This window comes from Devosia sp., assembly GCF_017744655.1.
Lineage (GTDB): Bacteria > Pseudomonadota > Alphaproteobacteria > Rhizobiales > Devosiaceae > Devosia.
The window spans coordinates 505,784-561,821 of sequence record NZ_JAGIAW010000001.1; the positions used below are offsets into that span (position 1 = coordinate 505,784).

At 61.3% G+C, this 56,038-nt stretch carries 56 protein-coding genes and 1 other RNA gene (2 of these 57 cut by a window edge); 37 read left to right on the forward strand and 20 right to left on the reverse strand.

All coding sequences use genetic code 11. From position 1 onward, the window contains the following. The 4 genes from J7557_RS02470 to J7557_RS02485 all read left to right on the forward strand — a co-directional run. Positions 1–922: the 3' portion of a hypothetical protein gene (locus J7557_RS02470; protein ID WP_291416993.1), read on the forward strand. 365 nt of this gene lie to the left of the window's left edge; the window shows 922 of its 1,287 coding nt (coding positions 366–1,287); the start codon falls outside the window, past its left edge; the stop codon is at positions 920–922. Next, on the forward strand, positions 922–1,443 hold the full coding sequence (locus J7557_RS02475) for a hypothetical protein (RefSeq protein WP_291416995.1): 522 nt from the start codon (positions 922–924) through the stop codon (positions 1,441–1,443). Before J7557_RS02470 ends, J7557_RS02475 begins: the two co-directional genes overlap by 1 nt. 10 nt (positions 1,444–1,453) lie before the next feature. Next, on the forward strand, positions 1,454–1,921 hold the full coding sequence (locus tag J7557_RS02480; RefSeq protein ID WP_291416997.1) for a DUF3828 domain-containing protein: 468 nt from the start codon (positions 1,454–1,456) through the stop codon (positions 1,919–1,921). 210 nt (positions 1,922–2,131) lie between these two features. Continuing rightward, positions 2,132–2,623, forward strand: a complete 492-nt coding sequence (locus J7557_RS02485; RefSeq protein WP_291416999.1) for a hypothetical protein — start codon at positions 2,132–2,134, stop codon at positions 2,621–2,623. Between the two features lie 204 nt (positions 2,624–2,827). Here J7557_RS02485 and J7557_RS02490 read toward each other — a convergent pair whose 3' ends face one another. Beyond that, entirely contained in the window at positions 2,828–4,645 is a 1,818-nt protein-coding gene (locus J7557_RS02490; protein WP_291417001.1) for an aminopeptidase P family protein, read from the reverse strand. Positions 4,646–4,749: 104 nt separating this feature from the next. Here J7557_RS02490 and J7557_RS02495 point away from each other — a divergent pair, with 104 nt between their 5' ends. Beyond that, a complete protein-coding gene (locus tag J7557_RS02495) occupies positions 4,750–4,884 on the forward strand; it encodes a hypothetical protein (protein ID WP_280114012.1) in 135 nt (44 codons plus the stop codon). A 118-nt stretch (positions 4,885–5,002) separates the two neighbouring features. Continuing rightward, complete coding sequence (locus J7557_RS02500; protein WP_280114011.1) at positions 5,003–5,134, forward strand: hypothetical protein; 132 nt, start codon at positions 5,003–5,005, stop codon at positions 5,132–5,134. 135 nt (positions 5,135–5,269) lie between these two features. On the opposite strand, the gene J7557_RS02505 is transcribed toward J7557_RS02500, so the two are convergent. The 4 genes from J7557_RS02505 to J7557_RS02520 all read right to left on the reverse strand — a co-directional run bounded on the left by J7557_RS02505 (position 5,270) and on the right by J7557_RS02520 (position 10,755). Beyond that, complete coding sequence (locus J7557_RS02505; protein WP_291417005.1) at positions 5,270–6,139, reverse strand: 50S ribosomal protein L11 methyltransferase; 870 nt, start codon at positions 6,137–6,139, stop codon at positions 5,270–5,272. A gap of 97 nt (positions 6,140–6,236) precedes the next feature. Then, a complete protein-coding gene (locus J7557_RS02510; RefSeq protein WP_291417007.1) occupies positions 6,237–7,982 on the reverse strand; it encodes a diguanylate cyclase in 1,746 nt (581 codons plus the stop codon). An 82-nt stretch (positions 7,983–8,064) separates the two neighbouring features. Continuing rightward, complete coding sequence (locus J7557_RS02515) at positions 8,065–8,382, reverse strand: heavy metal-binding domain-containing protein (protein ID WP_291417009.1); 318 nt, start codon at positions 8,380–8,382, stop codon at positions 8,065–8,067. 33 nt (positions 8,383–8,415) lie between these two features. Further along, positions 8,416–10,755 (reverse strand): ATP-dependent helicase, encoded by a 2,340-nt coding sequence (locus J7557_RS02520; protein ID WP_291417011.1) that lies wholly within the window; start codon positions 10,753–10,755, stop codon positions 8,416–8,418. A 201-nt stretch (positions 10,756–10,956) separates the two neighbouring features. On the opposite strand from J7557_RS02520, the gene J7557_RS02525 reads away from it, so the two are divergent. Continuing rightward, positions 10,957–13,131, forward strand: coding sequence for an esterase-like activity of phytase family protein (locus J7557_RS02525; RefSeq protein ID WP_291417013.1), 2,175 nt, complete (start codon positions 10,957–10,959; stop codon positions 13,129–13,131). 157 nt (positions 13,132–13,288) lie between these two features. Continuing rightward, a complete protein-coding gene (locus J7557_RS02530) occupies positions 13,289–16,918 on the forward strand; it encodes an AsmA family protein (protein WP_291417014.1) in 3,630 nt (1,209 codons plus the stop codon). On the opposite strand, the gene J7557_RS02535 is transcribed toward J7557_RS02530, so the two are convergent. The 6 genes from J7557_RS02535 to J7557_RS02560 all read right to left on the reverse strand — a co-directional run bounded on the left by J7557_RS02535 (position 16,899) and on the right by J7557_RS02560 (position 18,798). Then, positions 16,899–17,129 carry a ribbon-helix-helix domain-containing protein gene (locus J7557_RS02535; RefSeq protein ID WP_291417016.1) on the reverse strand — a complete coding sequence of 77 codons (231 nt, stop codon included), beginning with the start codon at positions 17,127–17,129 and terminating at the stop codon, positions 16,899–16,901. The genes J7557_RS02530 and J7557_RS02535 overlap by 20 nt on opposite strands. 15 nt (positions 17,130–17,144) lie before the next feature. Beyond that, entirely contained in the window at positions 17,145–17,636 is a 492-nt protein-coding gene (locus J7557_RS02540) for an SspB family protein (protein WP_291417019.1), read from the reverse strand. A 112-nt stretch (positions 17,637–17,748) separates the two neighbouring features. Further along, positions 17,749–18,103, reverse strand: a transfer-messenger RNA (tmRNA) gene (gene ssrA, locus J7557_RS02545). 54 nt (positions 18,104–18,157) lie between these two features. Beyond that, complete coding sequence (locus J7557_RS02550) at positions 18,158–18,319, reverse strand: hypothetical protein (RefSeq protein WP_291417021.1); 162 nt, start codon at positions 18,317–18,319, stop codon at positions 18,158–18,160. Then, positions 18,306–18,473 (reverse strand): hypothetical protein, encoded by a 168-nt coding sequence (locus J7557_RS02555; protein WP_291417023.1) that lies wholly within the window; start codon positions 18,471–18,473, stop codon positions 18,306–18,308. The genes J7557_RS02550 and J7557_RS02555 overlap by 14 nt, the downstream gene beginning before the upstream one ends. Positions 18,474–18,582: 109 nt before the next feature. After that, complete coding sequence (locus J7557_RS02560) at positions 18,583–18,798, reverse strand: hypothetical protein (RefSeq protein WP_291417025.1); 216 nt, start codon at positions 18,796–18,798, stop codon at positions 18,583–18,585. Between the two features lie 272 nt (positions 18,799–19,070). On the opposite strand from J7557_RS02560, the gene J7557_RS02565 reads away from it, so the two are divergent. After that, entirely contained in the window at positions 19,071–19,496 is a 426-nt protein-coding gene (locus tag J7557_RS02565; RefSeq protein ID WP_291417027.1) for a thermonuclease family protein, read from the forward strand. A 3-nt stretch (positions 19,497–19,499) separates the two neighbouring features. Here J7557_RS02565 and J7557_RS02570 read toward each other — a convergent pair whose 3' ends face one another. Further along, positions 19,500–19,739, reverse strand: a complete 240-nt coding sequence (locus tag J7557_RS02570) for a YdeI/OmpD-associated family protein (protein WP_035087207.1) — start codon at positions 19,737–19,739, stop codon at positions 19,500–19,502. Beyond that, a complete protein-coding gene (locus J7557_RS02575) occupies positions 19,736–20,134 on the reverse strand; it encodes a RidA family protein (protein WP_291417029.1) in 399 nt (132 codons plus the stop codon). The genes J7557_RS02570 and J7557_RS02575 overlap by 4 nt, the downstream gene beginning before the upstream one ends. A gap of 160 nt (positions 20,135–20,294) precedes the next feature. Here J7557_RS02575 and J7557_RS02580 point away from each other — a divergent pair, with 160 nt between their 5' ends. The 7 genes from J7557_RS02580 (at position 20,295) to J7557_RS02610 (ending at position 25,866) form a co-directional block, all read left to right on the forward strand. After that, positions 20,295–20,867: a DUF1003 domain-containing protein gene (locus J7557_RS02580; RefSeq protein WP_291417031.1), complete on the forward strand. Its 573-nt coding sequence runs from the start codon at positions 20,295–20,297 to the stop codon at positions 20,865–20,867. A gap of 10 nt (positions 20,868–20,877) precedes the next feature. After that, positions 20,878–21,672 carry a thymidylate synthase gene (locus J7557_RS02585; RefSeq protein WP_291417033.1) on the forward strand — a complete coding sequence of 265 codons (795 nt, stop codon included), beginning with the start codon at positions 20,878–20,880 and terminating at the stop codon, positions 21,670–21,672. After that, positions 21,669–21,998 (forward strand): hypothetical protein, encoded by a 330-nt coding sequence (locus J7557_RS02590; protein WP_291417035.1) that lies wholly within the window; start codon positions 21,669–21,671, stop codon positions 21,996–21,998. The genes J7557_RS02585 and J7557_RS02590 overlap by 4 nt, the downstream gene beginning before the upstream one ends. A gap of 34 nt (positions 21,999–22,032) precedes the next feature. Next, positions 22,033–23,079: a DUF4424 domain-containing protein gene (locus tag J7557_RS02595; protein ID WP_291417036.1), complete on the forward strand. Its 1,047-nt coding sequence runs from the start codon at positions 22,033–22,035 to the stop codon at positions 23,077–23,079. 16 nt (positions 23,080–23,095) lie between these two features. Further along, entirely contained in the window at positions 23,096–23,620 is a 525-nt protein-coding gene (locus tag J7557_RS02600) for a dihydrofolate reductase (RefSeq protein ID WP_291417038.1), read from the forward strand. 63 nt (positions 23,621–23,683) lie between these two features. Then, positions 23,684–24,781 (forward strand): FtsH protease activity modulator HflK, encoded by a 1,098-nt coding sequence (gene hflK, locus J7557_RS02605; RefSeq protein WP_291417040.1) that lies wholly within the window; start codon positions 23,684–23,686, stop codon positions 24,779–24,781. A gap of 2 nt (positions 24,782–24,783) precedes the next feature. Then, complete coding sequence (locus tag J7557_RS02610) at positions 24,784–25,866, forward strand: SPFH domain-containing protein (protein ID WP_291417042.1); 1,083 nt, start codon at positions 24,784–24,786, stop codon at positions 25,864–25,866. Between the two features lie 771 nt (positions 25,867–26,637). Here the strand turns inward: J7557_RS02610 and serB are convergent. Further along, a complete protein-coding gene (serB, locus tag J7557_RS02615) occupies positions 26,638–27,510 on the reverse strand; it encodes a phosphoserine phosphatase SerB (RefSeq protein ID WP_291417044.1) in 873 nt (290 codons plus the stop codon). 27 nt (positions 27,511–27,537) lie between these two features. Between serB and miaA the strand changes: the two genes are divergently transcribed. Further along, positions 27,538–28,437, forward strand: a complete 900-nt coding sequence (miaA, locus tag J7557_RS02620) for a tRNA (adenosine(37)-N6)-dimethylallyltransferase MiaA (RefSeq protein WP_291417046.1) — start codon at positions 27,538–27,540, stop codon at positions 28,435–28,437. 2 nt (positions 28,438–28,439) lie between these two features. Here miaA and J7557_RS02625 read toward each other — a convergent pair whose 3' ends face one another. Further along, a complete protein-coding gene (locus J7557_RS02625; protein ID WP_291417048.1) occupies positions 28,440–29,864 on the reverse strand; it encodes an MATE family efflux transporter in 1,425 nt (474 codons plus the stop codon). 67 nt (positions 29,865–29,931) lie between these two features. Between J7557_RS02625 and J7557_RS02630 the strand changes: the two genes are divergently transcribed. From J7557_RS02630 to J7557_RS02645, 4 genes are all read left to right on the forward strand, one after another. Further along, on the forward strand, positions 29,932–30,297 hold the full coding sequence (locus J7557_RS02630; protein ID WP_291417050.1) for a DUF423 domain-containing protein: 366 nt from the start codon (positions 29,932–29,934) through the stop codon (positions 30,295–30,297). 77 nt (positions 30,298–30,374) lie between these two features. Then, the gene (locus tag J7557_RS02635) at positions 30,375–30,650 is read left to right on the forward strand and encodes a glycine zipper domain-containing protein (RefSeq protein ID WP_056307157.1); all 276 of its coding nucleotides are present in this window, start codon (positions 30,375–30,377) and stop codon (positions 30,648–30,650) included. Positions 30,651–30,942: 292 nt separating this feature from the next. Beyond that, on the forward strand, positions 30,943–31,158 hold the full coding sequence (locus J7557_RS02640) for a cold-shock protein (protein ID WP_291417054.1): 216 nt from the start codon (positions 30,943–30,945) through the stop codon (positions 31,156–31,158). Between the two features lie 97 nt (positions 31,159–31,255). Next, positions 31,256–31,726, forward strand: a complete 471-nt coding sequence (locus tag J7557_RS02645; protein WP_291417056.1) for an NUDIX hydrolase — start codon at positions 31,256–31,258, stop codon at positions 31,724–31,726. Here the strand turns inward: J7557_RS02645 and J7557_RS02650 are convergent. Further along, a complete protein-coding gene (locus J7557_RS02650) occupies positions 31,723–33,219 on the reverse strand; it encodes an inorganic phosphate transporter (RefSeq protein ID WP_291417058.1) in 1,497 nt (498 codons plus the stop codon). The genes J7557_RS02645 and J7557_RS02650 overlap by 4 nt on opposite strands. Before the next feature lie 311 nt (positions 33,220–33,530). Here J7557_RS02650 and J7557_RS02655 point away from each other — a divergent pair, with 311 nt between their 5' ends. The 5 genes from J7557_RS02655 (at position 33,531) to J7557_RS02675 (ending at position 39,651) form a co-directional block, all read left to right on the forward strand. Next, complete coding sequence (locus J7557_RS02655; protein ID WP_291417060.1) at positions 33,531–35,300, forward strand: acetolactate synthase 3 large subunit; 1,770 nt, start codon at positions 33,531–33,533, stop codon at positions 35,298–35,300. 22 nt (positions 35,301–35,322) lie between these two features. Beyond that, positions 35,323–35,877 (forward strand): acetolactate synthase small subunit, encoded by a 555-nt coding sequence (ilvN, locus tag J7557_RS02660; RefSeq protein ID WP_035087177.1) that lies wholly within the window; start codon positions 35,323–35,325, stop codon positions 35,875–35,877. Positions 35,878–35,979: 102 nt separating this feature from the next. Beyond that, complete coding sequence (locus J7557_RS02665; RefSeq protein ID WP_291417066.1) at positions 35,980–36,726, forward strand: pyridoxine 5'-phosphate synthase; 747 nt, start codon at positions 35,980–35,982, stop codon at positions 36,724–36,726. Positions 36,727–36,959: 233 nt separating this feature from the next. Next, the gene (locus tag J7557_RS02670; RefSeq protein ID WP_291417068.1) at positions 36,960–37,574 is read left to right on the forward strand and encodes an NADPH-dependent FMN reductase; all 615 of its coding nucleotides are present in this window, start codon (positions 36,960–36,962) and stop codon (positions 37,572–37,574) included. A gap of 154 nt (positions 37,575–37,728) precedes the next feature. Then, positions 37,729–39,651 (forward strand): potassium transporter Kup, encoded by a 1,923-nt coding sequence (locus tag J7557_RS02675; RefSeq protein ID WP_291417070.1) that lies wholly within the window; start codon positions 37,729–37,731, stop codon positions 39,649–39,651. A 43-nt stretch (positions 39,652–39,694) separates the two neighbouring features. Here J7557_RS02675 and J7557_RS02680 read toward each other — a convergent pair whose 3' ends face one another. Both J7557_RS02680 and J7557_RS02685 read right to left on the reverse strand, forming a co-directional pair. After that, a complete protein-coding gene (locus J7557_RS02680; RefSeq protein ID WP_291417072.1) occupies positions 39,695–40,114 on the reverse strand; it encodes a hypothetical protein in 420 nt (139 codons plus the stop codon). A 139-nt stretch (positions 40,115–40,253) separates the two neighbouring features. After that, a complete protein-coding gene (locus tag J7557_RS02685) occupies positions 40,254–41,375 on the reverse strand; it encodes an NADH:flavin oxidoreductase/NADH oxidase (RefSeq protein WP_291417074.1) in 1,122 nt (373 codons plus the stop codon). A gap of 146 nt (positions 41,376–41,521) precedes the next feature. Between J7557_RS02685 and J7557_RS02690 the strand changes: the two genes are divergently transcribed. Beyond that, positions 41,522–42,406, forward strand: coding sequence for a S9 family peptidase (locus tag J7557_RS02690; RefSeq protein WP_291417076.1), 885 nt, complete (start codon positions 41,522–41,524; stop codon positions 42,404–42,406). A 195-nt stretch (positions 42,407–42,601) separates the two neighbouring features. On the opposite strand, the gene J7557_RS02695 is transcribed toward J7557_RS02690, so the two are convergent. Next, positions 42,602–43,627, reverse strand: a complete 1,026-nt coding sequence (locus tag J7557_RS02695; protein ID WP_291417078.1) for a LacI family DNA-binding transcriptional regulator — start codon at positions 43,625–43,627, stop codon at positions 42,602–42,604. Between the two features lie 235 nt (positions 43,628–43,862). Here J7557_RS02695 and J7557_RS02700 point away from each other — a divergent pair, with 235 nt between their 5' ends. From J7557_RS02700 to J7557_RS02735, 8 genes are all read left to right on the forward strand, one after another. Then, positions 43,863–44,897, forward strand: coding sequence for a Gfo/Idh/MocA family oxidoreductase (locus J7557_RS02700; protein ID WP_291417080.1), 1,035 nt, complete (start codon positions 43,863–43,865; stop codon positions 44,895–44,897). Positions 44,898–44,909: 12 nt separating this feature from the next. After that, on the forward strand, positions 44,910–45,806 hold the full coding sequence (locus J7557_RS02705) for a sugar phosphate isomerase/epimerase (RefSeq protein WP_291417082.1): 897 nt from the start codon (positions 44,910–44,912) through the stop codon (positions 45,804–45,806). Positions 45,807–45,880: 74 nt separating this feature from the next. Then, positions 45,881–46,924, forward strand: a complete 1,044-nt coding sequence (locus J7557_RS02710; RefSeq protein WP_291417084.1) for a LacI family DNA-binding transcriptional regulator — start codon at positions 45,881–45,883, stop codon at positions 46,922–46,924. Positions 46,925–46,993: 69 nt separating this feature from the next. Continuing rightward, positions 46,994–48,223 (forward strand): sugar ABC transporter substrate-binding protein, encoded by a 1,230-nt coding sequence (locus tag J7557_RS02715; protein ID WP_291417086.1) that lies wholly within the window; start codon positions 46,994–46,996, stop codon positions 48,221–48,223. Between the two features lie 204 nt (positions 48,224–48,427). Further along, on the forward strand, positions 48,428–49,330 hold the full coding sequence (locus tag J7557_RS02720) for a carbohydrate ABC transporter permease (protein ID WP_291417088.1): 903 nt from the start codon (positions 48,428–48,430) through the stop codon (positions 49,328–49,330). Then, positions 49,327–50,154, forward strand: coding sequence for a carbohydrate ABC transporter permease (locus J7557_RS02725; protein WP_291417090.1), 828 nt, complete (start codon positions 49,327–49,329; stop codon positions 50,152–50,154). The genes J7557_RS02720 and J7557_RS02725 overlap by 4 nt, the downstream gene beginning before the upstream one ends. Then, positions 50,151–51,206 (forward strand): ABC transporter ATP-binding protein, encoded by a 1,056-nt coding sequence (locus J7557_RS02730; RefSeq protein WP_291417092.1) that lies wholly within the window; start codon positions 50,151–50,153, stop codon positions 51,204–51,206. Before J7557_RS02725 ends, J7557_RS02730 begins: the two co-directional genes overlap by 4 nt. Before the next feature lie 119 nt (positions 51,207–51,325). Next, positions 51,326–53,233, forward strand: coding sequence for a beta-L-arabinofuranosidase domain-containing protein (locus tag J7557_RS02735; protein ID WP_291417094.1), 1,908 nt, complete (start codon positions 51,326–51,328; stop codon positions 53,231–53,233). 120 nt (positions 53,234–53,353) lie between these two features. On the opposite strand, the gene J7557_RS02740 is transcribed toward J7557_RS02735, so the two are convergent. After that, entirely contained in the window at positions 53,354–53,926 is a 573-nt protein-coding gene (locus J7557_RS02740; protein ID WP_291417096.1) for a helix-turn-helix domain-containing protein, read from the reverse strand. A 69-nt stretch (positions 53,927–53,995) separates the two neighbouring features. On the opposite strand from J7557_RS02740, the gene J7557_RS02745 reads away from it, so the two are divergent. Both J7557_RS02745 and tdh read left to right on the forward strand, forming a co-directional pair. Next, positions 53,996–55,186, forward strand: coding sequence for a glycine C-acetyltransferase (locus tag J7557_RS02745; protein WP_291417098.1), 1,191 nt, complete (start codon positions 53,996–53,998; stop codon positions 55,184–55,186). Next, positions 55,186–56,038, forward strand: partial view of an L-threonine 3-dehydrogenase gene (gene tdh / locus J7557_RS02750; protein ID WP_291417100.1) — the 5' portion only. 185 nt of this gene lie beyond the right edge of the window; the window shows 853 of its 1,038 coding nt (coding positions 1–853); its start codon is at positions 55,186–55,188; its stop codon lies beyond the right edge, outside the window. Before J7557_RS02745 ends, tdh begins: the two co-directional genes overlap by 1 nt.

Consider the following 56,038-nt stretch of genomic DNA (forward strand, 5'->3'; position numbering starts at 1 on the left):
CAAAACGCTCGACATCGCCGCCGGCCATATGAAGCAGGCCGGAGAAGGCACGCCCTTCGTCATCCACATCGACCCGCTGCAAGTTCGCATCGATCTCGACGGCAATGGCGAGGCTGGCGCCGCCGAAACGCTCGGCGCACTTCTCGGCGAGGCGGGAGAGTTCGTCAATATCCCCGCGCCCGATGCCCCGCCGCCGGGCAAGACCAAGTCCAAGGGCACCGAGCCGACGGAAAACACCATCATCGGCTTCGACAATGCCGACGCCATCTGGTTTGCCGGCTACGCCAATATCAGTGCCACGCCGGTCGAAATCATCCTGGCGCATGATTTTTCCGATTTCTTCAACGCCTATTTCCACCGCATCTTCCCCAAGGCCGGCCTGCCCATGCAGGAGTTTTCGCGCGGTGAAGGCACTCTGATGATGGATGCCGACAGCGATGCCTTCATCGCTGATATCGTCGCGGCCATTCACACCGCCGATTTCCCCGTGATCGACCAGCCCCGCCTCGCCGCCGTGCTCGGCCGCCTCAGCGCCATAACCGCCCTCAGCCGTCAGAACTGGGAAATGATCCTGGCTGAAACAGACGACGACCGCGAACTGCTGCCATCGCCGACCCAGACGTCCCTCGTGCCCGATCAGACCATCACCGAGGACGTCGTAAAAGCCTGGTTCGCCACTCTCGATCAGCTCGATCTGATCATCAATGGCGAACTGCTGCTGCCGCATTGGCGCTTCAGCCAGGGTTTTAACTTGAAAACCTATTTCGAAACGGCGACCGAAACCGACCTCGTCATGCTCTTCACCGGCCACGCCGCCTTGCCCTATCTCAGCGATGGTCCGGTCGCCGATGCCGCCGCCTTTGCCGAGCTCAACCGTGTCATGGGCGACGAATGGCCCATGTTTGCCCTGTGGTTCAATTGATGCTGCGCGCGCTACCGCTCCTCGGCCTCTCCCTCCTGGCGCCGCCGGCTTTCGCCGCACCCATTCCCGTCTTCGACGAGCCCAAGGCTCTGCTCGAAGCGATTTACGGGCAGATCGAAAGCTATGAAGAAGCCTATACCAGTGGCACGTTCGACCCCGACGACAGTTTCGACGACGTGGACTCCTTCTCCACCCACCTCGGCACGCTGTTGCGCGAGGCCGACGAAAAACTTTTCGCCACCGGCAGCGAAATGGGCGCCCTCGATTTCTCGCCCTTCATCAATGGCCAGGATTCTGGCGGCCAAACCTATGTCATTCACGATCCCAAGGTGAAGGGTAGCCGCGCCATTGGTGACGTTGAGATCCTGCTCTCCGGCGACCCGCTCTATACCATCACCTTCCAGATGGTCGACGAAGGCGCCGAGCGGGGCTGGAAGATCGACGAAATCCTGCTGCCCAACGGTGAATCAGAAGGCACCTGGCCCCTGTCCGAATATCTGGCCAATCCGCTGGCCCAATAGGAGTTTTCAAATGCGTCGCCTCGCCCTTGTTCCCGCCTTGCTGCTGGCGTTCGCCGCTCCAGCCTTCGCCCAGCCCTATGCAACGCCGCAGGAACTGCTCGAAGCCTTCTACGAGCCCTATTTCTCCGGCGATTTTCCTGAGTTCGAATCCGATTTCCGCTCCGTCGCACTGAACGCGCTTTACGAGGCCGACGCTGAAAACACCCCCGAGGGCGAAATCGGCGCGCTTGATTTCGATCCCTATATCGACGGCCAGGATTTCGATCTGGCCGATCTCGTCATCGGCGAGCCGGAAGAGAGCGAAGGTTTTGCCACGGTGGACGTTACCTTCACCAATTTCGGCGAACCGCGGCACATCGTCTACGACCTCGTCTACGAAGATGGCGGCTGGCGCATCGATGATCTCGCAGGCGAGAACGCCGATTTCTCCTATCGCCTCAGCGAGATTTTTGCAGAGGCCGCCGCGCGCTGGGAGTAGGGGCGCAACACCTACCCCAAGTGACGTGTCATCCCCGCGAAAGCGGTGATCTCCGTTTTTGGGACAGGGATTCCCGCTTTGGCGGGAATGACTTCGCGTTTCATTGGGGTAACGGCTTCAGGCATCCTTCCTATCAAAGAATTAATCCCGCAGCCGCAATTCGGCCCAGCCTCGCGGCAATCGTGCGCCCGAATTTGCAATGAGGGCACGATGAAATCAGCGATTCTCGCTCTGGTGCTGCTGGCAATGCCGCTGGCCCCGGCTTTGGCCGCAGAGACCTATTCCGATCCCAAGGCGCTGGTACAGGCCATTTATGATGGCTATCGGCCCGGCGCGCCGCATGGCGACCCCGCGGAGCACTATTCCGCCCGGCTCAAGGGCATTGCCCAACTGGCCGAGGAAAACGCTCATGTCACCAAGACTGCAGGCTCCGAACTCGATCCGGTCGCCGACCCGACCTTCAATCCCTTCCTGCCCGATGCCAGCGCATTGCTCTTCGATCTCAACATCGGCGAGCCCGCGCGCCTTGATGGCCGCGCCGTGGTGACGGTTACCTACCACAATTTCGACCAGCCGCGGCTCCTCGCCATTTCGCTGGTCGAAGAAGATGGCAGTTGGAAAGTCGACGATGTCGCCTCGATGGGGAGCGATGTCCCATGGCTACTCAGTTGGGCTCTGGCGGCTGATCCCTACGCGATGTGAGGGGCACTCCCTCACCGTGAAGCTGCGACGCGAATTGCTTCACTCGTGGCGGAAACATGGTCCCCCACCGTCGTCACCGCCGGGCTTGTCCCGGTGGTCCATGGGATCTTGCAGCAAAGGATGGATTGCCGGGACAAGCCCGGCAATGACGACGAATGGGAGATGGGTGGGATCTGCTACCGGCCGGCCCGGCGCGGTTGCGCTCTAAATCGCCGCCGTCGCCGCCTCCAGCCAGGCCTTCACATCGCCTGAAACCTTCGGCCCAATCTCCGAGCGCACCTTGGCGTGGAAATCGTTCAGCCAGCCACGCTCTGGCTCAGTAAGAAGCCCATTGTCGATCAACCTGACATCGATCGGCGCCAGCGTCAGCGTTTCAAACTCCAAATAGCCCGGAAAACCCTCGGCTTCCCGCACCACCACGAGGTTCTCGATGCGGATGCCGTATTCGCCGGCCTTGTAGAAACCCGGCTCGTTGGAAATCACATTGCCAACCTCAAGCGGCAGGGGATAGCGCGGCGCAATGCCGATCGGGCCCTCATGCACCCCGAGATAGGCGCCCACGCCATGGCCGGTGCCGTGATTGTAGGTAACGCCGTCGGCCCAGAGGAATTGCCGCGCCAACACGTCGATCTGCGCGCCGCTGGTGCCCTTGGGAAAGCGCGCCATGGAAATGGCGATCATGCCCTTCAACACGCGGGTATAGCGGTCCTTCTGCTCAGCCGTCGCCTCACCGGTCGCCAGCGTGCGGGTAATGTCGGTCGTGCCCGAAAGATACTGCGCGCCGCTATCGACCAGCATGATCTCGCCGGCATTGAGTTTCCGGTCAGTCTTGGTCGAAACGCGATAGTGGACGATGGCCCCATTCGGCCCTGCGCCCGAAATCGTATCGAAGCTGGCGTCAACGCAGCTTTCTTCCTCGCGGCGGAAGGCCTCCAGTGCGGTGACGATACCGATTTCGGTCAATTCGCCCTTCGGTGCTTCACTATCGAACCAGCACAGGAATTTTGCCAGCGCCACGCCATCGAGCCGGTGCGCCTCGCGCATGCCGGCCAGTTCCGCCTCGTTCTTGCGCGATTTGGGCAGCAAAACGGGATCGCGCTTTTCGATCAGCTTTGCGCCGGCTCCGGTCAGCGTCTCAGCAATGGCAATGGGCGCGCTGGCCGGATCGACCAGCACCGACTTGCCATTCTTGCCCAGCTTCTCCAACGCCTTCGTCAGCTTCTTCGCCGCTTCGATCTTGGCAATGCCATCGAGCGCGGTTTCCAGTTCCGGGGTCACCTTGGCCGGATCAAGGAACAGCGTCGGCTTGCCCTTTTGCGGCACCACGGCAAAGCCGAGCACGAAGGGCGTATTCGGCACGTCGCGGCCGCGAATATTGAACAGCCAGCAGATGGATTCGGGCAGGGTGAACACCACTGCATCGGCGCCGTCATCGCCCAGCGTCTTCTGCAACTGCGCGATCTTGTCCTCGGCGGTCTGCCCAGCGCGGTTGTGGCCGAGAATTTCGATAGCACCAGCGGGCGGCGCCGGGCGATCGCTCCAGACGCTGTCGATGAAATTGTCATGGGCCACAACCTTGGCATGGCCCTTGAGCTTATCCGTCAGGTCGCGCACTTCGCCCGGCGTGTGCAGCCAGGGATCATAGGCAACGACCGCGTCCTTCTTCACATAGGGTTTTGCATCGATCGCCAGGCTCGTCACCTCGTGCACATCCACCAGCTTGGTGTCCGTCTGTGCCGGCGCCTGCAGCGTGTAGCGGCTATCGATGAAGAGGTGCGCGTCCTTGAGGCCAACCAGTGCCAGCCCGGCCGAACCGGTAAAGCCCGTAACATAGGCAAGACGCGCTTCGCTTGGGGGGACAGATTCGCCACGATGCGCATCAGCGCGCGGCACGAGGAAATAATCGACACCGGCCGCCTTCATCGCCTTGCGCAGCGCGGCAAGCCGCGGGGCCACCTGGCTCGGCTCTGACTTTTCCTCAAAGCTCTGAAATTTTGCGGGAGGGAAGGGGGAGGTGGTCATGCGTATCATCCCGACTGCGTCGCCGTCATGGCTGGCTTGTGGTTCCTGCGCTGGTGAAAGCGCCCGGGGAACCTATCTTATTGTGCGGAACCAGGAGACGAAAAATGAGCAAAGAGAGTAATTTCTTCCAGCGCGCCCTCAACGCACTGGTCGAAGGCCGCACCCGGCAGGCCGAACGTTATGTCGCGCAGTATGCGCGCGATCACATGCGGTCTGAATCGAAAGTGAACAAGCGTTAACTGCGCCTTGCATGAGTGGCATGGCTGGTCTGTCACCAAGCCTCTAACGCAGGGCTGAGAAAATAGGTAAAACCCAACTCGACGCTAGGCAATAGACCTACGTCGCATGGAGTAAAAGATGACTGAGAGCAAGAACGGTTTCCGCAACGCACTGGGTGGTCTGATTGACGCTCGTGGTCGCGAAGCGTCTCGCCAGGTCAGCTACCGCATGCAGCACCAGCTGATCGGCGCCGTAACCAAGCGCCCCTAAGCGGCAGCTAGTTACCTGTTGACGATCCGACGATCCCCGAAGCCTGCTTCGGGGATTTTGCTTTTTGGGGGGTAGCAGATCCATAACGAAAGGGGCGCTCGCGCGCCCCTCGATGCTACCAGTCTGCTAACGAAGTCAGCGCTTTTCCAGCACCAACGTTGTCCAGTCCTTGCGCTTGAGGTGATCCACCAGCCGGAAGCCGGCCAGCTCATAGGCGGCGATGACGCCATCGGCCTGGGTGTTGAGAATCCCCGACAGAATCGCCGTGCCGCCAGACTGAGCGATCCCGCCCATACCCGGCGCCAGCTCGGTGAGCGGCCCAGCCAGAATGTTCGCAACGATCAGATCATAAGGCGCCCACGCCGCGATCTCGGGATGATCGAGCCCCGTCGCCTCGATGGAGTCGATATTCTCGCCGACGCCATTTTCCTCAGCATTTTCAATGGTCGTCGTCACCGCGATGGGGTCGATATCCGTCGCCAAAATCTTGCCGCCCAAGCGCTTCGCCACTGCAATCGCCAGCACACCGGTACCGGTGCCGATATCGATGACTGCCTTGGGTGTCGTCTTGGCCAACAGCATTTCGATGGCTTCGAGGCAACCCGTCGTCGTCTCGTGATGCCCGGTGCCAAAGGCCTGAGCCGCATCGATTTTCATCGGCGTCAGTCCCTCGGGGATCGGTCCGGTCTCGTGGCTGCCATAAACGTAAAAACCGCCCGCGATCACCGGCGCCAGGCCTTCGAGCGACTTGGCGACCCAGTTGATCTCCATGTCGATTTCCTCGACGGAAAAATCCACAGCGCCGCCAAGCACTTGGCTTGCCAGTTCATTGAAGGCGTCAATGTTGGGCGGGCTGTCGCAGGTGGCTTCAAACACCCATTCGCCCGTCTCCTCGATCTCATGCGCCGAGGCAGTCAGGGCCAGATCGTCGCGCTCCATGACCGCATCGACCAGGGCATAGGCCTGTTCCTTGGTGAGGGTCGCGGAAAGCTGGTCGACGGACATGGCAGGTAATCCCGGGTTATTTGCCGCCCTAGTTGCGGCAGGTGGCGCGGCGAGTCAATGCCGTGCCATATCACTTTGATTTATCAGGGAAATGACTTCAGGCGCGCTGGCGCGTCTGGGGCGAAAAGCCCTCGGTGACGATGCAGTTGCGACCCGCGCCCTTGGCCATATAGAGCCGCTGATCGGCGAGCGAGAAGATGTCGTCCCAGTCCTGAGCAGAACCGGCGGGCCGCATGGCGACGCCGAAACTCGCCGTAACCTTCAAGTCCAGCTTGCTTTGCACCGCTGTCTCGCACAGCAAAATGCGCAGGCGTTCCAGAAAGTTATAGGCGGTAATGTCGTCGGCCCGACGCAGGATGAGGACAAATTCCTCGCCACCAATGCGCGCCAATGTGTCACCGGTCCGCAGTGCGCCATCCATCAGCCGCGCCACGCCCGAAAGCACTTCGTCGCCCACGGCATGGCCATGGGTATCGTTGACGACCTTGAAATGGTCGATGTCGAACAGCACGACAGCGAGGGATTCCCCGATCCGGTCGGCCCGGCGGAACATGGCGCCGACCCGGCTCAGCAGCGCGCGGCGGTTGAGCAAGCCCGTCAGCGTATCGGTCTCGGCCAGCCGGCGCAGACGGCGATTGAGACGGCGCTGCTCCTCTTCGAGTACGCGCTTTTCCGTCAGGTTCTGGCGCAAAACATCGAGGCCGCTGAAGATGTTACCGACTTCGCGCGCCATGCCTTGCGGCAGTTCTGGTCGGCCGTGGTCTCCGCCGGCCAGCGCCAGCACATCGTCATGAAGACGCATCAGCGGCGAAAACAACGTGCGCCGGAAGACGACAGCGACGATCACGAGCACCGCCAAGATGGCCCCGGTCAGCAGTGCCGCACTCACCAGTGCCTTCAATGAATTTTCGGCATTGCGATGCATGGCTGCGACCGAATGGCTGACGACGGCCGTTCGCAACAGTTCCGAGCTGCGCATGCCGGGAACATAGTCTGCCGTCAGCGCCGCGGGGGAGAGCGAGTTGTAAGCGGTATGGTTCTCCGCCGCGTCGAGCGCCAGGAGGAGCGCGCCATCGAAGAAATCGTGCTGCACCGCCTTGACCAGGTCGGCGATCTCGGGATCGGGCAGCAGCTTGTCCGCCTGGCTCACGCTGGTGGACCAGAGGCTGCGGATGATGCCTTCGGTCGCCTGCATCCGCTGCAGATACATCGGATCCCGCTCCGGCGGCGCCACGAGGGCCATGACAACGAAGGAACCGAGACGGCCTTCCTGATCGCGCAAGGTGCTGGCGCTGTTGGCGAGCATCAGTTCGCCGGCAAGACTTGGCGTCTCGACCATGAGGTGGCCGCTGACGAGATCGCGCAGCGTCGTGGCCGCGTCGGCCGCGGTAAACATGGCCAGAATGCCACGGGCAATTTCGCGCGGGTCGCGTTCGGCAAAGCTTGTATTGGCGGCAAAGTCCACCTTCTGGCGGCCATTGGCGAGGTCGGCATGCAAGCGCGCTAGCGCCGGGCCGCATTCGTCGTCAATGAGCGTACCTTCGAACACCGCTTCCATGCGGCTCACGGCGGCATCGGTCTCTGCGCGCTTGGCGGCCAGTTCGGCGCGGCGGGCAGCGGCGTCTTCGTCGGTCGCGCCCATGGCCGAATTTGCCGGCCCGCGTTCCGAGGAAATGGCGTTCACCGCTTCGAGCAGGGCGCTGAAGCGTTCGAGTTCGTAGGCGCCATGGCTGTGACGTTGGTAGTCATTGAAGTTGGTGAGGACTGCGGTGCCGCCCAGCAGCAGGCAGCCAATGGCCGCGGCCGCAATTCCCATCCACTGCAGGTGCTGTATTTTGAACACGACGGACCCCACGCACTGCGCTCATGAAAGCACGAGTGGTTCTGACAAGGCGTGAACGCAGGTGGTTAATTGAGTTTGGCTATCAGATAAGTACGGCGGTGCCGGAGACGGAAACCATGAGCATGGAGCCGCCCTGGCCGACGACCTCGTAATCGATATCGACGCCGACGACGGCATTGGCGCCGAGACGCTTTGCCTCGTTCTCGAGTTCGGCAAAGGCCTCGCGGCGCGCATCGCGCAGGGTGGATTCATAGGCGCCGGCACGGCCGCCGACGATGTCGCGAATGCCGGCAAACAGGTCCTTGAAGATATTGGCGCCAACGATGACTTCGCCGGTCGCGATGCCGAGATATTCCTTGATCTGGTGTCCCTCGAGCGTCGGTGTCGTCGAAATGATCATCGGTGATGCCTCCATGCCCCGAACGCGTCGGGACTAGCCTTTCTGGATGAAGCTTTCGAGAACTTTCTTGGTTCCGGCCTTCTCGAAATCGATCGTCAGCTTGTTGCCCTCGACACTCATGACTTCGCCATAGCCGAATTTCAGGTGAAAGACGCGCTCACCGGGCTTGTAGCCGCTCGATTGGCCGCCGAGGTCGACCGACCGCGCCACCAGTTCACCCTCAATGGTGAGGGGACCGCCACCCTTGCGATTGGCTTGGTTGGCGCGCGCGCGCTGCCAGCCCGGCGTTTCATAGACGCTCTCGAAGGGATCGGCCTTGTTGAAACGGCTGGCGGCACCGCCGCCATAACCGTAGCCGCCATAGGCGGAGCCCCGGTCGGTCACGACCACAGCGTCCGGCGGCAGCTCATCGACAAAGCGAGATGGCATGGCAGATTGCCACAATCCATGAATGCGCCGGTTCTGCGCCGCTGAAATGCGCACCCGCTTGCGGCCTCTCGTGATCCCCACATAGGCCAATCGTCGCTCTTCCTCGAGCCCGGCGCGCCCGCTTTCGTCCATCGAGCGCTGGCTTGGAAAAGTGCCTTCTTCCCAACCCGTCAGGAAAACCGTGTTGAATTCCAGACCCTTGGCCGAATGGAGCGTCATGATGGTCACGGCATCGCTGGCTTCGGCACTGTCGCGATCCATGACCAGAGAAATATGCTCCAGGAAACCACCAAGCGTCTCGAACTCTTCCATCGAGCGGCTGAGTTCCTTGAGGTTTTCCTTACGCCCCTGGGACTCGGCGGATTTGTCGGCTGCCAGCATGTCCATATAGCCGCTCTCTTCGAGGATCTGCTCGACAAGCTGGTAAGGCGGCAGGCTCTCCGCGCGGTATGCCCAATTGTGGAACTGGTCGACAAGGCCACGCAGGGTCGTGCGCTGCTTGGGTTTCAGCTCTTCCGTGTCGATCAGCATGCTCGTTGCCGACAGCAAGGGTACGCGCTGATGGCGCGCCGTTTCCATCAGCGTCTTCACCGTGGCATCGCCGAGGCCGCGCTTCGGCACGTTGATGATGCGTTCGAAGGCCAGATCGTCGGCCGGCTGCGCCACGAGCCGCAGATAGGCGAGCGCATCGCGGATTTCCTTGCGCTCATAAAAGCGCGGGCCGCCCACAACCCGATAGTTCAGCCCCAACGTAATGAAGCGCTCTTCAAGTTCGCGCATCTGGTACGACGCGCGCACCAATATCGCCATCGAGTTCAGCGGCTCGTTGAGACGCTGATACTGCTCGATCTCTTCGCCGACCGTCCGCGCCTCTTCCTCGGAGTCATAGACTTGCGTGAAAGAGATCGGCTCGCCGGCCTCGGCGATGTCGGTATGCAGGGTCTTGCCGAGCCGGCTTTCGTTGTGAGCGATCAGTGTCGAGGCAGCCTTGAGGATATTGGCCGTCGACCGGTAATTGCGTTCGAGTTTTATGACTTTTGCGCCGGGAAAGTCCGTTTCGAAGCGGAGGATATTGTCCACCTCGGCGCCGCGCCAGCCATAGATCGACTGGTCATCGTCGCCCACCACGCAGATATTGGCTTCCGAGGCGGGTTTCCCCTGGGCGAGCAGACGTAGCCAAAGGTATTGGGCCGTGTTGCTGTCCTGATATTCGTCGACCAGCATGTATTTGAATTTGCGGTGATATTCGGCGAGAACGTCCGGTTGTTCTTTGAACAGCCGAATACACTCTAACAGTAGATCTCCGAAGTCAGCGGCGTTCAGAGTCTTCAAGCGAGCCTGATATTGGAGGTAAAGTTTTCCGCCCTTGCCATTCGCAAATCCAATATCGCCTTTTTTGATGACCTCGTCGGGTTGAAGGCCCTGGTTTTTCCAAGAATCGATTGATGAGGCCAATACTTTTGCTTGCCAACGCTTTTCATCGATGTTTTCGGCTTCCAGCAATTGCTTGAGAACCCGAATTTGATCGTCTGTATCGAGAATAGTAAACGTGGATTGGAGGCCTACTAGCGGCGCGCGCTCGCGCAGAATGCGCGAAGAAATCGAGTGAAACGTGCCAAGCCAGCGCATACCTTCGACGTTAGAGCCAACAAGCTGACCAATGCGTTCTCGCATTTCGCGAGCCGCTTTGTTGGTGAAGGTTACGGACAAAACGTCCCACGGCTTGGCCAATCCACTGTTGAGAATATGGGCAATGCGCGTCGTCAGCACGCGCGTCTTGCCCGTGCCCGCTCCGGCAAGCACCAGAAGCGGGCCTTCAGTCGTCAGCACGGCGTCTCGCTGCTCGGGGTTGAGGCCGCGCAGATAGTCCGGCACTTGCCGGTTCAACTGGCTCGTGATCGGGCCGCCTTGGGGACGGGGCAGGGGGTGGATTTCACCGGGCATCAGGGGCCTTTCCGTCGCGCGGGGCCGGGGTAGGCACGCTCTGCGCGGGATTGACGAATCTTATTTTGTTCTCGTTCGCAATATAGGGTTCCGACGCTGCGATGTATAGGACGCGCTGCCGTCACCGATCCGTCATGCAACTGTCACCGGGAGGTCTTGGCCCGCCTCTATGCGAATGCGCATTCATTAGGGGGACCTCACATGAATACGCCACGTTTGCTGGGTGCACTGACTGCTGCCCTTCTGGCCTCGACCGTTTCGGCCAATGCTGCTGAGTACTTTAATCGTGTTGCCAGTTTTCCGGTCGCGCTCAACGCGCCCGAAGCCGAAGGCACGTCTTCGGAAATCATCACCGCGACCGACGATGGCATGACGCTGATCTATTCCGACAGCCCCAATGGCGGCATCGGCTTCGTCGACATCACTGACGCTGCAGCCCCCAAGGCCGCCGGCTACATGGATATGGGCGGCGAACCCACCTCCGTGACCGTCATCGGTGGCAAGGCCTATGTGGCCGTCAACACCTCCGAGTCCTTCACCAATCCGTCGGGCAAGCTGGTTGTTGTCGATATCGCCGGCAAGTCCGTCGATGGTGAATTCGATCTCGGTGGCCAGCCGGATTCCATCGCGCACAACAAGGACAACACGATCCTTGCCATCGCCATTGAAAACGAGCGCGATGAAGACGTGAACGATGGCGCCATCCCGCAGGCCCCGTCGGGCTTCCTGGTTCTGGTGACGCTCGCTGACGGCGTGGTCACCCAGGATAACGTCAAGAAGGTTGAGCTGACTGGCCTTTCCGCCATTGCTCCCGATGATGCCGAAGCCGAATTCGTCTCGTTCAACGACAATGACGAAGTCGCCGTCACCATGCAGGAAAACAACTACGTCGTCATCGTCGACGCCAAGACCGGCACGGTCACTGGCGGCTTCGAAGCCGGTGAAACCGGCGTTGCCGGTGTCGATACCAAGAACGACGGCAAGATCGATTTCTCGGGCGAGAACAAGGTTGTTCCGCGTGAGCCGGATGCCGTGAAGTGGCTCGACAACGACCGTCTCGTTGTTGCCAATGAAGGTGATTGGAACGGTGGCTCGCGCGGCTTCACCATCTTCAACCGCGATGGTTCGGTTGCCTTCGACTCGGGCAATGCGCTCGACGTCAACGCTGCCCAGATGGGCCACTACCCTGACTTCCGCAACAAGAAGGGCGTCGAGCCGGAAGGCCTCGAAGTCGCGACTTTTGGTGACAGCCAGTACATCTTCATCGCCGAAGAACGCTCCTCGCTGATCGCCATCTACAAGGACACTGGCGCCGAGCCGGAATTCGTTCAGTCGATCCCCTCGGGCATTTCGCCGGAAGGCCTCGTTGCCATCCCCGAGCGTAACCTTCTCGCTACGGCCAACGAAGTCGACCTCCGTGCTGACGGCCTCGCCGGCTCGCACGTTATGGTCTATGAGCTTTCCGAAGGCGAACCGGCCTATCCGCAGCTCGTCTCCGAGCTCGACGAAGACGGTCACCCGATTGGCTGGGCTGCCATTTCCGGCGCCGTTGCCGATGCTGAAAAGCCGGGCATTCTCTATGCCGTCAGCGACAGCGTCCTCTATGGCGCTCCGGCGATCTTCGAAATCGACGCGACCGCTCACCCGGCCCGCATCGTCAAGAAGACCGTCATCACCCGCAAGGGCGAAACCGCTCAGAAGCTCGATCTCGAAGGCATCACCCTCGATGGCGAAGGAGGCTTCTGGCTCGCCAATGAAGGCGACAGCGACAAGCTCGTGCCGCATGCCCTGATCCATGTCGATGCCGAAGGCGCGATCCTGGCCGAAGTCGGCTTCCCGGTCGGCCTGCTCGCCGGCCAGAAGCGCTTTGGCGCCGAAGGCGTCGCCGCCATCGGTTCGGGCGACGAACAGACCCTGTGGGTCGCCATGCAGCGCGAATGGGGTGATGACGAAGCTGGCTTCGTGAAGCTCCTTTCCTACAAGCCTGCCAGCAAGGAATGGGCTGCCGTGCGCTACCCGCTCGAAGCTGCGCCGGAAGGTGGCTGGGTCGGCCTCAGCGAAATCACCATCCATGGCGACTATGCCTATATCGTCGAACGCGACAACCAGATCGCCGACAAGGCCGGCCTCAAGGCCATCTACCGTGTCCCGGTCGCCGAACTCGCCGGTGCCGAACTCGGCGGCGAACTACCCGTCGTGACCAAGGAACTGGTGCGTGACCTGATCCCGGACCTCGCTTCGAACAATGGCTATGTCGTCGACAAGGTCGAAAGCTTCGCCATCGACTCGACCGGCAAGGGCTATGTCATCACCGACAATGACGGTGTTGCCGACTCCTCGGGCGAGACCTTCTTCTGGTCCATCGACCTCGAATAGGCTGCCCTCACACGAATAATCAGCGGCCGGACGAGAGTCCGGCCGTTATCATTTGAACGGATTGGATTCTTGTGCGGGATTCGCGTGGCTCGCACTTGCACGGGGACGGCAAGTCCCTACACTCGCGCTAGGAATCTGACATTCAGTTAGAGAAGCCGTGCTCAACCGGATCTACATCATCGTCGGTATTATCGCGATCCTGGCGCTGGCCGGCGCCTTCATTGCGCCGCGCTTCATCCAGTGGGGCGACTATCGCGATCGCATGGAGATGCTGGCCGAGGGCGTGTTCGGAACCGAAGTCACCATTCGGGGTGATATCGATTTTGCCCTTCTCCCGGCGCCTCGGCTGGCTTTCTCCGATGTGGTGATCGGTCCCGCGGACAAGCCTACCGCCACTGTCGGAGCCGTCGAAGCGCAGTTCGCGCTGATGGATTTTCTGCGCGACCAATACAATCTCTCCGCGCTTATCCTCAAATCGCCCGCGATCGCCTTCGAGCTCGACGAAAATGGCCTCCTCACCAGCGGCGTGGATCTCTCTGGCGCAGGGCAGGGCGTAGCACTCGACCAGGCCCGCATCGAGAGCGGGCGCCTGACGCTGACGGATCGCCGGTCCGGCTCGACCTACGAACTCACCTCCATCAATGGCGACCTCCGTCTTGGCAGCTTTGCCGGGCCCTTCCAGTTTCAGGGCAACGCCAGCCGGGACGGCACAGCCTATAGCTTGCGCCTCAATAGCGGCTTGGTCGATGATGTCGGTTCCGCCCGGGTTTCCGCTTTCATCGCCGAGGCCGCTGGCCGTGGTTCTCTGACCCTTGATGGCGCCCTCGTTACGGGGCAGGCGCCGAAATTCGACGGCACGATGATCCTTAAGCAGGCGCCGCCGCCGGCCGAGCGCGCCGAGCAGATCCGCGGCAATCTGGTGCTGGAAAGCAAGGTCGCTGCCTCGACTGACCGGGTCGTTCTCAATGGCTATACCCTGCTGCCGGATGAAAACCGGGCTGGCATGCGCCTTACCGGCGCGGCCAGCATTCAGCTCGGCGCGCGCACGTCGTTCGAAGCGGTGGTGTCGGGTGGCGTCTTCACCCTGCCGCCGCGCGATGCCGAGGAAGATGCGAGCCTGATGCCCTATGAACTGGTGCGCCTTCTCGGCGAATTGCCGGCGCCGCCGCTGCCGCCCATTCCGGGCGAGATCGGCATCGACCTCGCCGAAATCGGCCTGCGCGGCGCGGCTTTGCGCAATGTGCGCATCGATGCCAGCACCAATGGCGATATCTGGACCATTTCCAGCGCCGAGGCCGAACTGCCCGGCAATAGCCAGGTCAGCCTCACCGGCGCCCTGCGCAACGATAGCGGCGTCGCCGGTTTCAATGGCGACATCATCATCACAACCACGCGCCTCGACGCCCTGAGCCAGCTCTGGCGCAAGGCGAGCGAAAACAGCCCGCTTTTCAATGTCCCGGCCGAACTCTCTGGTCAGGTCATATTAGCCGGCGATGCGCTCGGCTTTTCCCATGGCCGGCTCGTGCTCAACAACAAGGTCCATGCGCTCGAGCTGCGCCTGGGCTTTGGAGACGAACCGCGCCTCGACCTCGTCGGTCGCTTCGACGATCTCGCTCCTGGTGACAGCGCCATTCTGGCCGCCATGTTCCCCGATCCGAACAGCGACCGCACTTTTGGCACCAGTTTTCCCGAAGGCAGCTTTTCCTTCAATAGCCAGACGATCCGCATTCTCGGCCTCGAGGCACAGGACCTCATAGCGGAGGGCAGTTGGTCCGGCTCGGGGCTGCGCTTCTCCAGGCTTGTCAGCAGCGATTGGGGCGGAATCGGCATCAATGCCTCAGGCGATCTGGCGGGAACGCTGGCCAACCCAGCGCTCACCGGCTCTGGCCATGTCGATGTCGGCGCCGCCAATGCCCCGGCGCTCGACGCGATCTATGGCTTCCTGGGCGTGCCGACCAATTGGCGCCCGGTGCTCGATCGGTCCGTGCCCGCTTCGCTCGATTTCGCGCTGCTCGGTGGCGACAATCCCGGCTCGCAGCGTTTCACCCTCAACGGCACTGCGGGCGTCGCGCATCTCGATCTCGCCATCGATATGGCGGGCGGCCTCAGCGGCGTCTCGGAAGGCCATGTTCAGGTCATCGGCTCGCTCGAAGCCAGCAAAGGCGGCGATCTCGTTCGCCAGCTTGACGCGTCCGATATGTCGCTGTTCTCAGGCAATGAATCCGCCTTCCTCAGCCTTTTTGCAGAGGGTGATGCGGCCGCCGGTTTCGATGCGCGCCTTTCCATCGGCCAGGGCAACGAACTCCTGGCCTTCGGCGGCGAGCTTTCCGTTCTTGAAAGCGGCGAACTGGCCGGCACCGGCACGCTCGATGTGGCGCTCGATGATGGCTCCGGCCTCGCGGCGCTGGCTGGTGGCACGGGTATCGGCCTGGGGTCGCTTCAAGCCAGTGCCGGCGTCGAATTCTATGGCCTCCAGTCCATCGCCGTGACCGGCATTGCCGGCACCTCGGCCGGCACAGCCTTTTCGGGCGATGTGGCCGTGGAGCAGGTGGCGCTGCGCCCCAGTGTGCAGGGCGCGCTGCATTTCGATCGGTTGTCGGGCCAGGGCCTTGCCGCAGCATTGCTTTCGCCCGTCGCCCTTGTCCCCGGTGACGGCCTGTGGCCGGAAGGCCCACTCGCTGCCAGCAACAGGACCCGCACCACGCGCGGCGCCATTGCCATAACGGCCGGCGAGATCGCGCTGGGCACTTCCATGCTCACGGATGCGGCCTTTGACCTCACATGGGACCAGCAGACCCTGGCCATTTCCAACCTCAAGGGGTCGATCGGCGGGGGCAGCCTCAATGCCACCCTTAGCCATTGTTGCGCGGGACCGTTGACCGATCGGACGATTACCGGCCGCGTGTCGCTGGACAATGTCGCGATTACCTCTCTCCTGACCTCCGACGCCGCATCGGGCCTTTCTGCCCGCCTCACCGGCAGCGGCAGTTTTGAAGGCACCGGCGCCTCGCTCGCCGAAGTCGTTTCGAGCCTTGCCGGCGAAGGTAATTTCTCGCTCGCCGATCTGTCGCTCGACAGGCTCAATCCAGGCGTTTATCCTGCCCTTGCCGGGCTGCAGGATGTGCTCAATATCGACGCCGAAGCCCTCGATATTCTCATCGATCAATCGCTGGGGCAGGGACCTTTCACCGCGTCCAAGGCGAACGGCGCCTTTGCCATTGCCGGCGGCACCTTACGCCTTGCCAATCTGATCATCGAGGGCAGTGGCGCCCGGCTGGCTGGCGGCATCGATTTCGCTCTCTCCTCGCTTGGGCTCAATGGCAGCTTTGTGCTGACCCCGTTCAGCTATGTCGATCCGTCGGGTCTCATCGAAAATGACGCGGCGCGGATTGTCGCGCGGCTGAGTGGCACCGTCCTTGCGCCGGTCGTCGAACTTGATACCACCGAACTGATCGCCGCCATCCAGGTCCGCGCAAACGAGCTAGAGGTCGACAGGCTCGAAGCCCTGCGTATCGAAGACGAGGAACGCCAGCGCGCGGCCGCTGCCGAGCGCAATCGGCTGATCGAGGAACAGCGCCGCAAGGCCGCCGAAGAAGCCGCGGCGCGCGCTGCTGCCGAAGAGGCCGCCCGCCAGGCACTGGAGGAACAGCAAGGTACGCGCGCAACCCCGCCAGTTGAGGCCCCGGACACGCCGGCACCGGCAGCCCCCACCCCGCCGCTAAACCTGGGCTTTCAGCCCGGCGTGAATAATTCGCCCGCCGGGCCAGTCAATCTGCTTTTTCGATAGGTTCCCCCACCTGAGCCCGATACCACGCGAGGATCGATAGTCGAATGGCGGAGGAGAGGTTGGCCGCTTCCCGCGTCTCGTCGATTTCCCGCACCAGACCGGCAAGGCTCAGTCCGCGCACCGAAGCGATATCTTCGAGCGCAAGCCAGAATTCGGGCTCAAGAGCTATAGAGGTGCGGTGGCCGGCGATCGAGAAGGACCGCTTCTGCATCAGCCGGTCCGAAAATCAGGGCTTCTTGCGAAAAGCGTCGAGGCTGACGACCTTTTCGCCGCTCTGCTCGCCTTCCGCAGTTTCACCCTTTTCGGTGCGTTCTGCCTTGGCATCGGCTGCGTCTTCTTCCGAGCCATCCTCGCGCGGCGCGGTGGCCGGGTCGAACTGCAGGCCAAACTGTACTGAGGGGTCGAAGAAGCCCTTGATGGCGGCAAAGGGGATCACCAGCGTTTCGGGCACGCCGTCGAAGCTGAGGCCGACTTCAAAACCGGTCTCGTTGACCTTGAGGTCCCAATACTGGTTTTGCAGCACGATGGTCATTTCCTTGTCGTACTGCGTGAGCAATTTCTCGCTGAGGCGCACGCCGGGCGCGCGGGTGGCGAAGGAAATGAAGAAGTGATGTTCGCCGGGAAGACCAGTGCGGGACACTTCGGCCAAAACCTTGCGCACGACGCCGCGCAGGGCTTCCTGGGCGAGAATGTCGTAACGCAGATGATCTTCGGCCATTTTAGTTCCTTGGTGGTCTCAATGCCCGGCAGAATCCGAACGGCCCATATCAGCCTTACGTTCCCGAACTTTTCAAGGACTAAGGCACAAGTGTCGGGGGGAATAGAGGAAAAGTGCAGGCTTCTGTTGCCAGGTGCCTGCGAACCCCGCCTGTCGCCCGGCTAGGAGCGGAGGACTTTAATTCCCAGTGCTAGCACCGCTTACGCGGCGAGAGCGACCGGAGCCTTATTGTTGTCATTAGCAACTATAAGTTTCGGACCGATAACGGTGGTACCTCACCGAGCAAAAGCACACTCTTTACGCCCTCGTCGATCCTATTTCGTCCCCGTTGGCTCCCCCGAGAGGGGAGATGGTGGAGACGCCGGGTACCGCCCCCGGGTCCGATGGGTTTATTACAATGACAGTTTATCGCCATAGCCCCGAAGGGCACGTTCTATATAGGTGAGGGTGGCCCCAGATGCAAATGCGGCGGAGGATAAATTCCGCCGCTGCCATTTGGCGTATCGGCGCCGCCTCGGCGATTACGACGGCACGGTTTCGGTCTCGTCATTGGTGCGATCAGGGACGGGGCCTGATCCGCCGCTCTGGCTGATCACTACATAGCCGATAACGGCCACAACGGCGATGATCACGATGATGACGAGCGACCGGCTGATCCCGCGATCTCCGCTACGATTGCTCATCGCCATTCTCCTCCTTCGGCTGCTGGTTGGGATCGGGCGGCAGTCCGCCCCCTTCGGAAACAGGTGTCTCGTCGGCGTCACTGCCGGGCTCGACGTCTTTCAGGTCGGGATTGCGCGGCCGTTTTTCGTCATCAGGCTCGGGATTGTTCTGCATGGGAACCTCCATGAGGTTTCCAATGGGCCACCGCCGCGGCAGTTCCCAAGATTACCAATTTCGTCAACGCCAATGAAGGAACTCCGTCGGAATGGCCCGTGCCTGCTCGTCACCGTCCGAAGGGTTTAGGCGTTGCGTCGGAATCGTTGTCGGAGGAGTGCTCTGGCGGCTGGCGCTTCTTTTCCAACGCTTTGGCAGTCGCGTCGAGGTCGCTGGCACGCGCAGCCGAACGAGCCGAGGCTTCGTGCTCCGTGTCGACTTTGGTTCCGTCGGACATGTCGACGTGAAACTTCCCATCCTTATTGATGTGAACAGGCGTGGTCATGGATCTACTCCTTTAGAGTTGTCCGATGAGCCTGCTTCGAATGTGGGCAATGAACAAGAGCTGTCTGCAAGTCCTGTTCTGTACGAGCATTCTACGGATTAACCCCGAATATACCTCGCAAGTGTCATCTGCCAAACCTACGAACGGGCTTGGCGGGTGGATTGAGGGTGGCGACGGGCAGGCAGTTTTTTGGGGGCAGGACCAGGCGCCGTAGAAGGCGCGCATGGTTCAACCTGCCGCTGGCGCCCTTGCTCTTTATCGGCATCGTCGCCATGGCTGCTGTCAGCATTCGGGAAACCGGGCTCGCCACGTTCCTCCTCGATCCACCATCGCAGGTCCTCGAGACCATAGCGCCACGCAGCTTTGGCCTTTGCGGCGGCGGCGTGCGAAAAACCTGCGTCGTTGACGGTGACACATTTTGGGTCGATGGTACGAAAATCCGCATCGCCGATATCAACACGCCGGAAACCAGCCAGCCACAATGCGCAGAAGAGGCCGCGCTGGGCCGCAAGGCATCCCTCCGCCTCGCAGAACTTCTCAGTGGCACGGCCCTCGATCTGCGCGCCGCCGATCGCGACGAAGACCAGTATGGGCGCAAGTTGCGGGTGGTTGAGCGCGATGGGCGCTCCGTCGGGCAGGTGCTGGTCGCCGAAGGGCTGGCGCATGAATGGCGCGGCCGCCGCGAAAGCTGGTGCTAGGCCCTAGCGGTTCCAGTCCATCCGCATATAGACATAGCCGTCTTCCAGCTCTTCAAGCATTTGCCCCAGCCGCTTCTGCTTGGTCGCTTCCTGTTTGGCATGGTTGATCCACATCAGGTAGTCGTTGCGCTGATAGGGCGGGCGCGCATCATATTGTTCGCGAAGACCGCGCTCTTCGAGCGCGGCCCTGACGAATTCGGGCATGTCCTCGCGCTTGCGCAAGGGGCGCAGGACCGGGCTCACGGCAAGACGGCCTGGGCTTCGATTTCGATGAGGAAATCGGGATTGGCGAGGCCCGCTACGCGCATTCCGGTCACCGTCGGCGGATTGGGCCGATTGCCCCAGACCGCCATCCAGGCGCCGAATGCGGCCCTGAGATCAATATCCTGCTGCATGATGATCGTCGTCTTGACGAGGTTCTCGACCGTCGCGCCAGCGGCCCCCAGCACCTTTTGCATATTGGCCAGCGCCTGTTCGGTCTGCTTGACGACGTCACCCTTGTGAACGACCTCGCCCTTCTCGTTGACGCTATTCTGCCCGCCGATGAGCAGGATACGGGCATTCGCTGGCAGGATGATGCCCTGGGAAAAGATGGGGCTCTGATACATTCCCGGCGGATTCACATATTCGATGGCCATGATTTTCTCCTCGGTTCCTGACGATGTCTCAGTCCTAGACCAGAGATCCTGCCATGCCCTGTCAGTAAATTCAGCGGTATTCTATTACCGGCCTTTCGCGCCGTGATGCGGCTGCGATCTCGCGATAGAGTAGAGCAGTCTACCGCTTCGCGAGTCCGAAATGTCAAACGACAAAACCGACAAGTTTATCCATGCCGCCGAGACTTTTTTGGGCAAGGCCGAAGACGCCCTGACCGAACGAGAGCGGAGCGTCGTCGAAAAGGCGATCCGTCGGCAAACCCTGGCGCGCGATTCCGGCGCCGCCTTCGACGACCGGCTGACTTTTGGACAAAGGCTTGCCGACGGCGTTGCGGCATTTGGCGGCTCTTGGGCCTTCATCGCTGGCTTCGGCATATTCCTCGTGCTCTGGACTGCCACGAACATCCTCCTCGCCAATCGGGCCTTCGATGCCTATCCCTTCATCTTCCTCAATCTGATGCTCTCCATGCTCGCAGCCATTCAGGCCCCGGTGATCATGATGAGCCAGAACCGCCAGGCCGCGAAAGATCGCGAGGCTTCTGCGCATGACTATGAGGTGAACCTCAAATCCGAAATCGAGATCATGGCGCTGCACGAAAAGCTCGACCACCTGCGCAGCGCCGAAATGCGCGAACTCATCACCAAGCAGCAGGAGCAAATCGACCTGTTGACGAAACTCATCGAGGGGCATCTCAAAGAGGTGGAATCGAAGTAGGCTAGGCGTCATGCAGCCATACCTTCAGCTTCTCTCCGATATTCTCGAAAACGGCGCCGACAAGTCGGATCGCACCGGCACCGGCACGCGCAGCCTTTTCGGCTATCAGATGCGCTTCGACCTTTCGAAGGGCTTTCCGCTGCTGACGACGAAGAAGCTGCATCTCAAATCGATCATTTATGAGCTGCTCTGGTTCATTCGTGGCGAGACCAATGTGCGTTGGCTGCAGGAACATGGCGTGAAAATCTGGGACGAATGGGCCGACGAGAACGGCGACCTTGGCCCCGTCTATGGCTCGCAGTGGCGCTCCTGGCCCGCGCCCGATGGCCGGCATATCGACCAGTTGGCGGCGGTGGTGGAATCGATTCGCACCAAACCCGATTCCCGCCGCCATATCGTTAGCGCCTGGAACCCGGCCGAGGTCGACGAAATGGCGCTGCCGCCATGCCATTGCCTCTTCCAGTTCTACGTGGCCAACGGCAAGCTCAGTTGCCAGCTCTACCAGCGCTCGGCTGATACCTTCTTGGGCGTCCCCTTCAACATAGCCTCCTATGCGCTCCTCACCCATATGGTGGCGCAGGTTGTCGGGCTGCAGGTCGGCGATTTCGTGCATTCGTTTGGCGACGTGCACCTCTACAACAACCATTTCGAGCAGGCCCGCCTGCAGCTGACCCGCGAGCCGCGCCCGCTGCCGCGGCTCATCATCAATCCCGAGCGCAAGCGGCTCGAAGATTTCGTCTTCGAAGATTTTTCGTTCGAAGGCTATGACCCGCACCCGCATATCAAGGCTGAAGTCTCGGTATGAGCCGAACCCTTGCCGATCTCACCGCGCTGGTTGCCCGAGTCTCCGACATGTATGTGGCGGAGACCGGCGTGCGGAGGGACGACGACTGGTACGCGCTCAAGATGCAGGAAGAGCTTGGCGAACTGATCGCCGAGCACCTGCGCCTTTCCGGTCGTGGACGCCGCAAGGGGTTGACCAACACTGAGATCGTCGAGGCGCGGGATGACGAGGCGGCTGACCTGCTCGCCTTCCTGCTGCTTTATGCCCGGCACAATGGCATCGACCTCGAAGCGGCGCTCGATCGGAAATGGTTCTCCTATCTTCGCGCTGACAAAGAGAACGGCTAGACATATCGGTACTGAGGGACAGGGGAGATAAATCATGCGGCTTTGCATAGCAGCAACTCTTGCATTGATGCTGGCGGCGCCGGCGGTCGGCAACGACACCACGGCACAATTGGGCACGGGCGGCCTGGTCTTCGTCACCAATGAACAGATCCGAATGGCCTCGGAAGACCTCTATATTTCGCCCAGCGAAGTGCGGGTGACCTATGAGTTCGAGAACACATCCGATGAGGACCAGCACATCCTCGTGGCCTTCCCGATGCCCGACGTCCAGGGCAGCGGCGATTTCATGGTCGACGTGCCGATCCAGAACGCGAATTACGGCAATGCCGAACCCATCGATGATCCCGATAATCTCTTCGGCTTCGCCACCACCTTCAATGGCGTGCCGGTCGACGCCGAACTCCATCAATACGTCTTCAACAACAATATCGACTACACCAAGCTGCTCCGAAACCTCGGCGTGCCGCTCGAACCCTTTGGGAATGCAACTTCGGACGCACTGGCCAAGCTCGATGCAGACGATGTCCAGAACCTGACCCGGTTGGGCCTCGTCTTCTCCTATGAATACGATGCCGGAAATGGCCCGGAGTTTGACATCGTGCCGCTCTGGACGCTGCGCTCGACCTATAGCTGGGAAGCCACATTCGAGCCGGGCATTTCCAACGTCGTCCATACCTACCGCCCCAGCGTCGGCGGCACGGTCGCGACGACCTTCGTGCCCAAGGAAGGCGACGAATATTCCGAGGCGCGCTACGCCGAATATGTGAAGAAATACTGCGTCGATGACAATCTCCTTGCAACCTTGCGCAAGCAGGGCGTGACTCAGGATGGCTGGACCAACTATCCCTATTACGAAAACTGGATTTCCTACGTTTGGTCGACGGGCAATAACTGGTCTGGTTCCATCGGCAAGTTCACCCTCACCGTCGATAAGGGCAGCACTGACAACCTGGTGTCGTTCTGCGGCGAAGACGTCAAGAAGATCGGCCCGACGACCTTCCAGATGACGGCGACCGACTGGTGGCCGCCCTACGATCGGGAGTTGGAAATCCTGCTGCTCAAGAAGGTCGAAGCCGAATAGCCGGAAAGGGCAGGGGATGACCCCACGCATTTCTCTCATCGCCGCGGTTGGGGCAAACGATGTCATCGGCAAGGACGGTGACATGCCCTGGCGTATCCCGTCCGACTTTGCCTGGTTCAAGCGCACCACCATGGGCAAGCCCATGATCATGGGCCGCAAGCAATTCGAGACCTTTCCCAAGCCGCTTGCCGGCCGCCCGCATATCGTCGTCACCCGGCAGAAGGATTATGCGCCCGAAGGTGTCGACGTGGTCCACGATCTCGATGCCGCATATGTGCTTGCCGCGCGCCTTGCCGCCGAGGCGGGTGCCGATGAGATCATGGTTATCGGCGGGGGCGACATTTACGCGCAGGCGATGGCGAAAGCCGACCGGCTCTATATCAGCCATGTCGAGCTATCCCCTGATGGAGACGTTCGTTTTCCCGCTATCGACCTGGAAATCTGGGCGGTTGTCGACACGCCGGAGGTAGTGCCCTCCGAAAAGGATGCCGCGCCCTATCGCATCAAAATCTACGAAAGGCGCAAACGCCCTACGCATTGATCGCGTCGTCGCCTTGCCTATATAAGTTTGCGAACAAAATACGCAGGAACCGAAAGGAACGAGATGCCTTGGGAGAATAATGGAGGCGGAGGCGGCCGCAATAACGGCGGCCCCTGGGGCCAGGCACCCGGTGGAGGTGGCGGCGGCCCGCGCCGTCCCGGTGGAAATACTCCCAATCTCGAAGACATTCTGAATCGGGGGCGCGATCAGTTTCGTGGTGGTGTTCCCGGTGGCCGCTGGGCGATTGTCGGCGGCGTGATTGCTCTTCTTGCTTTCTGGGGCGTCAATTCTGTCTATACCATCAATCCCCAGGAAGTCGGCGTCGAGCTGCGCTTCGGCGCGCCCAAGCCGGAACTCTCCGGTCCGGGCCTGCACTTCCTCTTCTGGCCGGTCGAAACCGTCGAGCGCGCCACGACCACGGTCAACCAGACGCAGATCGGCGTTGCCAATGCCAGCGGCGGTTCGCGTGCCGCGGCGCGCGATGGCCTGATGCTGTCGGGCGACCAGAATATCGTCAACGTCCAGTTCTCGGTGTTCTGGGCGATCAACGACCCGGTTTCCTATCTCTTCAACGTCCGCGATCCTGAATCTATGGTTCGCTACGCTGCCGAAAGCGCCATGCGCGAAGTGGTCGGCCGCCGCCCGGCGCAGGACATTTATAGCGACGACCGCTCCGGCATTTCGGCCGAAGTACAGCGCATCACGCTCGCCACGCTCGAAAGCTACGGCCTCGGCGTTTCGGTCAATCAGATCCTGATCGAAAATGCCGGTCCGCCGTCCGAAGTCTACGACGCCTTCAACGAAGTGCAGCGTGCCCGCCAGGACGAAACCCGTCTCCAGGAAGAAGCGCGTTCCTACGCCAACACCCTCCTTGGCGATGCTCGTGGTCGTGCCGCGGCCCTGCGTGAAGACGCAGCCGCTTACACCAATCGCGTCGTTCAGGAAGCAACCGGTGAAGCCGAGCGTTTCAATGCGGTTTACGCCGAATACGTGAATTCTCCGGAAGTCACCCGCAAGCGCCTGTTCCTTGAAACCATGGAAGAGGTTCTGGGGGGCTCGGAAAAGGTGCTGATCGAAAACGGGGCCGCGGGCTCCGGCGTCGTCCCCTATCTGCCGCTGCCTGAGCTGCGCTCCGGCCCAACGACACCGACGGGGAACTGATCATGACGAACCGCCTCTTTATTCTTGGTGCCGTCATTGTCGTGGCCCTCTACATCCTGTTCTCCTCGCTCTACGTCGTCGACGAGCGCGAACAGGCCATCGTCACGCGCTTCGGCAGCATTACCGATGTGCGCACCGAGCCGGGCATCTACTTCAAGATCCCGACCGATTTCGTGGATAGCGTGCAGATCATCGAAGATCGCCTGCTGCGCTATGATATCGCCAATATGCGCGTGCAGGTTTCGGGCAACGCCTTCTACCAGGTCGATGCCTTCCTCACCTATCGCATCTCAAATGCGCGTCTCTTCCGCGAACGTGCAACGGGCCAGTTGTCGGTAGCCGAAGACCGTATTGGCGCCAGCCTCGATGCCGCCCTGCGTCAGGTCTATGGTCTCAGAGAATTCAGCGCGGCCCTTTCCGACCAGCGCGCTCAGATGATGCGCGAAACCGCTGAACTGATCCGTCCCGATCTGGCGGAACTCGGTATTGACGTCATCGACGTGCGCATTCTGCGCACTGATCTCGATGAAGACGTCTCGGCCACGACCTTTGAGCGTATGCGTGCCGAACGTCTTGCCGAAGCCGCACTCCTCCGCGCCCGCGGTGAAGAACAGGCCCAGAGCCTCCGCGCTATTGCGGATCGTCAGTCAGTCGAGATCGTGGCTGCTGCAACCCGCGACGCAGAAATCATCCGCGGTACGGGCGATGCAGAACGCAACCGTATCTTCGCGGCTGCCTATGGCCAGGATCCGGAATTCTTCGAGTTCTATCGCTCGATGGAATCTTATCGTACGGCTCTTGCGAAGACCGGCACTACGATGGTGCTATCGCCTGATAGCGCCTTCTTCCGCTACTTCGGTTCGAATGGTGAATTGCCGGCTCCCAGCACCACCTTTGCGACGCCCATCGCGCCGCAAACCGCTCCGGAAGCCGCGACGCCAAGCACCGAACCAGCGCTTGACGGCCTCGGTATCGAGGAAACCGTGGCGCCGCCAGCGATCACGCTGGAGGATGGCTCGGAACTGACCCCGACCATCGGCACGGAAGCTCCGGCCCCGGTTGAGGCCCCCGCGACCAGCCAGTAAGGCGGTTCAACGAACAGAAAGCCCGGCATTCGTGCCGGGCTTTTTATTTCTGGAGTTTTGCCGAGTTCTCGCCTCGATCACCGGCACCTGGGATGGCCGTTCATCTGTGAAATTCTCACACTCACCGTGCTGCCCTCGGACTTGATCCGAGGGCCACGCGTCACAAGCATAAGCGCCGTGGCGACCTCACCGACCCTCGGGTCAGGCCCGAGGGCAGCATCGTGGAGGTGGAGACTTCACGAATAAGCCGATGTCCAAAACACACCACGTCATTCCCGCGAAAGCGGGAATCTCTGTTTCTGCGCAAGGAGATTTCTGCTTTTGCGGGAATGAGGCTGCGGGAACATGAGAGTTCAGAGGCTCGATGTGGTCACCACAGGCCGCCCCCAATCTATCCCTCTTATCCCCGCCCACTCCATCTCATGCCAATATGCCCCCATTCCCGCCGACAACACGCGGCACCGACGAAGTGCCGGGCGGGGAGTCGGGTCGCTCGGGGTCGCCTGGGCGAGTGCGTGGATGCTGACCACCGGTCAAGCGGCAGAAAGCCCCCGTTGCATCTTCGGATGCTTCCGACGGCGATCTGGACCGTAAAACCCCAAAAGGGGACCGCTCGATGCGTGCGCAAAAAATCCCGGACGTGCGAAGCGGCTTTCGCCTCTTCCTTATCCAGATTTCGGGGCGAAAGCCGCTTTTCACCGTGCGCCCGAAGGGCGTCGCGACCGTGCAACCGCAAGCCGAAAGGGCCGGGCGGCGTTTTGTGCTGCGCGCCTACCGGACGAAATCGTCCTCGGCATAGCCTTGCAGGTAAAGCAGCGCCGTCAGGTCGCCATGGTCGATCCGATACCCTGCAGCGGCCGCCACGGCAGGCTTAGCATGCAGCGCCACGCCGAATCCGGCGATCCCGATCATGTCGAGATCATTGGCGCCATCACCCACGGCCATGGTCTGGCTCAGATCGAGCCCGCGGTCCGTCGCCAGCGCTTCGAGCCGCTCGCGCTTGGTGTTCTTGTCGACGATCGGCTTCTGCACCGTGCCGGTCAGCCGATCACCGTCAAATTCCAGCACATTGGCAATGGCCTCATCAAAGCCGATCCGCTTGGCAAAATAATCGGCAAAGAACGTAAAGCCGCCCGAGACCAGGGAGGTGAAAGCGCCATAGGCCTTCATGGTGTGGACCAGCGCCCGCCCACCCGGCGTCAGCGTAATCGCTTCGCGGCGAATCTCCTCGATAGTGGCGCGTTCCAGCCCCTTGAGCAGGGCCACGCGCGTATCGAGCGCCTGGCCGAAATCCAGTTCGCCGCGCATGGCGCGTTCGGTGATTTCGGCGACCTGGGCCTTGAGCCCGAGCGCGGCCGCCAGTTCGTCGATGCACTCCTGCTCGATCATGGTGGAATCCATGTCGGCAACGAGCAATTGCTTGCGGCGGCCTTCGGTCGGCACAACATTGGCGTCGACGCGCCGGCTGCCAATCAGCTCGCGGGCGATATCCAGGGCATTCGGCGCCTTGGGTTCGAGAATATCGCAGGCGACCTCATGGTTCAGCCAGTTGAGTTCTCCGCCGGTTTGCTGCACCACTGCGGCCGCAAGCGAGACGTCGAGATCGGAATCGGCGGGATTGGCGATGAGGCTGAGAACCGGCATGGCGAAAATGACTTTCGGGAGACAAGGGTGACGCGCCAGAGAAGCGCCGTCCTGATAGCGGGTCCGACTGCCAGCGGCAAGTCGAGCATGGCGCTTGCCCGTGCCCGCGCCAGTGGCGGCATTATCGTCAACACCGACGCCATGCAGGTCTACGACACGCTCCGCGTCGTCACGGCCCGCCCATCGATCGAGGAAGAGGCGCAGGCCGAGCATCGCCTCTATGGCACCGTAGCGGCATCGCAGCGATTTTCCACGGGCCAATGGCTCGAAGCCGTCCGCAAAATTCTCAGCGAAATTGATCCCTCTCGAGAGGTGATTTTCGTTGGCGGAACAGGGCTCTATTTCGAAGCCCTGACAAATGGATTCGCCGATGTTCCGGAAATCTCGCAGGCGCTGACCTTGCAGGTTCAGCGCGAGATCGAAGACCTCGATGAAGCCGGCCGCATGGCGCTGCTCCTGGAGGAGGACCCCGAAACCGCGCGCCGCCTGAAAGTCGCCGATCCGCAGCGCGTCACACGCGCTCTCGCCGTCAAGCGCGCCACCGGCAAGCCGCTCTCCGCCTTTCAGGACAATCCGCAATCCGGTCTCCTGAACGACTGGAGCATCGAGCGTTTCGTCCTCTCTCCCGATCGCGACGTGCTCCGCGCCCGCATTGCCCTGCGCTTTGAAGCCATGTTTGCGAGCGGCGCCGTGGAAGAAGTTGAGGCCTTGCGGGCGCAGAATCTCGACCCATCCCTGCCGGTCATGAAAGCCATCGGCGTGCGCGAAATCGGCGATTGGCTCGACGGCGTGCAAACGCGTGAGGACGCCATCACCCTCGCCATCATCGCCACGCATCAATATGCCAAGCGCCAGCGCACCTGGTTCCGAAACCGCATGGGCGATTGGCCCCGGCTCGGGCTGGAAGGCAAGCCGATCGAGGCCTGACTTCAGGCCGGCTGGCGCATCTTGTCCAAAAGCCCGATCCGCTCCCGCAACACGAAGCGCGTCACCAGCACCACGGCCACGAAAGCGAGCCCTGCCGCCAGCCCGATCCAGATGCCGATGCCCTTCCAATCCGCGATGAAGCCGAGGATGTAGGCAACGGGCAACCCCACCATCCAGTAGCCGACAATGGCCAGCACCATCGGCACCTTGGTGTCGCTCAACCCGCGCAGCGAATGCGCCGCAACCACCTGGGCGCCATCGACGAGTTGGAACACGCCAGCGACGATCAGGAACGAGGCCGCCAGGGTCAGCGAATTGGCATTGGCTGCAACGTGGGGATCGAGGAACACTGTCACGATATGCGGGCCGAGGGTCAGGAAAGAGATGCAGGACAGCGTCATGAACGCCGTCCCCATGACAAAGGAGGTCCACCCGGCCTTGCGAATGCCTTCGGCGTCGCCACGCCCATAAGCCATGCCGACGCGCACCGTCGCGGCAACACCGAGCCCCAACGGAACCATGAAGGCAATCGAGGCGCATTGGAGGGCAATGGCATGAGCCGCGACCTCGTCGGTGCCGAGGCGCCCCATCAGCAGGGCCGCCGCGGTGAACATCCCGACTTCTGCCACGACCGTAAGGCCAATGGGTGTACCGATACGGAAAATCTCGCGGAAACGCGGCCAATCCGGCTTCCAGAAGCGCACCAGCACATGAAAGCGCTTCAGCTTCGGATGGCGCACCACATAGAGCACCATGGCGATGAGCATGACCACATTGGTCAGCGTCGTCGCAATGGCCGCGCCGCGCAGTTCCAGCCGAGGAAAGCCGAAATGGCCGAAGATCAGAACATAGGCGGTCACGGCGTTGACCAGCACACCCAGTACGGTAATTACCAAAATGGCGCGGGTGGCGTCATAGGCTGACATGAGCGAGCGGAAAGAGATGATCCCAAAAGCGGGAAACAGCGACCAGGCGGCAATCTGGATGAACTGGTTGGCCATCTCCGTGGCCTCGGCATCCTGTCCGAGCGCCCGGTAGATCGGCCTGATCTGCAAAACCAGCGGCACAAGCACGGTGGCCAGCAGGATAGCCGCCCAGCAACCCTGCCGCACGACACGGCGCACGGCCTTGATATCACGAGAACCACGGGCTTGTGCCACGAGCGGGGCAACAGCGCCGATCACGCCGATGCCGCCGACGAGGAAGGGCATCAGGAACGTCGTCGCCAGTGTGCCGGCGGCAAGGTATTCCGAACCGAGCCAGCCGAGCAGAATCACGTCGGTCGTGTGCAGCATGTTTTGGGCGAGCTGGGCGATGACGAGCGGCCAGGCGAGCGCAAAAGTTGCCCGGAATTCAGTGGCCCAACTGGTCGGCGCTTCAGTGCTCGTGCCCGCCGCCTGCTGCGACGGTGCGACAATCTCGGTCATTTTCGTTTCCCACACACACCGCCATGCTCTAGTCGAAAGGCATCTGGCTTGGAAGGTGGGGACGGAAATGAGTGATTGGGTGCGGCGCGTTCTGGTTGGCGTGGCGGGCTTGCTCGGGGCAATCGGCGTCGCCACGGCGGCGATGGCCTCGCATGGCGAAGATATACGAAATCTCGCCGCCATCTCGGCCATGGCGTTGGCTCATGCGCCGGTCCTGCTCGTCCTGGGTCTCATGGGGCGGAGCTGGGCACTCTCCATCGCAAGCCTGATGCTGACGGCTGGCTGCATTATCTTCGTCGCCGACCTCGCCATTCGGCACTGGATCGGCACCTCGCTTTTCCCCGGCGCGGCGCCCATTGGCGGCGGCGGCATGATCCTTGGATGGCTCGGCGTGGCGGCTGCAGGAATATTCCGGGGTTTACTTAACGAATGATTCAACATTTCTTGAGTGGCGGCTGGAACTAAACTTCCGACCGAACATTAATCGTCCGATCAGTCCTGGAGGATCTCATGCATAAGTTCCTGATTATCGTTGCCGCTACCCTTTCCCTCGCTGCATGCACGTCGACCCAGCAGGGTGCGACAGTCGGCGCTCTCGGTGGCGCTGTTGTCGGTGCCAGCGCAACCGGCGGCAGCCTTCTGGGAACGGTTGTGGGTGCTGGCGTCGGCACCGTTGTTGGCGCTGCTGCGGGCGATGTGCTCGGCCGCGTTCAGGGCAGCAACAACCGCTGCGTCTATCAGCGTCGCGATGGCAGCCAGTATATCGACACCTGCCCGCGTGGCTAAATTTCGCTGAGGCGGTAGTCGTCCCCAAACCGCCATCATGCTGCGAAGACACCCGGCCGGCGCCCCCACCGACCGGGTGTTCTACGTCCAACTGTCGATATTGCCTTGATAATTTCACGGCGGATCGCAATAATCCCGAAATACGTGCCACTCGACTTGCGTTACCTGAACGACCGGCTTTCCGGAATCTAGGCTACCTCCTGATCTGGTGCATCGTAAGTTCGGAACCCTCTCTGGGGCCGAATAAACCCTCCCACCGCAAGTTGCGGTATTACAGACCACGAGGTTCAACATGGCTGCCATTACCGGTACCGTGAAATTCTTCAACACGACCAAGGGCTACGGCTTCATCTCGCCCGACAATGGCGAGAAGGATGCGTTCGTGCACATTTCTGCTGTGCAGCGTTCCGGCCTGCAGGGCCTCTATGAAGGCGACAAGGTCAGCTTCGAACTGCAGACTGGCCGCGATGGCAAGGTTTCGGCAACCGAACTGACCCTGGTGAGCTAATCGCTTCAGCAACGGAATTTTGAGGGGTCCTTCGGGGCCCCTCTGTCTTATGACAGGGAATCGGTCTCAACTCGTTTGAGAAAGGTTCGAATTCGATATGCTGCGACGTCTCTTCAAGGATTGGCAAACTGCCGAAGCTCCACCGGGTTTGATCCGCCAGGTCGGCGCCCTGCCTTATGCGGTTGTGGACGGACGCATGGCCTTTTTGCTCGTGACGTCCCGGCGCAGCGGGCGCTGGATTTTTCCCAAAGGCGCCATCGAACCCGATCTGACGCCATGGGACAGCGCTGCCCTCGAAGCCTATGAGGAAGCCGGCGTTCTGGGCGAGGTCGAGCAGGAGCCGATCGGCAGCTATCGCGCGGTGGCCGGTTCCGGCGGCTACAAGCTCATCGATATCGATCTCTATCCGCTGCGCGTTACCCAGCAACTCGATAGCTGGAAGGAAAAGGGACAGCGCCTGCGCCACTGGGTGACTGTGCGCGAGTCGCGCCGCCTACTGGCGCATCGCGACCTGGCGGATCTCGTGGCTGGCTTTCACGATGCACGCGCCGAAAAGCGCCGCGCTTAGAGTGCGAACCGGCTGACGAGGAAAAACACCAAAGCGCCCAGGAGGGCGGAGGAGGGCAGGGTGACCACCCACGCTCCCATGATGCCATAGACGCTCTGGCGACGGATCAGTCGGCGATGATCGGCTTCGCGTGCATTGGCAAAGGCCATTTCCGGTGTCGCGTTCAAGGCGCGTGGATCGACGAAGCGGGCATAGATCGGCACGGACTTGCGTTCCATTTCCCGGCGCGAGCGATACTCGCGCAGAAAGCCGATGCCGAAAACCGCGCCGATGGCAATATGTGTGGTCGAAACCGGCATGCCCAATGCCGAGGCAACCAGCACGGTAAGGCCTGTCGAAAGCGCCGCGCAGAAGGCGCGGATTTCATTGAGCTTGGTGATCTGCTCACCGACCGTGCGGATCAGGCGTGGGCCGAAAAGCGCCAGACCCACTGAAATGCCGAAAGCCCCGATGGAGAGAACCCAGAAGGGCAGGTCCGTGCTCACATCCGTTGTGCCGCGGGAGAGCATGGAGACGACTGCGGCGAGGGGGCCGATGGCGTTGGAGACATCGTTGGCGCCATGGGAAAACGAGAGCAGGCCTGCCGCCAGGATCAGCGGCAGGCGGAAAAGCGTTGCGACATGCTTCTTGCGATTCTCCAGTGCAAGCGAACGCAGCCGCACCCTCGAAAAGGCAATCGCCCAGCCGACGCCCGCCGCAATCAGGCCAAGGGTGACGATGGTTACGGCGCCACGCGCCCAGACATGCTGAAGACCCTTGTCGACCAGATACATCGTGAACGTTCCGACCATGACGGCGACGAAGACGGGAACCCAGGTTCGTGCCGCGCGCAGTTTGTCTATTCGTCCGGTGATCGTCACCTGGGTCAGGAAGAGCAGCAGTGCCGCTATGGCTCCCCCGGCTATGGGCGAGACCATCCAGCCGAAGGCGATGATGAAAATATCCGGCCAGGACACGGCGCTGAGGCCCGCAGCGGCAATCCCGGCGCCCGTCACGCCGCCGATGATGGAATGGGTGGTGGACACCGGGGCGCCGATAAAGGTCGACAGATGCACCCACATGGCCGCCGCCAGCAGTGCCGAGATCATCACCAGAACGAAGCTGGTCGGAGCGATGTTGAACCCTACCAGGAGATCGGAGGCCACGGTTTCGACGACATCGCTGCCGGCGAGCAATGCGCCTGCCGCTTCGCAGATGGCGGCGATGAGAAGGGCCACCGGCATGGTCAAAGCACGCGCGCCGACCGCAGGGCCCATATTGTTGGCCACGTCATTGGCGCCGATATTCAGCGCCATGTACCCGGCCACGATGGCGCCTATGACGACGACGATGGATGTCGGCGTCTGACCCACGGCAGCACCGGCCCACATGGCGACGAGCGCCAAAAACAGAATCGCCAGGCCCGGTGCCGCCATGCGCTGAACCAGCGCCTGGCTGGCGGTATTCATGCCCGAGATGTGTTGCAGCTCCTTGTCGAGCGGATTTCTGTTCATGTCGTCGGGATGGCCGGTTGGGGAGGGGAGGAGAATATGACGAAGCTTCGGGTGCAAAGCGAGCCTTGACAGTTTCGTTGCAATGCTCCAATCAATGCGCGACTAATTTTTTGGAGAGGTCCCGTGCGGGCACTCATTCTCGTAGTAGGTAGGCGCATCGGCAACGTGGGGTAAAACCCCGCGCGATAGCTGGTGCGCCGAACACAGGTCCCGAAAGGGGCCTTTTTTATTGCCTTTTTTCCGCCAAGGCGGTTGAAAGGCGTCAAGGACGTAACGCCCGGTACGGCGGGCACGAGGAGTAGGAAGCGCAAATGGCCGAGAAAATGACCGGCGCGGAAATGGTGATCCAGGCGCTCGCGGATCAGGGTGTTGAGCATATCTTCGGCTATCCGGGCGGTGCTGCCCTGCCGATCTATGACGCGATGTTCCAGCAGGATCAGGTCCAGCACATTCTGGTTCGTCACGAGCAGGGCGCGACGCACATGGCCGAGGGCTATGCGCGTTCGACCGGCAAGCCGGGCGTGGTCCTTGTGACCTCGGGTCCCGGTGCCACCAATGCCGTGACCGGTCTTACCGACGCGCTGATGGATTCCATCCCGCTCGTCTGCATCACGGCCCAGGTGCCGACCACCCTCATCGGGACCGATGGTTTCCAGGAATGCGACACCGTCGGCATCACCCGCTCGTGCACAAAGCACAATTATCTGGTCAAGAACGTCAACGACCTGCCGCGCGTGCTGCATGAGGCCTTCCATATCGCCACGACCGGCCGTCCTGGTCCGGTGGTCATCGATATCCCCAAGGATATCCAGTTCGCCGTCGGCGAATACTACAAGCCCGAGATCGAAACGCTGCGCCACGCGTCCTATCGTCCGCAGGTCGATGGCGACCTCAAGGCGATCGAAGCTGCGGTCGACCTGATGCTCAAGGCCGAGCGTCCGATCTTCTATACTGGCGGCGGCGTGATCAATGCCGGCCCGGAAGCCTCGGAAAACCTGCGCGAGCTGGCCGAACTGACCGGTTTCCCGGTGACCTCGACCCTGATGGGCCTCGGCGCTTTCCCCGCGTCCGACCCGCAGTGGATGGGCATGCTCGGCATGCACGGCACCTACGAAGCCAATATGGCGATGCACGACTGCGACGTGATGATCAATATTGGCGCGCGCTTCGATGACCGCATCACCGGCCGCATCGATGCCTTCTCGCCCAATAGCCGCAAGATCCATGTCGACATCGACCCGTCCTCGATCAACAAGATCATCCGCGTGGACGTGCCGATCGTGGGCGATTGCAATCGCGTGCTCGAGGAAATGATCCGCATCTGGCGCAGCAAGACCAACCAGCCGCGCACGGAAGCCATTGCCCCGTGGTGGAAGCAGGTCGAGAAGTGGCGCGCCGTCGGCTCGCTCAACTTCAAGAATTCGGACACGGTCATCAAGCCGCAATGGGCCATTCAGCGTCTCTATGAGGCGACCAAGAAGCAGTCCAAGGAAGTCTACATCACCACCGAAGTCGGTCAGCACCAGATGTGGGCTGCCCAGCACTTCCACTTCGACAAGCCGAACCACTGGATGACCTCCGGTGGCCTGGGCACGATGGGTTATGGCCTGCCGGCTGCGGTCGGCGTGCAGGTGGCGCATCCCGATGCGCTGGTGATCGACATTGCCGGCGAAGCCTCGGTGCAGATGACCATGCAGGAACTCTCGACGGCGGTGCAGTATCGCCTGCCGATCAAGATCTTCATTCTCAACAATGAACGCATGGGCATGGTTCGCCAGTGGCAGGACCTGCTGCATGGTTCGCGCTATGCGCATTCCTATTCGGAATCACTGCCCGACTTCGTCAAGCTGGCCGAGGCCTATGGTGGCAAAGGTATCCGCTGCGAGAACCCGGCCGAACTCGACGCCGCTATCGCCGAAATGCTCGACTATGACGGCCCGGTGCTCTTCGACGTCATCGTCGAAAAGGACGAGAACTGCCTGCCGATGATTCCGTCGGGCAAGCCGCATAACGAAATCATCCTGCCCGATACCGCCAATCTCGGGTCTATCATCGACGAGAAGGGAAGGGCGCTGGTCTAGGCGCTGCGGAGGATTTTTACAAATGAACGCACATCTCCAGCCTACCGGCTCCGCCTATTTCCTGACGCAGGAAACCCAGCAGACCGAGCGACACACGCTCTCGGTTCTCGTCGATAACGAGCCGGGCATTCTCGCCCGTGTCGTCGGCCTCTTCTCGGCCCGCGGCTACAATATCGAGAGCCTGACTGTCAGCGAGACCGAACATGGGCGGCGACTTAGTCGCATCACGGTTGTCGTCATCGCCACGCCCAAGACACTGGTTCAGATCAAGCTGCAGCTCGAGCGCCTGGTGCCCGTGCACCGGGTGCATGATCTGACTGCCGAAGGCAACTATGTCGAACGTGAACTCGCCTTGATCAAGGTGAAGGGCACGGGCGATCACCGCGCCGAGACGCTGCGCCTTGCCGAGGCCTTCCGCGCGCATATCATCGATGCGACGGTGGAAAGCTTCGTTTTCGAAGTGACCGGGAAGCCCGACAAGATCGATAGCTTCATTGCCCTCATGTCGCCGCTCGGCCTCGTTGAAGTGGTTCGCACCGGCCTTGCAGCCATCGGGCGCGGCGCCGAAGGGATGTGACGGGTTATCCGCCACATCTCTCATAAGACCTATCAAAAGGTTCGATTGGGCGGCGCGGACGATCCGGTATAGGAAGAACAAAATTCCTACCGAGTCCGCGCCATGACCCTGCTTTCCGTCAATCTCAATGCCGTCGCTCAGCTTCGCAACCGGCGCGATTTGCCCTGGCCGAGCGTCACTGGCATTGCGCGCGTGGTGATGGATGCGGGCGCCAGCGGCATTACCGTTCATCCGCGGCCTGACGAGCGGCATATCCGCCGGACCGATGTCTATGACCTCAGCGCCTTGTTGCGCGAGGAATATCCGGATGCCGAATTCAATATCGAAGGCTATCCGAGCGACGATTTCCTGGAGCTGATCGAGGACGTCAACCCGCAGCAGGTCACGCTGGTACCAGATGATCCGGCGCAGGCGACGTCCGACCACGGCTGGGATTTCGTCGGAAAGGGCAATTTTCTCACTTCGGTTGTCCAGCGTCTCAAGCGTAGTGACCGTCGCATTTCGCTGTTCTGTGATCCAGATGCGGGTCTTGAGGGCGTGACCGCCGCAAAGGCCACCGGTGCCGATCGCGTCGAACTATTCACCGGGCCCTATGGTGGCTGCTATGCCGACCCCATGCGTGCACAGGCCGAACTGACGGCGCTTGCGGAAACCGCGGCTGCGGCGCTGTCGATTGGGATCGGCGTCAATGCGGGCCACGACCTGACCCTCGAAAACCTGCCGGCCTTCCAGCTTGCCGTGCCGGGCGTGGCGGAAGCGTCAATCGGGCACGGAATCACTGCCGATGCATTGTTGCTGGGTTTCGCCGAAGCCACGCGGCGCTACATCGCAGTGCTCGATGAAAAATAGGGGCTCATCGTTCTGCTTTAATGAACGCTGAGTTGGCTCCCAAGAGACAAGGCTGCTGTCCTTTCCCGAAAATGCCCGAAAATCGACGAAAAAGCTGAGATTTCCTATACTTACATTGGTGTGACTGGGTGACCTCCATGTCGCCGGACCACAACCGGGTGCCCTCTTGAGCAAAACTGAGGCAGGCACATATATCGCCTCAGTTACGTTTTGTTACCAAGGAGGGCACCCAAATGTCCAAGCTCAAGATCGGCGTCATCATCTCGTCCACCCGTCCCACCCGCTTCGGCGAAAAGCCCGCCCAGTGGATTTTGGACAAGGCCAATGAGCGCCCTGAAATCGACGCCGAAATCGTCGACCTGCGCGATTTCCAGCTCCCGTTCTTTGACGAAATGGCTTCCAACGCCTGGATGCCGTCGCAGAACGCTGAAGCTGTTCGCTGGCAGAACAAGATTTCCGAATTCGACGGCTTCATCTTCGTCGTTGCCGAATACAACCGTGCCATCACCGGCGCCCTCAAGAACGCTCTCGACCAGGCCTATGTGAACTGGAACAAGAAGGCTTTCGGCGCAGTGGGTTACGGCACTGTCGGCGGCGCTCGCGCCATAGAAAACCTCCGCACCATCGGTATAGAGCTGCAGATGGTTTCGACCCGTTCGGCCGTCCACATTGCCGGCGCCGACTTCATGGCCGTGCATCCGGGCTTTGGTGGCACCAAGTCGCTCACCGAAATCGAAGGCTCGATCGGCAATTCGGCCAAGGACATGCTCGACCAGTTGATCTGGTGGGGCGAGGCTGCCAAGGCTGCGCGCGAAGAAGACGCCGCTGCCGCCAAGGCTGCCGAATAAGTTACGAGGACCTCCAGGTCTCGTTTGCAGCAGGGGGCGCTCCGCAAGGGGCGGCCCCTGTCTCGTTTTTGAATCCGTTACGCTTATGGTGTTGTTTGTGTAAGGTGCCGGGTGTATAGCGGCGCCCGCCCTTAAACAGAGAGCCCCAAAGCTCATGACGCAAGCGGAAACCACCGGCCATCAGGCTGGTATCGCGGCGGCCGACCATATTGGCCATGCGAAAAGCAATCTGCCCATCCTTACCCTTGGTGCAATCGGCGTCGTCTACGGGGACATTGGTACCAGTCCGATCTATGCCTTCCGGCAGGCCATGTATGTGCGGCCAGGGGCCGCTTCCTCGGATATTGAAGTGCTGGGGCTTCTCTCGCTGATCGTCTGGGCGCTGACCCTGACCGTTGCGGTCAAGTACGTGTTCTTCGTGACCCGTGCCGACAACAATGGCGAAGGTGGCACGCTCTCGCTTATGGCCTTGGCGCGCAAGACTTTTACCAATCCGCCCGTCTGGATTACCGCCCTCGGCGTGCTCGGCGCGGCGCTGTTTTTCGGCGACGCGATCATCACCCCGGCCGTCTCGGTGCTCTCGGCCGTCGAAGGCCTTGAGCTGGTGCAGCCGGGGATGACTCGCTGGGTTGTCCCGATCACGCTGGTTCTAATCCTCGGCGTTTTCGCGGTGCAGAGATTCGGTACGGCGAAAGTGTCCATCGTCTTCGGCCCGGTGACTGCTATCTGGTTCCTGACGCTTGGGATTGCCGGTCTTTCAAACATTATTCAGCACCCGGAAATTCTGTGGGCGATCAATCCTTTGCTGGGTGTTCAGTTTCTCGTCACCCATTTCGGCATCGCCTTCGTCGTCATCGGCGCCATCTTCCTGGCCGTGACCGGTGCGGAAGCTCTCTATGTCGATCTCGGTCACTTTGGCCGCAAGCCGATCGTTCTGGCGTGGTTCGGCCTGGTCTTTCCTTGCCTCTTGCTCAACTATTTCGGTCAGGGCGCTTATGTGATCAGCCACGGCGTCGACAATGTCGCGAGCCCGTTCTTCGAGATGATTCCGGAATGGGGACTGCTGCCCTTCGTGATTCTCGCGACCATGGCGACCATCATTGCCAGCCAGGCGGTGATCACTGGCACCTATAGTCTCACGCAGCAGGCGATTGCTCTCAACATGCTGCCGCGCATGGTGGTGCACCACACCTCGGCGACGCAGAGCGGGCAGATTTATATGCCGCAGATCAATTCCATGCTGATGATCGGCGTGCTGGTCCTGGTGGCTGCATTCGGCAGTTCCTCCGCACTTTCAAATGCTTACGGCATTGCTGTATCGGGCGTGATGATCGTGACGCTGATGCTGCTTGTTGTCGTCATGTGGCGCAACTGGAAGTGGCATCCGATTGCCGTGGTGCTTTTCGGTGTGGCCTATCTTTGCATCGATGGCGGGTTCTTTGCCGCCAATGTCTCGAAATTGTTCCAGGGCGGCTGGGTGCCGGCGGCGGTGGCGCTGTTCGTGGCGCTGATCATGTGGAGCTGGATGGCCGGACGTCGGCGCCTGTCGGAAAAGACTCGGCGCGACGAGGTGCCGCTGGAATTCCTCGTCAACAATCTCGCCAAGAAAAAGCCGACCACGGTGCCGGGCACGGCGATTTTTCTCACCAGCGATATCGAGGGCGCGCCGACGGCGCTGCTGCATTCTCTCAAGCATTACAAGGTGTTGCACGAGCAGAACGTCATCCTGACGGTTCGGACTTCGGCTTCGCCGCGCGTGCCTGATGATGAGAAGGTGACGATCGATGCCTATAACGAGCTGTTCTTCCGCGTCGTCGTGACGTTCGGCTATATGGAAACGCCCAATATTCCGACGGCTTTAGCGCTGGCGCGCAAGCTCGGATGGAAGTTCGACATCATGTCGACATCGTTCTTCCTGTCGCGACGTTCGCTGAAACTGGGCAAGAAGAGTGGGCCGTTGCGCTTCTGGCAGGACCGGTTGTTCATCCGTCTCGCCCGCAATGCGAGCGACGCGACCGAGTACTTCCACATTCCCACCGGTCGCGTGGTGGAAATCGGCACTCAGGTCGTCATCTAGCTAGCAGACTGCTCACATTGAGTGTCGCGCCTGGCCGAATTGGTTAGCGCGGCATGTCGGGGCAGACGGTGGGGACAGTCGCGGGCGCAAAGCGCTGTTCGACGACGTCGCTGCCGAGCTTGAGGGACAGGATAAGTTCGTCGGCCGTGAGGGACGAAATATCGGCATTGATGGTCATGCCGTCTTCTTCCCAGGAAATCGCCGTGTCGGAGACTTGCTGCCATTTGGAGAGGCGATAGGTCTCCCAGCAGCTATCGCTGACGAGCGTGCCGTCGGCGAGGAAGATCTGCATGGTGCCGGGGCTGGCCGACTCGCCCTGCTGGACCCAGACCTTGTTGAGCAGCGGATTGTCGCTGTCGCCTTCGTCTTCGATCGCTGCCTCTTCGGCGGTTGCCGGTAGGCAGGCTGCGGTTCCAACTCCCCAGACGCTCAGAAGCGCGATGACGGCAGCCTTGGTATCCATGTTCTCTTCCCTTGAGCTTGACGCTGAAGTGGGTATCGGCAGCGCTTGGCTCAAGGGTGTATTCGCCTTGCGGCGAAATTTCGATAGGTCGGTGAAATTGTTGGGGCGATCGCTGGTTGCGGCTCGCCCCAAATGAGCCTCAGCCCCGCAAGCCGAGTACGCGGTCGTGCTCGGAGACGCGTTGGGTCTGGACGGGCCAGAGCGAGTAGTCCTCGGCACCGAGATAGCGCTGGGCGTGGACTGGCCAATTGGGATCGTTGAGCGCGCCACGGGCGAGGGCGATGAAATCGGCGTCGCCACTGGCGATGATCGATTCGGCGGCATCGAAATCGCCGAGAAGGCCGACGGCCATGGTCGGAATGTCGGCGCCCTGCTTCACGGCGCGGGCGAAGGGCACCTGGTAGGAGGCGGCATAGGCGATGCGGCCCTGGGCGAAGCCGCTGCTCGAGCAGTCGATGGCGTCGACGCCGCGCGCCTTGAGTTCTCGGGCCAGCACGACGCTATCCTCGACGGTCCAGCCGCCTTCGGCATTGTCGCTGACGGAAATGCGGACCAGCAGGGGCTTTTGCGCGGGCCAGACGGCGCGCATGGCCTCGGTGACTTCCAACAGGAGCCGCATGCGGTTTTCTCGGGAGCCGCCATATTCATCCGTGCGGTGATTGGCGAGCGGCGAGAGGAATTCGTTGAGCAGGTAGCCGTGGGCCGCGTGGATTTCGATGGTGTCGAAACCGGCCTTTTCGGCACGCTGGGCGGCGCTGACGAAACCGTCGATGACGTGCTGGATGCCGGCTTTGTCGAGCGCTAGCGGCACCTGGAAATTGGGATTGGTGGGATCGTGCGATTCCGCCGAGGGGGCAACGGGCTGCCAGTGCTCATAGCCGGCCGCGCGGCGCTGTTCTTCGGTTTGCAGGGTTTCGGGGCCGCGCCAGGCGACGGGCGTCGAGGCCTTGCGGCCGGCATGGGCGAGCTGGATGCCGGCGGCGGCGCCCTGGCTATGGAGAAAATCGACGATGCGGGCCAGGGGAGCGATCTGTTCGTCCTTCCAGAGGCCGAGATCGCCATAAGTGATGCGTCCCTCGGGCACGACGCTGGTCGCTTCGAAAATGACGAGACCGAAGCCGCCAATGCCGAAGCGCGACAGATGCGCGAAGTGCCAGTCATTGGCAAAGCCATCCACGGCCGAATACTGACACATGGGGGCAACGACCGTCCGATTGCGCAGGGTGAGGTCGCGCAGCGTGAAAGGGGACATTAGCGTCATGGAAGGTCTCTTGGGATAATTGCCGGGGAGGGCGACGAGGAGATAGATGCATACTCCTGCATTCATCGGCAAGTGCCGATAAAAGAACCGGCTCTTGCGCCTGGTGCATGTCACTGGCTAGTTACTTTGCGGTCAGGGAGGACAGAATGCCGATAACCCGTTCCCGTTTCAGCGAATTGCTTGGTTTTGAAGAGCCGGCGGTATCGCTGGTATCGAGCGAAGAGGAGCCGCAGGGCGACTATGTCATCGAGCATTTGCGGCTGCGCATCGGCGACGAGGTGGTGCGCGGGATTTTGACCCGCCCGGCCGAGCCGGAGGGGCGGCTGCCGGCCATTCTCTATGGGCATTCGCATGGCGGCGCCTATGCCATCGGGGCGCGGGAACTGCTCGATGGGCGGGAATATCTGGCGGGCCCGCTCGGCCCGGTCTTTGCGCGGGCGGGTTATGTTACGCTTGCTATCGACATGCCGATCTTCGGCGAGCGGGCGACGGTGAGCGAGAGTTTTGCGGCCAAGGCGCTGCTTTGGCAGGGCAAATCGCTGTTTGGGCAGATGGTCTCGGAGCACGCGGCGGCGCTGACCTATCTTGCCGGGCGCGAGGATGTCGATCCCGCGCGGATCGGAGCATTCGGGATTTCGATGGGCTGCACGCTGAGCTATTGGCTTGCGGCGCTGGATGACCGGATCGCGGCGGTGGCGCATCTCTGTTGCTTCGCCGACTTCCGCACCATGATCGAGCTTGGGGCGCATGACGGGCACGGGATTTATCTTACCGTGCCGGGGCTGCTGCGCGAGGCGGATGGCGGGACGATTGCTGCCCTCGTGGCGCCGCGGCCGCAACTGGTCTGCATCGGCGAGGCAGACAAGCTGCCGCCGCCGCTGGCCGTGGAGCGAGCCTGGGCGGAATTGGCGCCGGCCTATGCGGGGATTGAAGAGCGGCTGGAGCTGGTCAGCGAGCCGGGGGTGGAGCACCAGGAAACGCCGCTGATGCGGGATTCCATGCTGGCGTTTTTTGGGAAGTGGTTGGGATAGGAAGAAGCCCAACTAGCCTCCTGATGGGGCTCACGGGCGGGCTGGGCCAAGTTGGTGTTTTTCTTCCGCTTGCAAGCACGGCGTCATTCCCGCGAAAGCGGGAATCTTCCTTTCACGCGCGCCGAGGCAGAGATTCCCGCTTTCGCGGGAATGACGCCGTGGATGTGGGCAGGCGGGTGGTAGAGGGGACTGGATTCACACCAGATCGCTCTCGCCCGGAATAAGCTCCATGGGCCAGACCCGTTGCACCATGCCAAGGGGATAGGCATCGGCATAGGCGGGCATGCTGGCGAGGAGGGATTCGCCCAGCGCCACGCCGAGATCGCGTAGCGAGAGGCGGAAGCAGGTGAGGCGTGGGGACATGAAGCGCGATACCGGATTGTCGCGAAAGCCGATGATGGCGAGGTCGCGGCCGGCTTGCAGACCGGCCTCGGCCAATTGGCGGTAAAGGCCAAGCGCCAGAAGTTCGTAGTTGAGGATGATGGCGGTCGGGCGGTCCTTCATCGTCAAGAGGTCGTGGCCAAGCTGATAGCCGCCCACTTCGGATGACGGCACGCGGATGATCAGCGAGGGGTCGAGCGGCAGGCCGTGGCGCTTGAGCGCGGCCTTATAGCTATCGAGGAAGACAAAGCCGAGATTGATGTCATTGCTCGGCACGGCCGCAGCGATGCGGCTATGGCCGGCTGCCACGAGCCGATCGATACCGCGGCGCGCGACGCCGTCGAAATCGAGATCGATCCAGGGATAGTCGCCCGGCGTCATGGAGCGGCCGAGGGCGATGAATGGGATGCGGGCCTTGGTGAGCAGATCGATACGCGCATCCTTGCGGTGCGTGGCCGAGATGATCAGCCCATCCACAAGGCGCCGGCCGATCATACGCTGCAGATAGGCCGAGGGGTCTTCGTCGGCCGGGCAGGGCAGGGCAACGAGGTCGAGGTGGTGGCGGGTGAGAACCGACTGCACGCCATCGAAGACGCCCATGAAGAAGGTGTCGCTATTGCTGTTGATGTCGGCACCGAGCTCGATCATGAAACCGATGGCGTTGGTATTGCCCTGGCGCAGGCTGCGGCCGGCCTGATTGGGCACATAGCCCATGGCGGCGGCGGCTTCGAGCACGCGGCGGCGCGTGTCTTCGCTGACATCGGTCCGGCCATTGAGCGCGCGGGAAACCGTGCCGATGGAAATGTTCAAATCCTGCGCCAGGCGCCTGATGCCCTTCATCCGTCCCCCAAAAAGCCCACCGGAGCTGCTCACTGTTCGCTGAAAGAATGAGCAATCTCAAGGCCCTGCGAACTGTTCTTTTGTGCCGGCCGAAATTTTCTCAACAGGCACCAAAAACGTTTACGGAACCGTCTTGACATGGATTTCATCTCAATTGTAGCGTCGTAAACGTTTACGGTAACGAGACCCTCAAGGCTGCTTCAAGAAACAGCCGGTCCGTTGCGGGGAGGGTTTTGTGCAGTTTACGGCCGTTCTTGCGGGTTGCGGAGCCATGTCCAAAGGCTGGCTCAGCGCATTGACCGAGCACCCCTTGCTCAAGGGGCGGGTGCGGGTCGTTGGGCTTGTCGATCTTGACCCGAAAGTGGCCGAGGCGCGCGCCGCGGAATTCTCGCTTGGCGATGCGGTGATCGGTAGCGATCTCGATACCGTTCTTTCTCAGACCAAGCCGGACCTGCTGTTCGATGTGGTGGTGCCCAGTGCGCGGCCGGCTTTGGTGGCGACGGGGCTCGCCCATGGCTGTCATGTTCTTACTGAAAAGCCGATGGCGCCGACGCTGGATAGCGCGCGCACGATGGTGGAACAGGCCAAGGCGGCAGGGCAGGTTCACGCCGTGGTGCAGAACCGGCGCTATGTGCCGGGCGTGCGGCGCATCCGGCAGCTGATCGAGAGCGGAGCGCTGGGCCAGCTAACCTCCGTCAATTGCGATTTCTTCGTTGGCGCGCATTTCGGCGGATTCCGCGAAGAGATGGAAAACGTGCTGCTGCTCGACATGGCGATCCATACGCTTGATGCCGCACGCTTCATGGTCGGCACGGCGCCCAAGGCGGTCTATTGCCTCGAGGTCAATCCGCCGGGCTCTTGGTATGCCCATGGCGCGGCGGCCAATGCGATCTACGAGTTCGAGAACGACATCGTCTTCAACTATCGCGGCAGCTGGAGCGCCGAAGGGGCGAATACGAGCTGGGAGTCTTCCTGGCGGATCGTGGGCACCAAGGGCACGCTGCTCTGGGATGGCTACAACAGGTTCGAGGCGCATCAGGTTGCGGGCGCGGAAGGCTTTTTCCGGCCGCTGGAGCCGCTCGCCATTCCCGAAATGCCCGACGCTTCCAAGACCGAGGGGCATGCCAGCGTCATTGCTGACTTCCTCGACGCCATCGAGAGCGGCGCACAGCCGGAGACGGTGGGCAGCGACAACATTAAAAGCCTCGCCATGGTCTTTGCGGCCATCGAAAGCGCCAAGCTCAAGCAACGTGTTTCCATTTCTGTTTAGGATTTTCGTTCAGTGACCAACCCCGCCAAATCCATTCGCATCGGCACCATGATCCAGTCCACCGAGGGCAAGGCTCCGGAGAATATCGCCAAGATTGCCGATCTGGGCTTTGAGAGCTTTGAGCCGTTCTTCTGGCAGACGACCAATGGGCAGGACTTGGCGGAACTCGGCAAGCGTTGCCGCGACGCGATTGGAGATCGGGATATCACGATTTCGACCATCGGCATGTTCGGCAATCCGCTGGAGACGCAGGAGAAGGACCTGCTTACGCTCGAAGGGTGGAAGCAGTGCATCGACAATGCGCACCATTTTGGCGCGACATGCGTGGCTGGGTTTACCGGGCGTATTCGTAACAAGCCTCTTACGGATAGCCTGCCGCGCTACAAGGAAGTGTGGAGCGAGCTGGCCAAGCGCGCGGCGGACAAGGGCGTGAAAATTGCCTTCGAAAACTGCGCCATGGACGGCAATTGGCAGACGGGCGACTGGAACATTGCGCACAATCCCGATGCCTGGGAGCTGATGTTCAACGAGACGCCGGACGAGAATATTGGGCTCGAATGGGAGCCATGCCATCAGATGGTCTATCTGATCGAGCCGATCCCGCAGATCCGCAAATGGGCGCATAAATTCTTCCACGTGCATGGCAAGGACGCGACGATCCGCTGGGATGTCATTCGCGAGCACGGTGTCTTCGGCAAGGTGCCGTTCGTCTTCATGCGCACGCCGGGCTTTGGCGACACCAATTGGACCGATGTGATCTCGGAGCTGCGGCTCGCCGGCTACCAGGGCTCGATCGATATCGAGGGCTGGCACGACCCGGTCTATCGCGGCGATCTCGAAATGACCGGCCAGGTGCATGCGCTCAATTATCTCAAGGCGAGCCGGGGTGGCGATTTCGTTTCGCCATAAATCATACTTAACTTGACGGAGCGAAAGAAAAGGTTTTCTCTGCACGAGAAAACGGTTTCTCAGAGGAGGTTTTCGTGAGCGCTGGAGGAGGTCGGGTCCGTATTTATGACGTGGCAAGCCGCGCCGGCGTGAGCGTGGCGACGGCCTCCAAGGCGCTCAACGATACCGGGCGGATGACCGAGGAGACGCGGCAGCGCGTCAAGGCTGCGGCGACGGAACTTGGGTTTCGGCCCAATGCGATGGCGCGCGGGCTGATCCAGAAGCGCAGTTTTACCATTGGGCTGCTGACGAACGATACCTATGGGCGGTTTACGCTGCCGGTGATGGCGGGGATTTCGGAGGCGCTGGTCGATCAGGGCGTGTCGGTTTTCCTCTGCGGGATCGAGGATGATCCGGCGCTGGGGCGGGTGCATCTCGATGCCATGCTCGACAAGCAGGTGGATGGGATCATCGCGTCCGGAAAACGCATCGATCGGCGGTTGCCGGTGGATTTGAGCAATCTGCCGGTGCCGGTGGTCTATGCCTTTACCGAGGGCCATGAGGGCTCGGTGACGCTGGTTTCGGACGATTTTCAGGGTTCGACCGAAGCCGTTGAGCATCTGATCGCGCTCGGGCGGAAGCGTATCGCGCATGTTACGGGTCCCGAGACTTTTGCCTCGGTGAAGGAGCGAGCGAGGGCCTATCGGGCTGGCATTGGTGCAGAGGGCGTCGTGCTTTACGGCGCCTGGTCCGAGCATTGGGGCCATGAGGCGGTGGCGCAGCTCTGGCAACGGCGCGAGACGCCGGATGCCATTTTCTGCGGCAATGACCAGATTGCCCGCGGTGTGGTCGATGCTCTGCGCGAGCGCGGGGTGAAGGTGCCGGCGGACGTGTCGGTGGTGGGCTTTGACAATTGGGAAATTGTCGCGGGCCAGACGCGCCCGCCGCTGACTTCGGTCGACATGAATTTGACGGCTCTCGGCCGGGAGGCCGGGCGGCTGGTGCTGGAGCTTGCAGAGGGCAAGCCGGTGGAGCCGGGCGTGCGGAAACTGCCGTGCCAGCTCGTCATTCGAGAATCCTGTGGCGGTAACGCCGCGGTTACGGAACGTCGCGGAGGTCTTGTTACCGCCGCCGACTAAGCGCTGCTTTTGGGCAGGAGGGCCCTCGGCAGCATTTTTGCGGCGATTGTGCCGCTAGGGAGGAAGTACATGAAACTGCATTTTGCCGGCCTTCTTGCTGCCGTGAGCCTTGGCGCGATGAGCCTCGCCACGCCTGCCTTTGCGCAGGTGACGCTAAAGATCTGGTCGATCGATGGGGTGGATCGCGTCGGTATTGCCGATACGTTCTCGAAGGAATTCGACGAGGCCAACGAGGATATCGTCGTCGAATACCGCGCCATTCCGTTCGACGATCTCGTCAATGAAACGCTGCGTGCCTTTGCGACGGGCAATGCGCCTGACATCGTGTCGTTCGACAATCCCGATTTCGCGCTGTTCTCGTCGCGTGGGGCGATGCTCGACATTACCGACCGGGTTGCCAATTCGAGCGTGATCAAGGCCGAGAACTATTTCCAGGGTCCGTTGAATTCGGTTTCGTGGGACGGCAAGCTGTTCGGCATTCCGAAATATACCGACACGATCGGCGTGTTCTACAACAAGGATCTCTTCGCCAAGGCCGGCATCACCGAGCCGCCGAAGACCTGGGCGCAGTTGACCGAATATGCCGAAAAGCTCACGGACCCGGCCAATAATGTCTATGGCGCGACCTTCTCGGCCCGCGCCGGCGAAGAGGGGACGTTCCAGTTCCTGCCGATCATCCAGATGTCGGGCGGCGGCTATGACAATGTGGCGACCGACGGCGCAGCCGAAGTGCTCGATCTCTGGAAGAAGATGGTCGACAACGGCTGGGCGTCCAAGGACGTTTTGAGCCTCGGCCAGTGGGATTCTACCGGCACGTTCAACTCGGGCAATGCGGCCATGGCCATTTCCGGCCCGTGGGAAGTCGACCGTATGGTGGAAGACGCCAAGTTCGACTGGGGCGTGGCGCTGCTGCCGACGATCACCGAAGGCGGCGAGCGGTCTTCGGCTCTCGGCGGTTTCGACTGGGGCATCATGTCGACCACGAAGCACCCGGACGAAGCGTTCCGAGCGCTCGAATATTTTGCCAGCCAGGACAACCGGATTTTTGCGGAATTCGGCTCAATTCCAGCACGCAGCGATATCGAACTGCCGGTGACCGGAGTCGAGAAGAAGGACGCGGCGCTGAAAGTGTTCCTCGAGCAGCTTCAGTATGCCCAGCCGCGTGGTCCGCATCCGGAATGGCAGAAGATCTCCAAGGCCATCTATGACGCCATGCAGCAGGCGCTGACCGGCCAGATGTCGTCCAAGGATGCGCTGGCGCAGGCCCAGACCACCATCAACGGCATTCTCGGGAAGTAGGGCTCTTCACCTCTCCCTTGGGGGAGAGGTCGGATTACGAAGCGTCACCGAATTCGCGTTGGCGAATTCGGTTGGGGTGAGGGGCCTTGAGCCAAGCTTTTGCCGGAAGGCCTCCTCACCCGGCGCTACGCGTCGACCTCTCCCCCGGAGGGAGAGGTGGCGCGAGCCGCGAGTTCAATGAGCGCCGCCTTGTCTGGAGGTCTTATGCGACGATTTTTGGCTTCCCTGCGCGATGGCGTGGGCTTCGATATTCTGCTGGTGGGCGCGGCGATGGTGTTTCTCATCGCCATGGCTGGCCTGCCCCTGATCTACAACGTGCTGATGAGCTTTCAGCAGGTAGACATGTTCACGCTGGGCTCTCTGATCAGGCCGTGGGCGGGGTTCCAGAACTATATCGATGTGGTGCGCGAGCCGGCGTTCTGGCTGGTGACGAAAAACACTTTCATCTTCGTCTTCTTCTCGATGGGCGGCCAGTTCATCATTGGCTTTGCCCTGGCGCTGTTCTTTGCGCAGAATTTTCCGGGCGCCTCGACCATTCGCGGGCTTTTCCTCGTCTCCTGGGTGATGCCGGGCCTTGTGGTCGGTGCGATCTGGAGCTGGATCCTGGCTGGTGATTTCGGCGTGCTCAACACGATCCTCAAGGGGCTCGGGATCATCCAGTCGAACGTGTTCTGGAAGTCCGATCCGGCCTTTTCGATCTGGGCCGTGGTCATTGCCAATATCTGGCTGGGCCTTGCCTTCAACATGCTGCTGCTCTCGGTCGGGCTTGCCGCCATTCCGCGCGATCTCTACGAGGCCGCCGAGCTCGATGGCGCCAATGCCTTCCAGCGCTTCTGGACGATTACGCTGCCGATGATGCGCTCGACGATTGGCGCCGTGCTGTCGCTCGGGCTGATCGGTACCTTGCAGCAGTTCGACCTTTTCCCCGCAATCACCGAGGGCGGCCCGGCCAATACCTCGACGGTTGCCCAATACTGGTCCTGGCAGATGAGTTTCCAGCTCTATGATTTCGCCAAGGGCGCCACGATTTCGGTGATGATGCTGGTGCTCGTGCTGATCGCCTCGATCATCTATGTGCGCTCGACCCGCCACGAGGTGCGCGGATGACCCGGCCCTATGTCCCATGGCTGCTCGTCGTCGTCGCCCTGGCGCTGGCCGCTGTCTATCTCTTCCCGCTCTACTGGATGTATGTCACGAGCTTCAAGTCGGGCTCGGAAATCTTCGCCAATCCGCCCACGTTCTGGCCGCGCGAGATCGACCTGTCGATCTATCCCAATGTGTGGACGCGGCGGACCATGCACGTGTTCCTCTGGAACTCGACGCTGATCGCGGCGGGGGTTACGGCCATAACCGTGATTTTCGGCACCGGCTGCGCCTATGTGTTGGCGCGGTATCGGAATGTCTGGGTCGATATCGGGCTCTTCTCAGTGCTGATGCTGCAGGTGTTGCCGGCTTCGGTGATGGTGACGCCGCTATTCGTCGCCTTCAATCAGTTCGGCCTGCTCAACTATCCGCGGACGGCGGTGGTGCTGGCGGCGGCGGCGAAGGCCATGCCTTTCTTTGTGGTTCTGGTGCGCGCAACCTTCATGACCGTGCCTCGCGAACTCGAAGAGGCGGCGCTGGTGGACGGCAATTCGCGCGTCGGTGCGTTCTTCTCCATCGTGCTGCCGCTGGCGCGGAACGGCATTCTGGTCTGCGCTATCCTCACCTTCATGAGTTCGTTCGGCGAATACATCTACTCCAAGTCCATCATCCAGAGCCCGGCCTTGCAGCCGGCTAGCGTTGGCCTCTCGGGCTTCCTCGGACCAAATTCGACCGACTGGAACGCCATCATGGCCTATTCGGCGATCTATGTGACGCCGATCCTTGCCGTCTTCGTCCTGCTGCAGCGCCGCATCGTCTCCGGCCTCACCTCGGGAGCACTCAAATGACTGCCCAGATCGAACTCAAAAATATCGACAAGCACTATGGCGCTTTCCACGCGCTGAAAAATGTCAGCCTTTCGATCGAGAAGGGGAGCTTTGTGGCGCTGGTGGGGCCTTCGGGCTGCGGCAAGTCCACGCTGCTGCGCTCGATTGCCGGGCTGGAAACCATTACCTCCGGCGATCTTCATATTGCCGGCAAGGAAATGACCGGCGTGCCGCCGCGGCACCGGGACATCGCGATGGTGTTTCAGTCCTATGCGCTCTATCCGCATATGACGGTTGAAGAGAACCTGACCTATTCGCTGCGCCTGCATGGCGTGGGGAAGACGGAGGCTAAGGCCAAGGCCGCCGAAGTCGCTGCGACGACGGGGCTTTCGGCGCTGTTGTCCCGCTATCCACGGCAGCTTTCGGGCGGGCAGCGGCAGCGCGTGGCCATGGGCCGGGCGATCATCCGCAATCCCAAGGCGTTTTTGTTCGATGAGCCGCTATCCAATCTCGACGCGGCGCTGCGCGTGCAGATGCGCAAGGAAATTCGCGCGCTGCATGACCGGCTGGGGGCAACCTCGGTCTATGTGACCCACGATCAGATCGAAGCGATGACCATGGCCGACTGGGTGGTGGTTATGCGCGACGGGATCATCGAGCAACAGGGGCGGCCGCTTGATCTCTACGACCATCCGGTCAATCGGTTCGTTGCCGGGTTCATCGGTTCGCCGGCGATGAATTTCGTCGACGGTGTCATTGCCGAAGATGGCCGCGGCGTTGTCGTGGGAGCGGGGGATCGTATTCCGCTGGCGCGGCAGGCTGAGCCCGGGCGCAAGGTGGTCGCGGGCGTAAGGCCCGAAAATTTGCGCGTGGCGGAGGGGGCGGGGAGCTTCCACTTCGAGGTGGGCAATGTCGAGTCGACGGGGTCGGCGACCTATCTGACGTCCAAGGACGGTGCGCTGCAGCTGGTGCAGACGGAGCGGCTGGGCTTCTCGGTGGGGGACCGGGTGGGTCTCGATATCGATCCGGCGCTGGTGCACCTGTTTGATCCGCAGAGCGGGGCAAGGATTTAGCTTCAATCTATTCAACTCCCACCGCGTGTCATCCCGGCCTTCGCCAGGGTGACAATCGGGGAGGGAGAGAACTCCAAACTCCAACCAATTCTTTGCTCTAAAAGCGAAAAGGTTTTCTCATGTCTCGTTACGCTCCCGTTCCCTTTCCCGATGTGCGTCTGGAAGGAAAATTCTGGCATGAACGGCTGGAAACCGTGCTCGATCGGACCGTGCCCAGCCAGCACAAGAAGCTGGGTGAATATGGCATTCTCGACTCGCTGAAACTGCCCAATCCGCAGCCGCCGCTGCGCTTCCCGCGGCACAGCAACGGTTTTACCGTGCAGGTGTTTTGGGACAGCGATGTCGGCAAGTGGATCGAGGCGGCGAGCTATGCGCTGGCGCATCGGCGCGATGCCGATATCGAGGCCAAGATCGAAGCGGCGGTGGACGACCTCGAAAAAGCACAAGCGCCGGATGGGTATCTGAATTGCTGGTATCTCGGCCATGAGCCGGAGAACCGCTGGACCAATCTCCGCGACAACCACGAGATGTATAATGCCGGGCATCTGCTTGAGGGCGCGGTGGCTTATTTTCAGGTAACCGGACGGCGACGTTTTCTCGATGTGATGGAGCGCTATCTCGACCACATCTATTCGACCTTCGGCACCGAGCCGGGCAAGAAGCGCGGCTATGACGGGCACGAGGAAATCGAGCTGGCGCTGATGAAGCTCTACTACCTGACCGGGGAAAAGAAGCATCTCGACTTTGCCGCCTATCTCATCAACGAGCGGGGACAGCAGCCGCCGCATTATTTCGACGTGGAGCGGGAAGCGCGCGAGGGGGCGGAGGCCAGGCAGCGCTATGTCTTTGCCAATTACGAATATTCGCAGAGCCACAAGCCGGTGCGCGAGCAGGACAAGGTCGTGGGCCATGCAGTGCGGGCCATGTATCTCTACACCGCCATGGCGGACCTGGCGGCGGAGCTGAACGATCCGGCGCTGAAGCGGGCATGCGAGGTGCTCTGGGACGACGTGATGGAAACCAAGATGTATGTGACGGCGGGTCTTGGCCCCTCGGCGCATAATGAGGGTTTTACGCACGATTTCGACCTGCCGAACCAGACGGCTTATGCCGAGACCTGCGCCTCCGTTGCACTGATCTTCTGGGCGCAGCGCATGCTGCATCTCGATCTCGATGGGAAATATGCCGACATTCTCGAACTCGCCATGTTCAATGGCGCGCTTTCGGGGCTGAGCCGCGACGGCGAGCACTACTTCTATGCCAATCCGCTGGAAAGTGATGGCACGCCGACGCGGTGGGATTGGCACACGTGCCCGTGCTGCACCATGAATGTGTCGAGGCTGGTGGCCTCGGTGGGTGGATACTTTATCTCGACGTCGGACGATGGGGTGGCGTTCCATCTCTATGGGGGGATTGGCTCGACGGTCGAGATCGGCGGGCATAAGGTCGCGCTCAAGGAGTTGTCGAATTATCCTTGGTCGGGTGACATCAGGATTTCGGTCGATCCGGAGACGCCGGCTGCGTTTGACGTAAAACTGCGCATTCCCGGCTGGTGCCATGGGGCGACCGTTTCGGTGAACGGGCAAAAGGTCGAGGCAAAGGCCGTGAACGGCTATGTCACGATCAACCGTAGCTGGGCGAAGGGCGACACCATTGCGCTTGATCTGCCGATGCCGGCGGAGCGGCTCTATTCGCATCCGGGGGTGATCATGAATGCCGGGCGCGTGGCGCTGAAGCGCGGGCCGCTGGTTTATTGCATCGAGGAAGTCGACAATCCCGGTGGGCGTGTGCAGCGATTGAAGATCAAGCGCGATGCGGCGCTGGAGGCGAAGACTGAGGCGGGGCTGTTCGATGGCGTGGTGACGCTCAAGGCAGCGGCTACGGCGATCGACGAGGGGGAATGGTCGGGGCTTTACCGGACGAAACCGCCGGCTGAGCGCGAGGCGAATTTGACGGCTATTCCGTACTATCTCTGGGCCAATCGCGGGCAGGGGAGCATGGTGGTCTGGATTCCGGAGGTGGTTTGAGACCTTCCCACCGACTGTCATCCCGGCGAAGGCCGGGATCCATCCTGAGATCTCAAGATGGGCCCCGGCCTTCGCCGAGGTGACAATTGAGAGTTGGGCGGCTTGGGTGACTAGGCCGTCTTAGCTCCGATAGTGCACGACCATCAGTGCCCGCGCAGGCGCGGTGGAGTCGTTGACGATTTCGTGGGGCAGGTCGGCGCGGTAGCGGGCGGTTTCGCCCTTGGCCAATTTCTGGCTACTGCCGCCGCTGATGACTGTTAGGCCATCGGTCCAGGCGGTCAGATGCTCGGTGGTGCCGGCCGAATGCGGCGAGCTTGCGAGGCTCTTTCCCGGCGCGATTTCGACTTCATACCACTCCACCTGGCTCGCCAGGTTCGGCGGGCTCAGGATGCGCAGGGTCCAGTCGCCTTTGGGCGAGCGGATTTCCGGGGTGTGGGCGAGGCTCACGACCTCGATGGTTTCGGCCTGCTTTTGGCTGATGCCGCCGCCGACCAGTTCCGAGAGATCGAGTTGCAGAGCCTGGGTAAGGCCCCAGAGAACGGCGAAGGTCGGGTTGGCCTCGCCGCGTTCGATTTGCGACAGCATGGATTTTGAAACTCCCGAGCGGGCTGCCAGTTGTTCCAGCGTCAGGTGGCGGGCCTTGCGCTCGGCCTGAATGATGGGACCCAGTTGGGGCGCGGACTCGGTGCTCATACGAATTCCATTGTGGCGGAATAGAAAATCCAATATAGCGGAAATTCCATTATAGCGGAGGATGCGACGGTGGATAGCGGATTTCTGAATCATGTGACCTCGGTTCTGGCCGAGATCGAGGCGGCGGGGCTGCGCAAGGTGGAACGGGAGATTTCCGGGCCACAGGGCGGGCGGATTGCCGTCGGCGGGCGCGAGATGCTGAACCTCTGCGCCAACAACTATCTTGGGTTGGCAAACCATCCTGACATTCGTCGCGCGGCGGCTGAGGCGCTGGATAGCCATGGGTTCGGCATGGCCTCGGTGCGGTTCATCTGCGGCACACAGGATCTGCATCGGGAGCTGGAGCGGCGGATTGCTAGATATCTCGGCAAGGACGACGCTATTCTGTTTGCGGCGTGTTTCGATGCCAATGGCGCGCTGTTCGAGACGCTGCTGGGGCCGGACGACGCTGTGATCTCCGACTCGCTCAATCATGCGTCGATCATCGATGGCGTGCGGCTGAGCAAGGCGAAGCGCTATCGCTACGACACGTCGGACATGGACGCGCTGGAAACGCAGCTCAAGCAGGCGAAAGCGGATGGCTGCCGGTTCAAGCTCATCATCACCGATGGCGTGTTTTCCATGGATGGGCATGTCGCCAAGCTTAGGGAAATCTGTGCGCTGGCCGAGCGTTTTGGCGCGCTGGTGGCGGTGGATGATTGCCATGCCACGGGGCATCTCGGCGAAAAGGGCAGGGGTACGCCGGCGCTGACGGGCGCCGGAAACGGTGTCGATATTGTTACGGGTACGCTGGGCAAGACGCTCGGCGGCTCGATGGGCGGGTTCATCGCGGCGGCCCAGCCGATCATCGATCTGCTGCGGCAGCGCGCGCGGCCCTATCTCTTTTCCAACAGCTTGGCTCCGGCCGTGGCGGCGGGTTCGCTGAAGTCGATCGACATTGCCGAGGATGCTGATGATCTGCGCGCGAAACTGGCCGGGCATGCGGCAAAATTCCGCAAGGGGCTCAGCGAGGCAGGGTTCTCGCTGATCGATGGGCAGACTCCGATCATTCCGGTGATGCTGGGTGATGCAGTGCTGGCGCAGCGCATGGCCAAGGAACTGGATGCGCGTGGCGTCTATGTCGCTGGCTTCTTCTATCCGGTGGTGCCGCAGGGCAAGGCGCGCATTCGCACGCAGATGTCTGCCGCGCTGACCGATGACGATGTGGATTTTGCAATTACGGCATTCAGCGATGCTGGCCGCGCGCTGGGAGTGATCTGATGAAGGCGCTGGTCAAGGCAAAGCCGGAACGCGGCATCTGGATGGAAGATCGTCCGGTGCCGGAGATCGGGCCCGATGACGTGCTGATCAAGGTCAAGAAAACAGGCATCTGCGGCACGGACGTGCATATCTACAATTGGGACGAGTGGGCGAGCCGCACCGTGCCGGTGTCGATGATAACCGGGCATGAATATGCCGGGGAGATCGTTGCGGTCGGTGACAATGTGCGCGGGCTCAAGATCGGGCAGCGTGTTTCCGGCGAAGGCCATGTGGTTGGCGGCAATAGCCGTGCGGCGCGGGGCGGAAAGTATCATCTCGATCCCGATACCAAGGGGATTGGGGTCAATCTGCCGGGGGCGTTTGCCGAGTTTGTGCGGATACCGGCATTCAACGTCGTACCGTTGCCGGACAGTGTTGATGATGAGATCGGGGCCATTCTCGATCCTCTGGGCAATGCAGTGCATACGGCGCTGTCGTTCGACATTGTCGGTGAGGATGTGCTTATCACCGGCGCGGGGCCCATCGGGATCATGGCCGGGGCGGTGGCCCGGCATGTCGGGGCGCGGCATGTGGTGATTACCGATATCAGTCCGCAGCGGCTGGAACTGGCGGCGAAGGTCGCTGACGTGGTGCCGGTCAATGTGGCGCAGGAAGACCTACGGGAAGTCATGAACCGGCTGGGCATGCGCGAGGGCTTTGACGTCGGGCTCGAAATGAGCGGGGCGCCGGCGGCGCTCGATCAGATGATCGACCATATGGTGATGGGCGGGAAGATTGCGCTGCTCGGTATTCCGGCGCGGCCGTTCCCGTTTGACCTGGGCAAGATCGTCTTCCGCATGATCACGCTCAAGG

What these genes read in the sequence shown, in the direction of transcription:
- J7557_RS02475 (WP_291416995.1), top strand. Translation starts at nt 922, where the DNA reads ATGCTGCGCGCGCTACCGCTCCTCGGCCTCTCCCTCCTGGCGCCGCCG.
- J7557_RS02480 (WP_291416997.1), top strand. Translation starts at nt 1,454, where the DNA reads ATGCGTCGCCTCGCCCTTGTTCCCGCCTTGCTGCTGGCGTTCGCCGCT.
- J7557_RS02485 (WP_291416999.1), top strand. Translation starts at nt 2,132, where the DNA reads ATGAAATCAGCGATTCTCGCTCTGGTGCTGCTGGCAATGCCGCTGGCC.
- J7557_RS02490 (WP_291417001.1), bottom strand. Translation starts at nt 4,645, where the DNA reads ATGACCACCTCCCCCTTCCCTCCCGCAAAATTTCAGAGCTTTGAGGAA.
- J7557_RS02495 (WP_280114012.1), top strand. Translation starts at nt 4,750, where the DNA reads ATGAGCAAAGAGAGTAATTTCTTCCAGCGCGCCCTCAACGCACTGGTC.
- J7557_RS02500 (WP_280114011.1), top strand. Translation starts at nt 5,003, where the DNA reads ATGACTGAGAGCAAGAACGGTTTCCGCAACGCACTGGGTGGTCTGATT.
- J7557_RS02505 (WP_291417005.1), bottom strand. Translation starts at nt 6,139, where the DNA reads ATGTCCGTCGACCAGCTTTCCGCGACCCTCACCAAGGAACAGGCCTAT.
- J7557_RS02515 (WP_291417009.1), bottom strand. Translation starts at nt 8,382, where the DNA reads ATGATCATTTCGACGACACCGACGCTCGAGGGACACCAGATCAAGGAA.
- J7557_RS02520 (WP_291417011.1), bottom strand. Translation starts at nt 10,755, where the DNA reads ATGCCCGGTGAAATCCACCCCCTGCCCCGTCCCCAAGGCGGCCCGATC.
- J7557_RS02525 (WP_291417013.1), top strand. Translation starts at nt 10,957, where the DNA reads ATGAATACGCCACGTTTGCTGGGTGCACTGACTGCTGCCCTTCTGGCC.
- J7557_RS02535 (WP_291417016.1), bottom strand. Translation starts at nt 17,129, where the DNA reads ATGCAGAAGCGGTCCTTCTCGATCGCCGGCCACCGCACCTCTATAGCT.
- J7557_RS02540 (WP_291417019.1), bottom strand. Translation starts at nt 17,636, where the DNA reads ATGGCCGAAGATCATCTGCGTTACGACATTCTCGCCCAGGAAGCCCTG.
- J7557_RS02550 (WP_291417021.1), bottom strand. Translation starts at nt 18,319, where the DNA reads ATGAGCAATCGTAGCGGAGATCGCGGGATCAGCCGGTCGCTCGTCATC.
- J7557_RS02555 (WP_291417023.1), bottom strand. Translation starts at nt 18,473, where the DNA reads ATGCAGAACAATCCCGAGCCTGATGACGAAAAACGGCCGCGCAATCCC.
- J7557_RS02560 (WP_291417025.1), bottom strand. Translation starts at nt 18,798, where the DNA reads ATGACCACGCCTGTTCACATCAATAAGGATGGGAAGTTTCACGTCGAC.
- J7557_RS02565 (WP_291417027.1), top strand. Translation starts at nt 19,071, where the DNA reads ATGGCTGCTGTCAGCATTCGGGAAACCGGGCTCGCCACGTTCCTCCTC.
- J7557_RS02575 (WP_291417029.1), bottom strand. Translation starts at nt 20,134, where the DNA reads ATGGCCATCGAATATGTGAATCCGCCGGGAATGTATCAGAGCCCCATC.
- J7557_RS02580 (WP_291417031.1), top strand. Translation starts at nt 20,295, where the DNA reads ATGTCAAACGACAAAACCGACAAGTTTATCCATGCCGCCGAGACTTTT.
- J7557_RS02585 (WP_291417033.1), top strand. Translation starts at nt 20,878, where the DNA reads ATGCAGCCATACCTTCAGCTTCTCTCCGATATTCTCGAAAACGGCGCC.
- J7557_RS02590 (WP_291417035.1), top strand. Translation starts at nt 21,669, where the DNA reads ATGAGCCGAACCCTTGCCGATCTCACCGCGCTGGTTGCCCGAGTCTCC.
- J7557_RS02595 (WP_291417036.1), top strand. Translation starts at nt 22,033, where the DNA reads ATGCGGCTTTGCATAGCAGCAACTCTTGCATTGATGCTGGCGGCGCCG.
- J7557_RS02600 (WP_291417038.1), top strand. Translation starts at nt 23,096, where the DNA reads ATGACCCCACGCATTTCTCTCATCGCCGCGGTTGGGGCAAACGATGTC.
- hflK (WP_291417040.1), top strand. Translation starts at nt 23,684, where the DNA reads ATGCCTTGGGAGAATAATGGAGGCGGAGGCGGCCGCAATAACGGCGGC.
- J7557_RS02610 (WP_291417042.1), top strand. Translation starts at nt 24,784, where the DNA reads ATGACGAACCGCCTCTTTATTCTTGGTGCCGTCATTGTCGTGGCCCTC.
- serB (WP_291417044.1), bottom strand. Translation starts at nt 27,510, where the DNA reads ATGCCGGTTCTCAGCCTCATCGCCAATCCCGCCGATTCCGATCTCGAC.
- J7557_RS02625 (WP_291417048.1), bottom strand. Translation starts at nt 29,864, where the DNA reads ATGACCGAGATTGTCGCACCGTCGCAGCAGGCGGCGGGCACGAGCACT.
- J7557_RS02630 (WP_291417050.1), top strand. Translation starts at nt 29,932, where the DNA reads ATGAGTGATTGGGTGCGGCGCGTTCTGGTTGGCGTGGCGGGCTTGCTC.
- J7557_RS02635 (WP_056307157.1), top strand. Translation starts at nt 30,375, where the DNA reads ATGCATAAGTTCCTGATTATCGTTGCCGCTACCCTTTCCCTCGCTGCA.
- J7557_RS02640 (WP_291417054.1), top strand. Translation starts at nt 30,943, where the DNA reads ATGGCTGCCATTACCGGTACCGTGAAATTCTTCAACACGACCAAGGGC.
- J7557_RS02645 (WP_291417056.1), top strand. Translation starts at nt 31,256, where the DNA reads ATGCTGCGACGTCTCTTCAAGGATTGGCAAACTGCCGAAGCTCCACCG.
- J7557_RS02650 (WP_291417058.1), bottom strand. Translation starts at nt 33,219, where the DNA reads ATGAACAGAAATCCGCTCGACAAGGAGCTGCAACACATCTCGGGCATG.
- J7557_RS02655 (WP_291417060.1), top strand. Translation starts at nt 33,531, where the DNA reads ATGGCCGAGAAAATGACCGGCGCGGAAATGGTGATCCAGGCGCTCGCG.
- ilvN (WP_035087177.1), top strand. Translation starts at nt 35,323, where the DNA reads ATGAACGCACATCTCCAGCCTACCGGCTCCGCCTATTTCCTGACGCAG.
- J7557_RS02665 (WP_291417066.1), top strand. Translation starts at nt 35,980, where the DNA reads ATGACCCTGCTTTCCGTCAATCTCAATGCCGTCGCTCAGCTTCGCAAC.
- J7557_RS02670 (WP_291417068.1), top strand. Translation starts at nt 36,960, where the DNA reads ATGTCCAAGCTCAAGATCGGCGTCATCATCTCGTCCACCCGTCCCACC.
- J7557_RS02675 (WP_291417070.1), top strand. Translation starts at nt 37,729, where the DNA reads ATGACGCAAGCGGAAACCACCGGCCATCAGGCTGGTATCGCGGCGGCC.
- J7557_RS02680 (WP_291417072.1), bottom strand. Translation starts at nt 40,114, where the DNA reads ATGGATACCAAGGCTGCCGTCATCGCGCTTCTGAGCGTCTGGGGAGTT.
- J7557_RS02685 (WP_291417074.1), bottom strand. Translation starts at nt 41,375, where the DNA reads ATGACGCTAATGTCCCCTTTCACGCTGCGCGACCTCACCCTGCGCAAT.
- J7557_RS02690 (WP_291417076.1), top strand. Translation starts at nt 41,522, where the DNA reads ATGCCGATAACCCGTTCCCGTTTCAGCGAATTGCTTGGTTTTGAAGAG.
- J7557_RS02695 (WP_291417078.1), bottom strand. Translation starts at nt 43,627, where the DNA reads ATGAAGGGCATCAGGCGCCTGGCGCAGGATTTGAACATTTCCATCGGC.
- J7557_RS02715 (WP_291417086.1), top strand. Translation starts at nt 46,994, where the DNA reads ATGAAACTGCATTTTGCCGGCCTTCTTGCTGCCGTGAGCCTTGGCGCG.
- J7557_RS02720 (WP_291417088.1), top strand. Translation starts at nt 48,428, where the DNA reads ATGCGACGATTTTTGGCTTCCCTGCGCGATGGCGTGGGCTTCGATATT.
- J7557_RS02725 (WP_291417090.1), top strand. Translation starts at nt 49,327, where the DNA reads ATGACCCGGCCCTATGTCCCATGGCTGCTCGTCGTCGTCGCCCTGGCG.
- J7557_RS02730 (WP_291417092.1), top strand. Translation starts at nt 50,151, where the DNA reads ATGACTGCCCAGATCGAACTCAAAAATATCGACAAGCACTATGGCGCT.
- J7557_RS02735 (WP_291417094.1), top strand. Translation starts at nt 51,326, where the DNA reads ATGTCTCGTTACGCTCCCGTTCCCTTTCCCGATGTGCGTCTGGAAGGA.
- J7557_RS02740 (WP_291417096.1), bottom strand. Translation starts at nt 53,926, where the DNA reads ATGAGCACCGAGTCCGCGCCCCAACTGGGTCCCATCATTCAGGCCGAG.